This is a genomic window from Paraburkholderia sp. RL17-337-BIB-A (genome assembly GCF_046025895.1).
In the GTDB taxonomy this organism is placed as follows: domain Bacteria; phylum Pseudomonadota; class Gammaproteobacteria; order Burkholderiales; family Burkholderiaceae; genus Paraburkholderia; species Paraburkholderia fungorum_C.
The window spans coordinates 2589663-2646160 of the sequence record NZ_JARESY010000002.1; the positions used below are offsets into that span (position 1 = coordinate 2589663).

52 protein-coding genes and 3 pseudogenes (2 of these 55 cut by a window edge) are annotated in these 56498 nt (G+C 61.2%); 33 read left to right on the forward strand and 22 right to left on the reverse strand.

Annotated elements, in window-relative coordinates:
- Positions 1-188 carry the 5' portion of a hypothetical protein gene (locus P0D84_RS32305; RefSeq protein ID WP_408343374.1) on the reverse strand. It extends 109 nt beyond the left edge of the window, so the window shows 188 of its 297 coding nt (coding positions 1-188); its start codon is at positions 186-188; its stop codon lies beyond the left edge, outside the window.
- A 314-nt stretch (positions 189-502) separates the two neighbouring features.
- Between P0D84_RS32305 and P0D84_RS32310 the strand changes: the two genes are divergently transcribed.
- A complete protein-coding gene (locus P0D84_RS32310; RefSeq protein ID WP_408343376.1) occupies positions 503-688 on the forward strand; it encodes a DUF3563 family protein in 186 nt (61 codons plus the stop codon).
- A 26-nt stretch (positions 689-714) separates the two neighbouring features.
- Positions 715-1161 (forward strand): tellurite resistance TerB family protein, encoded by a 447-nt coding sequence (locus P0D84_RS32315; protein ID WP_408343378.1) that lies wholly within the window; start codon positions 715-717, stop codon positions 1159-1161.
- 201 nt (positions 1162-1362) lie between these two features.
- Here P0D84_RS32315 and P0D84_RS32320 read toward each other — a convergent pair whose 3' ends face one another.
- The 3 genes from P0D84_RS32320 to P0D84_RS32330 all read right to left on the reverse strand — a co-directional run bounded on the left by P0D84_RS32320 (position 1363) and on the right by P0D84_RS32330 (position 4189).
- On the reverse strand, positions 1363-1803 hold the full coding sequence (locus tag P0D84_RS32320; protein ID WP_408343380.1) for an SET domain-containing protein: 441 nt from the start codon (positions 1801-1803) through the stop codon (positions 1363-1365).
- Between the two features lie 146 nt (positions 1804-1949).
- Positions 1950-3125 carry an FUSC family protein gene (locus P0D84_RS32325; protein WP_408343382.1) on the reverse strand — a complete coding sequence of 392 codons (1176 nt, stop codon included), beginning with the start codon at positions 3123-3125 and terminating at the stop codon, positions 1950-1952.
- A gap of 749 nt (positions 3126-3874) precedes the next feature.
- Positions 3875-4189, reverse strand: coding sequence for a DUF4148 domain-containing protein (locus tag P0D84_RS32330; RefSeq protein ID WP_408343384.1), 315 nt, complete (start codon positions 4187-4189; stop codon positions 3875-3877).
- Between the two features lie 633 nt (positions 4190-4822).
- On the opposite strand from P0D84_RS32330, the gene P0D84_RS32335 reads away from it, so the two are divergent.
- Both P0D84_RS32335 and P0D84_RS32340 read left to right on the forward strand, forming a co-directional pair.
- Positions 4823-5125, forward strand: coding sequence for an ArsR/SmtB family transcription factor (locus tag P0D84_RS32335; RefSeq protein ID WP_408346199.1), 303 nt, complete (start codon positions 4823-4825; stop codon positions 5123-5125).
- A 102-nt stretch (positions 5126-5227) separates the two neighbouring features.
- On the forward strand, positions 5228-6289 hold the full coding sequence (locus P0D84_RS32340) for an alkene reductase (protein ID WP_323045259.1): 1062 nt from the start codon (positions 5228-5230) through the stop codon (positions 6287-6289).
- Positions 6290-6487: 198 nt separating this feature from the next.
- Here P0D84_RS32340 and P0D84_RS32345 read toward each other — a convergent pair whose 3' ends face one another.
- Positions 6488-7015, reverse strand: coding sequence for a GNAT family N-acetyltransferase (locus tag P0D84_RS32345; protein WP_408343387.1), 528 nt, complete (start codon positions 7013-7015; stop codon positions 6488-6490).
- A 136-nt stretch (positions 7016-7151) separates the two neighbouring features.
- Here P0D84_RS32345 and P0D84_RS32350 point away from each other — a divergent pair, with 136 nt between their 5' ends.
- Positions 7152-7799, forward strand: coding sequence for a VTT domain-containing protein (locus tag P0D84_RS32350; RefSeq protein WP_408343389.1), 648 nt, complete (start codon positions 7152-7154; stop codon positions 7797-7799).
- Between the two features lie 223 nt (positions 7800-8022).
- Complete coding sequence (locus tag P0D84_RS32355) at positions 8023-8634, forward strand: LysE family translocator (protein ID WP_408343391.1); 612 nt, start codon at positions 8023-8025, stop codon at positions 8632-8634.
- Positions 8635-8867: 233 nt separating this feature from the next.
- On the opposite strand, the gene P0D84_RS32360 is transcribed toward P0D84_RS32355, so the two are convergent.
- The 4 genes from P0D84_RS32360 to P0D84_RS32375 all read right to left on the reverse strand — a co-directional run bounded on the left by P0D84_RS32360 (position 8868) and on the right by P0D84_RS32375 (position 11501).
- Complete coding sequence (locus tag P0D84_RS32360) at positions 8868-9368, reverse strand: SRPBCC domain-containing protein (protein ID WP_408343393.1); 501 nt, start codon at positions 9366-9368, stop codon at positions 8868-8870.
- Complete coding sequence (locus P0D84_RS32365; protein WP_408343395.1) at positions 9365-9703, reverse strand: ArsR/SmtB family transcription factor; 339 nt, start codon at positions 9701-9703, stop codon at positions 9365-9367. The genes P0D84_RS32360 and P0D84_RS32365 overlap by 4 nt, the downstream gene beginning before the upstream one ends.
- A 2-nt stretch (positions 9704-9705) precedes the next feature.
- Positions 9706-10167, reverse strand: coding sequence for a VOC family protein (locus tag P0D84_RS32370; RefSeq protein ID WP_408343397.1), 462 nt, complete (start codon positions 10165-10167; stop codon positions 9706-9708).
- 497 nt (positions 10168-10664) lie between these two features.
- Complete coding sequence (locus P0D84_RS32375) at positions 10665-11501, reverse strand: sulfurtransferase (protein ID WP_408343400.1); 837 nt, start codon at positions 11499-11501, stop codon at positions 10665-10667.
- 352 nt (positions 11502-11853) lie between these two features.
- Between P0D84_RS32375 and benD the strand changes: the two are divergent.
- The 4 genes and pseudogenes from benD to P0D84_RS32395 form a co-directional block, all read left to right on the forward strand.
- A pseudogene (gene benD, locus P0D84_RS32380) lies at positions 11854-11967 on the forward strand (1,6-dihydroxycyclohexa-2,4-diene-1-carboxylate dehydrogenase); the annotation flags it as partial.
- Between the two features lie 258 nt (positions 11968-12225).
- A complete protein-coding gene (locus P0D84_RS32385; protein WP_408343402.1) occupies positions 12226-12624 on the forward strand; it encodes a RidA family protein in 399 nt (132 codons plus the stop codon).
- 357 nt (positions 12625-12981) lie between these two features.
- Entirely contained in the window at positions 12982-14274 is a 1293-nt protein-coding gene (locus tag P0D84_RS32390) for an MFS transporter (protein ID WP_408343404.1), read from the forward strand.
- 36 nt (positions 14275-14310) lie between these two features.
- Positions 14311-14730, forward strand: a pseudogene (locus P0D84_RS32395) (polyhydroxyalkanoate depolymerase); the annotation flags it as partial.
- A 62-nt stretch (positions 14731-14792) separates the two neighbouring features.
- Here P0D84_RS32395 and P0D84_RS32400 read toward each other — a convergent pair.
- The 3 genes from P0D84_RS32400 to P0D84_RS32410 are packed head-to-tail and all read right to left on the reverse strand — an operon-like array spanning position 14793 to position 19055.
- Positions 14793-16298, reverse strand: a complete 1506-nt coding sequence (locus tag P0D84_RS32400) for an efflux transporter outer membrane subunit (RefSeq protein ID WP_408343406.1) — start codon at positions 16296-16298, stop codon at positions 14793-14795.
- Between the two features lie 40 nt (positions 16299-16338).
- Complete coding sequence (locus tag P0D84_RS32405; RefSeq protein ID WP_408343408.1) at positions 16339-17922, reverse strand: DHA2 family efflux MFS transporter permease subunit; 1584 nt, start codon at positions 17920-17922, stop codon at positions 16339-16341.
- A gap of 23 nt (positions 17923-17945) precedes the next feature.
- Positions 17946-19055 carry an HlyD family secretion protein gene (locus P0D84_RS32410; RefSeq protein ID WP_408343410.1) on the reverse strand — a complete coding sequence of 370 codons (1110 nt, stop codon included), beginning with the start codon at positions 19053-19055 and terminating at the stop codon, positions 17946-17948.
- A 367-nt stretch (positions 19056-19422) separates the two neighbouring features.
- On the opposite strand from P0D84_RS32410, the gene P0D84_RS32415 reads away from it, so the two are divergent.
- Positions 19423-20334 carry a LysR family transcriptional regulator gene (locus P0D84_RS32415; RefSeq protein WP_408343412.1) on the forward strand — a complete coding sequence of 304 codons (912 nt, stop codon included), beginning with the start codon at positions 19423-19425 and terminating at the stop codon, positions 20332-20334.
- A gap of 203 nt (positions 20335-20537) precedes the next feature.
- Here P0D84_RS32415 and P0D84_RS32420 read toward each other — a convergent pair whose 3' ends face one another.
- Positions 20538-21443, reverse strand: a complete 906-nt coding sequence (locus P0D84_RS32420) for a LysR family transcriptional regulator (RefSeq protein WP_408343414.1) — start codon at positions 21441-21443, stop codon at positions 20538-20540.
- Between the two features lie 114 nt (positions 21444-21557).
- On the opposite strand from P0D84_RS32420, the gene P0D84_RS32425 reads away from it, so the two are divergent.
- From P0D84_RS32425 to P0D84_RS32435, 3 genes are all read left to right on the forward strand, one after another.
- On the forward strand, positions 21558-22973 hold the full coding sequence (locus tag P0D84_RS32425) for an aldehyde dehydrogenase family protein (protein ID WP_408343416.1): 1416 nt from the start codon (positions 21558-21560) through the stop codon (positions 22971-22973).
- Positions 22974-23510: 537 nt separating this feature from the next.
- On the forward strand, positions 23511-24248 hold the full coding sequence (locus P0D84_RS32430) for an SEL1-like repeat protein (protein WP_408343418.1): 738 nt from the start codon (positions 23511-23513) through the stop codon (positions 24246-24248).
- A gap of 722 nt (positions 24249-24970) precedes the next feature.
- Positions 24971-26623: a sensor histidine kinase gene (locus P0D84_RS32435; protein ID WP_408343420.1), complete on the forward strand. Its 1653-nt coding sequence runs from the start codon at positions 24971-24973 to the stop codon at positions 26621-26623.
- A 398-nt stretch (positions 26624-27021) separates the two neighbouring features.
- Here P0D84_RS32435 and P0D84_RS32440 read toward each other — a convergent pair whose 3' ends face one another.
- Complete coding sequence (locus P0D84_RS32440; RefSeq protein WP_408343422.1) at positions 27022-27828, reverse strand: extracellular solute-binding protein; 807 nt, start codon at positions 27826-27828, stop codon at positions 27022-27024.
- 216 nt (positions 27829-28044) lie between these two features.
- Positions 28045-29343, reverse strand: coding sequence for a sigma-54 interaction domain-containing protein (locus P0D84_RS32445; RefSeq protein WP_408346202.1), 1299 nt, complete (start codon positions 29341-29343; stop codon positions 28045-28047).
- Positions 29344-29714: 371 nt separating this feature from the next.
- Here P0D84_RS32445 and P0D84_RS32450 point away from each other — a divergent pair, with 371 nt between their 5' ends.
- The 5 genes from P0D84_RS32450 (at position 29715) to P0D84_RS32470 (ending at position 35047) form a co-directional block, all read left to right on the forward strand.
- Complete coding sequence (locus tag P0D84_RS32450) at positions 29715-30602, forward strand: MBL fold metallo-hydrolase (RefSeq protein WP_408343424.1); 888 nt, start codon at positions 29715-29717, stop codon at positions 30600-30602.
- Positions 30603-30641: 39 nt separating this feature from the next.
- Positions 30642-32309 carry a bifunctional protein tyrosine phosphatase family protein/NAD(P)/FAD-dependent oxidoreductase gene (locus P0D84_RS32455; protein ID WP_408343426.1) on the forward strand — a complete coding sequence of 556 codons (1668 nt, stop codon included), beginning with the start codon at positions 30642-30644 and terminating at the stop codon, positions 32307-32309.
- Between the two features lie 32 nt (positions 32310-32341).
- Entirely contained in the window at positions 32342-33148 is an 807-nt protein-coding gene (locus P0D84_RS32460) for a sulfite exporter TauE/SafE family protein (protein WP_408343428.1), read from the forward strand.
- 289 nt (positions 33149-33437) lie between these two features.
- On the forward strand, positions 33438-33926 hold the full coding sequence (locus tag P0D84_RS32465; RefSeq protein ID WP_408343430.1) for a DsrE family protein: 489 nt from the start codon (positions 33438-33440) through the stop codon (positions 33924-33926).
- A gap of 254 nt (positions 33927-34180) precedes the next feature.
- The gene (locus tag P0D84_RS32470) at positions 34181-35047 is read left to right on the forward strand and encodes a transposase (protein WP_408346205.1); all 867 of its coding nucleotides are present in this window, start codon (positions 34181-34183) and stop codon (positions 35045-35047) included.
- Positions 35048-35196: 149 nt separating this feature from the next.
- On the opposite strand, the gene P0D84_RS32475 is transcribed toward P0D84_RS32470, so the two are convergent.
- Genes P0D84_RS32475 through P0D84_RS32485 form a run of 3 tightly spaced genes read right to left on the reverse strand, consistent with a single transcriptional unit; the run spans position 35197 to position 38065 of the window.
- Complete coding sequence (locus P0D84_RS32475; RefSeq protein WP_408343432.1) at positions 35197-36075, reverse strand: PhzF family phenazine biosynthesis protein; 879 nt, start codon at positions 36073-36075, stop codon at positions 35197-35199.
- A gap of 33 nt (positions 36076-36108) precedes the next feature.
- Entirely contained in the window at positions 36109-36825 is a 717-nt protein-coding gene (locus tag P0D84_RS32480) for a transporter substrate-binding domain-containing protein (RefSeq protein ID WP_408343434.1), read from the reverse strand.
- Between the two features lie 34 nt (positions 36826-36859).
- The gene (locus P0D84_RS32485; protein ID WP_408343437.1) at positions 36860-38065 is read right to left on the reverse strand and encodes a pyridoxal phosphate-dependent aminotransferase; all 1206 of its coding nucleotides are present in this window, start codon (positions 38063-38065) and stop codon (positions 36860-36862) included.
- 282 nt (positions 38066-38347) lie between these two features.
- On the opposite strand from P0D84_RS32485, the gene P0D84_RS32490 reads away from it, so the two are divergent.
- From P0D84_RS32490 to P0D84_RS32505, 4 genes are all read left to right on the forward strand, one after another.
- Entirely contained in the window at positions 38348-39802 is a 1455-nt protein-coding gene (locus tag P0D84_RS32490) for an aminotransferase-like domain-containing protein (protein ID WP_408343439.1), read from the forward strand.
- Between the two features lie 466 nt (positions 39803-40268).
- Positions 40269-40736: a MarR family winged helix-turn-helix transcriptional regulator gene (locus P0D84_RS32495; RefSeq protein WP_408343441.1), complete on the forward strand. Its 468-nt coding sequence runs from the start codon at positions 40269-40271 to the stop codon at positions 40734-40736.
- A gap of 16 nt (positions 40737-40752) precedes the next feature.
- Positions 40753-41316 (forward strand): isochorismatase family protein, encoded by a 564-nt coding sequence (locus P0D84_RS32500; RefSeq protein ID WP_408343443.1) that lies wholly within the window; start codon positions 40753-40755, stop codon positions 41314-41316.
- Positions 41317-41368: 52 nt separating this feature from the next.
- Positions 41369-42709 (forward strand): MFS transporter, encoded by a 1341-nt coding sequence (locus tag P0D84_RS32505; RefSeq protein ID WP_408343446.1) that lies wholly within the window; start codon positions 41369-41371, stop codon positions 42707-42709.
- Between the two features lie 4 nt (positions 42710-42713).
- Here the strand turns inward: P0D84_RS32505 and P0D84_RS32510 are convergent, their stop codons facing one another.
- Positions 42714-44237 carry a CoA-acylating methylmalonate-semialdehyde dehydrogenase gene (locus P0D84_RS32510; RefSeq protein ID WP_408343448.1) on the reverse strand — a complete coding sequence of 508 codons (1524 nt, stop codon included), beginning with the start codon at positions 44235-44237 and terminating at the stop codon, positions 42714-42716.
- Between the two features lie 155 nt (positions 44238-44392).
- The gene (locus tag P0D84_RS32515) at positions 44393-45532 is read right to left on the reverse strand and encodes a hypothetical protein (RefSeq protein ID WP_408343450.1); all 1140 of its coding nucleotides are present in this window, start codon (positions 45530-45532) and stop codon (positions 44393-44395) included.
- Between the two features lie 357 nt (positions 45533-45889).
- Here P0D84_RS32515 and P0D84_RS32520 point away from each other — a divergent pair.
- The 3 genes and pseudogenes from P0D84_RS32520 to P0D84_RS32530 form a co-directional block, all read left to right on the forward strand.
- Positions 45890-46093 (forward strand): annotated as a pseudogene (locus P0D84_RS32520) (hypothetical protein); the annotation flags it as partial.
- Positions 46080-46877 (forward strand): hypothetical protein, encoded by a 798-nt coding sequence (locus P0D84_RS32525; RefSeq protein WP_408343452.1) that lies wholly within the window; start codon positions 46080-46082, stop codon positions 46875-46877. The pseudogene P0D84_RS32520 and the gene P0D84_RS32525, both read left to right, overlap by 14 nt.
- Positions 46878-46890: 13 nt before the next feature.
- Entirely contained in the window at positions 46891-47310 is a 420-nt protein-coding gene (locus P0D84_RS32530; RefSeq protein WP_408343454.1) for a DUF4279 domain-containing protein, read from the forward strand.
- Between the two features lie 197 nt (positions 47311-47507).
- Here the strand turns inward: P0D84_RS32530 and hpaR are convergent, their stop codons facing one another.
- Positions 47508-47915 carry a homoprotocatechuate degradation operon regulator HpaR gene (hpaR, locus tag P0D84_RS32535; RefSeq protein WP_042277081.1) on the reverse strand — a complete coding sequence of 136 codons (408 nt, stop codon included), beginning with the start codon at positions 47913-47915 and terminating at the stop codon, positions 47508-47510.
- Between the two features lie 176 nt (positions 47916-48091).
- On the opposite strand from hpaR, the gene P0D84_RS32540 reads away from it, so the two are divergent.
- From P0D84_RS32540 to hpaI, 7 genes are all read left to right on the forward strand, one after another.
- Positions 48092-48871: a fumarylacetoacetate hydrolase family protein gene (locus P0D84_RS32540; protein WP_408343456.1), complete on the forward strand. Its 780-nt coding sequence runs from the start codon at positions 48092-48094 to the stop codon at positions 48869-48871.
- Positions 48868-49626: a fumarylacetoacetate hydrolase family protein gene (locus P0D84_RS32545; RefSeq protein ID WP_408343459.1), complete on the forward strand. Its 759-nt coding sequence runs from the start codon at positions 48868-48870 to the stop codon at positions 49624-49626. Before P0D84_RS32540 ends, P0D84_RS32545 begins: the two co-directional genes overlap by 4 nt.
- Before the next feature lie 91 nt (positions 49627-49717).
- Entirely contained in the window at positions 49718-51175 is a 1458-nt protein-coding gene (gene hpaE, locus P0D84_RS32550; RefSeq protein WP_408343461.1) for a 5-carboxymethyl-2-hydroxymuconate semialdehyde dehydrogenase, read from the forward strand.
- A 79-nt stretch (positions 51176-51254) separates the two neighbouring features.
- The gene (hpaD, locus tag P0D84_RS32555) at positions 51255-52118 is read left to right on the forward strand and encodes a 3,4-dihydroxyphenylacetate 2,3-dioxygenase (RefSeq protein ID WP_408343463.1); all 864 of its coding nucleotides are present in this window, start codon (positions 51255-51257) and stop codon (positions 52116-52118) included.
- A gap of 21 nt (positions 52119-52139) precedes the next feature.
- Entirely contained in the window at positions 52140-52538 is a 399-nt protein-coding gene (locus tag P0D84_RS32560) for a 5-carboxymethyl-2-hydroxymuconate Delta-isomerase (protein WP_408343465.1), read from the forward strand.
- Between the two features lie 61 nt (positions 52539-52599).
- Positions 52600-53403, forward strand: a complete 804-nt coding sequence (gene hpaH / locus P0D84_RS32565) for a 2-oxo-hept-4-ene-1,7-dioate hydratase (RefSeq protein ID WP_408343467.1) — start codon at positions 52600-52602, stop codon at positions 53401-53403.
- 10 nt (positions 53404-53413) lie between these two features.
- A complete protein-coding gene (gene hpaI / locus P0D84_RS32570) occupies positions 53414-54217 on the forward strand; it encodes a 4-hydroxy-2-oxoheptanedioate aldolase (RefSeq protein ID WP_408343469.1) in 804 nt (267 codons plus the stop codon).
- Between the two features lie 983 nt (positions 54218-55200).
- Here hpaI and P0D84_RS32575 read toward each other — a convergent pair.
- On the reverse strand, positions 55201-56498 hold the 3' portion of the coding sequence (locus P0D84_RS32575) for an EAL domain-containing protein (RefSeq protein WP_408343471.1). Its footprint extends 1036 nt past the window's final position; 1298 of the gene's 2334 nt are visible here — the last part of the coding sequence; the start codon falls outside the window, past its right edge — the gene reads right to left on this strand; it ends in the stop codon at positions 55201-55203.

The window sequence follows — 56498 nt, forward strand, 5'->3', positions numbered from 1 at the left end:
GCGTAATACACGGGCGGAGGTGGCGGTGCATAGACCGGCACGGGCGCGACGGGCACCGCGGCCACCATCGGCGTCACCGGCATCACCGGCAACCCGATGCCGACACCGACGAACACGTGAGCCTCGGCAACACTCACGAGGCCAACGCTTAATACGGCGGCGACTACCGCTTGGCGAATCCCTTTCATTTTGTTCTCCTTGAGCTCCGGTGCCGCGCATTGACTGCATCGGTTGACTTGCATTCTGGTCGCTGAGAATGAGGAAAGAATGAGCGGCTTTTATCGGATCAAACAGGCGGTGGATCACAGCGTGATTCATTTGCAAAGTGCTGTGCGTGCGCCTCATTTCCGCCTAATTCACGGCGCCTACGATTCGTTCGTCGATGCACAGGTTCGGGTTCGAACCGCCACTCAGACGCGGCAAACGCGTTGGCACGCATCGGACTGAAGCGACGATACGGACCGCCGGCCCGACATGCGTCGCACCACTCAAGGAGCACATCATGTTTGCCGTACTTTGCGAAAAACTGGGGTCGTTGTTCTTGCCTTCTCACTACGACGAACGCGAAGCGTATCTGGCGTCATCGTCCGATCTCGCGGATCTCGAACGCCGCATGCGTCATTTCGATAGCGGCAGCTATTCGTTCAGTCTGCATTCGAGCGTCATGCCGCGCGACAACGAACTGTGAACGATCAACGGACAAGGAGAACCGACATGCGTCACTATCAATGCGACAGCCCTGAAGCCGCGGCACGGATCGTTGCGGCCTGCTTACTGTCGGACGGACACGTAGGCGTGGACGAGCTCGAAGCGCTCCATCGCCACGGCATCGAACAGCGATTGTCGTTGCGCCCACGTCAGTTTCTGGCCGTCGTGCAGACGCTGTGCGAAGACCTGACTTGCGCCGCCTACCTGAATTGGGGCGACGCGTGCAGGCTCGATCCTGTCATCGTCGTGCAACTCGCAGCCGATGTGCAGGACTGGCAAATGCGGCGTGACGTCATCTGGCTGTGCAAGGAAGCCATTCATGCGGACAAGCACATCTCCGAGGGAGAAGCCGGATTTCTTCGCCTGCTGCGCGCTGCGTGGGACATGCCGGTGCACCCGGACTGGGTGCGTCCACGCGAGGTGATCAGACTCGTGCGCGCGCCTCGCGAGTGAAATGATTGAAGGGCCAGCCGTGTCGCTTTCCAGGCGCTTTTTCCTGGCTTGCCCCAGGCGGGGAAGCGACTCGCGCATCGGCCCGATCAAGATGAAAAACCGCATCCGCGCAGATCCGAACAAAGCCATCATGCTTTTGCTGCGGCGCGTACCCGGCCTTCGGAATAACGACGCTGTATCGCCCTCCTGCGCCTTCCCCGTTCAGGCCGCGTCCGCCAGCATCGACTGACGACAGCCCGCAGCAGCACACCGGCACGCATACTGGCGTCGAACGTCCTCATCCTGGGGATCATCAATTGCCAGGCGATATTCAATAAAGAGTTCCTCGCCTGCCCTGATTTTTCTGAGCGTGTGGATGAAGATGCGGCCTGCGTCTTCGATGGTCTCGCAGTTAGGTGCACACGCATGGTTCAGCCACCTCGCGCTGTTCCCGCCGCGGCTGCCATCGATCACGCGACCATCCGACAGACCAAACAGGAACGTGTGCCCGGCGACCCCTTCGCGTCGATGACGGCGCACCGCTTCGCGCCAGCTTGTTAATTCACCCCGGTATTCGAGCACACGCTCACCCGCTGCGAGCGGCCGCATTGCGAACACGCCCTTTCCATGAACTGAAGACCGCCGGACGATGATGCGCCGCATACCGCTCCCGTGACTGATATATGCACCAGTATAGGAGCGGCAAAATTCCGCTTCCACCACTTCGTGATGTGTGAGTCATGGCCGGGTCATCGGCCCCGCGGCTCATCAACACCACGAGAACAGACGACGCATGCTGTATGCAAATCTCAAACGCTGACGTCGTTCGACGACGGCGGCAAATGCAGCCTACTGGTCGCGAGCATCACCGCTGCCAGCACAACGATTCCAGTGAGAATGCCCGATAGCCGCATCAGCGCAGGTACGGGATCGGCCGACCAATGATGGTCCTGCACAAATACCATGATGAATGCGATTGTGAATTGCCGGCCAACGTAGCTTGCTCCCTCCCGCCCCGTCTGCACGTGACAGCCTATCCACACGCCGACAGCCAACGCGAACATGCATAAAATCGCTTGCCCCTGCATCAGCGGCAGGAGCGCCACGCCGAGCGTACCGGCCAGCAGGCAGCCGGCCACGCGGTGTACCATCTTTTCCATGACCGGCTGCCGCGTTCTGTCTGCCGGCAAACCTGCCGGCAATATCAGCACCGCGATCGCCGTGACCATTGCTTGCGCGAATCCAGGCAGATGCAAAACATAGGTCAGGGCGGCAAGGATTGTGATTGCCAATGCGCCCTGCAAGCACAGCAGCATGCGAGTCGGGCGCATCGATTCTGGAGACGGCGGAAGAACTGCAGCGGAAGGCACCACGGATTCGCCGGCTGCGCGAGCCGTTGCAGACGCTGATGGCGGCCCCTTCTTCCCATACCACTTCGGCCCGAAGTGAAACACGCTCGCCACCAACAGGCAAGCGAGCGTTCCAACCATGACCTCGGCGACGCGCAGCGCCGCAAATAATGCGGTTGCTCGGACTGACACGAGCCCATGCGCTTCGTACGTCACCATCAGGGCAGTCACTCCGCCCAGGACCCAGGCGTACGCCGCTTTGGACCCGTTGGCCTGATATACCGCCACCGCTCCGATCGCCCCCAATGCGGGCACAAACAGCCACGGCCGGTCGCCGATCCAGGGTCCCACCATGGTTCCAAGCGCGGCACCGATCAACGTGCCCATGATGCGGTGTGCAGCACGTTCCACGGAGCCGGCAAAACTCGTTTGCATGACGGCGAAGCCGCTGATTGCTGCCCACCATGTGTCTGACAGATGCAATGCGTTTGCGAGCGCGACCGAAAGTGCGACCGAGAGCATCGCTTCCGCCCCGAATGTCGCGCGCTCCCTGGAAGGCTTCCAGGCCGCCAATTCACGTCCGAGCGACGATATGGCCATCCGGCAGATCTGAGCAAGCGTGCCGGCGAGCATCATTCACACCTCCGCAGTCTCGTACGGGTAAAGCGAGAAAGATAGACCAGCGGATCTGCAAGCCCAAGGTGCAACCCACTTGGCAGAATAGGACGGCACACAAGCCAAACGTGGAGCTCTGCGACGATGATCTTCGTTGAGCAGGATATTGGCTGGAGGTCTACGGTGTCGTCCGCCGATTGTCGACGATCTTGGCAGAGGTGTCGAATGACCGAAACTGGGCCGCCCTCTGAGCGTCATCGATCGGCTGAGCGCGACCCCCAGTAGTCGTTCAAAATCCTCTATCGCGGCCGTTCGCAGTCGTTCGACATCAGTGCACGTTGCCCGCCATTCCAGATCGCCGCGCCACTCATACTGCACGCCGCACGGTGGCCATCGTTACTGCGGTGCCAAGCGTCACGAGCTCGGCGCCGCGCTCGTCGCGTTCATCGCGATTGGCAAATGCGACGACCGAACGCGTGCCGTCATGAGCGATGAAGCGAAGGACGTAAGGGCGAATTGCAGATACCGGTGAGGACTGTGAAGCGCATGAGATACGAACCCGTGCGAGCGCGGCTAACGACATGGTGACTTCCTTGTTCGTTGAATTTCCCACCTATTCAGGTATTCAAACCGAAACTGGCCCGCTAGCAGAGCGTGCCCGCAGTAGCGGGACGGTGTCTAACAAGACACGAAGGGGCACCGCGCGCTCTGACCACGATGCTCGGGCGAGATATTTTTGTCAGCCTGCCCGGGGGTCCGAAATCAAAGCATTAATGGCGGCTGTACATCGCGTTCCAATCGGCCGTCGAGACGACCGGGCGCCCTGCTTCTGAAGATCCAGCTACGGCACCGCCGTAACCACTTGCTACGCCTTTGTCCGCAGCAACCTTGGCTTCAGCGGCCTGGATTTCAGCCGGATAGGACGTGTGGTCGCCGTCGCCCACGTGATAGCCGGCTTTCTCGATCTGGACAAGCTCGGCGCGCACTTGCGCACGGGTGACAGGCCCGTTCGATTGAGCGAACGAGACGGCTGGCATGGCCAAGGCCGAAGCGAGAACGAAAGCGGGAATGAGTGACTTGAGCATGGTTAAACTTCCAGTTATTGGCCGCGAACGGCGTTGTTGAATGCAGGCAATGTGTTGCGACGACAGTGGAAGTCAGTATAAACCCGAACTATTAAATATTAAGACATAATAGTTTTTATCGAACCCATAGGTAGTCTTGAATCGGGTTGACTGCCGGACGACCGTCCGTGGACCGGCTGCGGCCGGCCAACGGCTGGACCTGTGCTGACGTGCGGGCCGGGCATTCCCCGATGGCAGCGTGCCGCCTTTGCCGTGCCGGTTTGCGGCGTAGTGCAGCATAATGTGGCTCTCTCAGGTTCTGGCGCACCCCTCGGAATAGCCAGAATCTTTAGCCGACCCTAACCCGGTCGGCTTTTTTTTCGACCTGGCCGTCTGCCATGAGCGACTACGAGCGTTCGCGAGTGGCGGCACCCTCGCCGGGCGCGGCTAGCATCTCAGCGGGTTTCCGGAAAATAGGGTTTTTGTGCGTCGACTCCTATCGCCCCCTATCGCCCCCATCGCCAGTAGTGCCTTCACACATATCGTTAAATGACGATATATGATTCGTCTTGTAGCGATGCAGATGCAGGGCGCTGCCTCGCCGCTAGCCGGCGGCACGCCCGCCTGTTATTGATGACCCAAAAACCGATCCACATGACGCTCGATATCGACGCGATTCACAAAGCGCTTGCCAACCCTGTACGCAGGGAGATTCTCGGCTGGTTGCGCGAGCCGTACGCGCATTTCTCCGACCAGGAGCTGCCGCTCGATCACGGCGTGTGCGCCGGCAAGATCGACGCGCGCTGCGGGCTGTCGCAGTCCACCGTGTCGGCGCACCTTGCCGCCTTGCAGCGCGCGGGTCTCGTCACGTCGAAGCGGGTTGGTCAATGGGTGTTTTTCAAACGCAACGAGGCCGTCATTCAGGCCTTTCTCGAGCACATGAATACCGGGCTCTGAGCGCTTCATCCGCATCGCCGCGTTTTTTTGCTTGTTTCGTCTATTTCATTGCGCAGTTTTTTAAGGCTCGGGCCACGCGCCCGCCACCTGAGGTGAACTCATATGCCGACTCTTTTTGACCCGCTCCAGATTGGCGACATCACGTTGTCCAACCGCATCATCATGGCGCCGCTCACGCGTCAACGCGCCGAGGAAATTCGCGTGCCGAACGCGCTGATGGCGAAGTACTACGCCGAACGCGCCACGGCGGGCCTGATCATCAGCGAAGCCACTTCGGTCACGCCGCAAGGTGTCGGTTACGCCGACACGCCGGGCATCTGGTCGCAAGAACAGGTCGAAGGCTGGAAGCTCGTCACGAACGCCGTGCATGCAGCCGGCGGCAAGATCTTCCTGCAACTGTGGCACGTCGGCCGTATTTCGGACCCCCTGTTCCTGAACGGCGAACTGCCGGTCGCGCCGAGCGCTATCGCGGCACAAGGCCACGTGAGCCTGGTGCGTCCAGAGCGTCCGTACGTGACGCCGCGCGCGCTCGAACTCGATGAAATCGCCGGGGTGGTCGACGCATTCCGCAAAGGCGCCGAAAACGCCAAGGCCGCGGGTTTTGACGGCGTGGAAGTGCACGGCGCGAACGGTTATCTGCTCGACCAGTTCCTGCAGGACAGCACCAACACGCGTACCGACGCTTATGGCGGCCCGATCGAAAACCGCGCGCGCCTGCTGCTCGAGATCACCGACGCATGTATCGATGTCTGGGGCGCGAACCGTGTCGGCGTTCACCTCGCACCGCGCCGCGACGCACACGCCATGGGCGATTCGGATCCGGCGGGTACTTTTGGTTATGTGGCACGCGAACTCGGCAAGCGCAAGATTGCGTTCATCGCCGCCCGCGAAGCGCTCGGCGACGACCGCCTCGGCCCGCAACTGAAGAAGGCATTCGGCGGCCCGTACATCGCGAACGAAAAGTTCACCAGGGAAACCGCGCAGCAAGTACTCGACGCCGGTGAAGCCGACGCGGTGGCGTGGGGTCAGCTGTTCATCGCGAATCCGGATCTGGTGCGCCGCTTCGAGACGAATGCGCCGTTGAACAAGCCGAATCCGGCCACGTACTATGCACGCGGCGAAGTCGGCTACGTGGATTATCCGACGCTGGAAACGGTGGAATAAGCAGTTGAAGTCAGCCCGGGCTTAAGCCGCTTCGTTAAAGCGGCTGATTACTCGTAGCAGGCTGCAAGACCACGCGGCGGGTGGGACCGGAACGATGTCCGGCCACGCCCGCCGCGTTTTTTCATGCATTGGCTGTTGCGTACAGCGCGCCCTGCCCGCGCTACATGCGATCCAGGCGCTCACGTCTGCCGTCTGCCCTCATACCAGATCACGCCGCATGAACACGCGCTTCGATTCGTCGAGCCCTCGCGCGATATGCGCATGGCGCCGGGCGATCAGCGCGGCGTCGAGATCGGCCTCCTCCATATCGCGAAAGCCGAGCCGTCGATAGTACGGTGCGTTCCACGGCACTTCGCGAAACGTCGACAAGATGAGCTGCATGACCTGTTGCGCACGCGCGAGTTGCACGACCTGTTCGATCAGTGCCGCGCCGATACGTTGCCCGGCATGTGACGTGAGTACATCGAGTTCCTGCACATAAAAACGCGCGGGCTGCGGCTCGAACATCACGAACCCCACGCAGGTCCCATCGGCATCCACGGCGACGACAATCTCCCGCGCCTCGATCTTGCGGTTGACGAGTTCCAACGCCATCGGCGGCGCATCGGCGATACCTGTCATGTCGACGCTGACGAAGCGCTGGCCAGCCTCGAATTCGATCGCACGGATAGCGTCCGCATCGTGCGGCGCGGCAAGGCGGAACGTGAGACTGGAAGCATGTTGCATAGGCGTTTCGTAGCGTTCTTTTAAACGCGATTTCGCAAGACACACCCCGATGTTGGCATTAACACCACGAAATAAACAAGTGCTCGCGGCTCCGCGGGACTAAACTCCCGAACACCCCAATCCCTTTCGAATCAAGATGGACCTCATGCATGTGCTGCAGGTCGCCCTGCACTTCGACCAGCACCTGAGCGGCCTGATCGTGCAATACGGCACTGCCGTCTACGCGATGCTGTTTCTCGTCGTATTCGTGGAAATAGGCTTTCTGCCGCTCTTCTTTTTGCCTGGCGATCCCCTGATCTTCATCTGCGGCGGTCTTGCCGCGACCGGCGCGCTGAATGTCTGGCTCGTGATTCCCGTGCTGTTCGCCGCCACGGTGGCGGGCAGCATCGTCGACTATGCGATCGGCCGCGCGGTCGGCGAAAAAGTCTACACGGCCGACTACCGCTGGCTCGACAAGCATGCGCTGCGTAAAGCGCATGCGTTTTACGAGGCACGCGGCGGCCTGACCTTTTTGCTGTCGCCGTTCATTGCCGTCGTGCGCACTTTCGCGCCGTTCGTCGCCGGCGTTTCGCGCATGACGTTCGCGCGTTTCGTGTCGTTCGTCACGGCCGGGGCGGCGCTGTGGATCGTGTCGCTGGTGGCGGCCGGCTATCTGTTTGGCAACGTACCGCTGGTACGCGATCATATGAGTTCGATTGTGCTGCTGGGTGTCTCGCTCGGTGTCGGATCGTTGTTGATGAGCGCCGTGTGGCGCTTCGTCAACCGGAGGTTGCGGGCTCACTGAGCCGTGGTTGCGGGCGCGCTGAACCGGCGGTTGCGGACTCGCTGAGTCGCCGGTTGCGGACTCGCTGAGTCGCCGGTTGCGGACTCGCTGAGTCGCCGGTTGCGGACTCGCTGAGTCGCCGGTTGCGGACTCGCTGAGTCGCCGGTTGCGAGCGCGCTGAGCGGTGGTTGCGTACGCACTAAACCGAAGGTTTGCGCGCACACCGAATTTCGTGGAGATCGTTATGGCGCTATCTGCTTTGCTCGTCTTCGCGCTGGCGCTGATCATCGCCGCCGGTACGCCCGGCCCCAGCATCGCCGCGCTGGTCGCGCGGGTGCTGACCAACGGCTTTCGTGACGTCCTGCCGTTTCTCGCCGCGATGTGGCTCGGCGAAGCATTGTGGCTCACCTGCGCGGTGGCCGGCCTCGCGGTGATCGCGCGCAGCTTCGGCATGGTGTTCGTCGCGCTGAAATTCGTCGGCGTCGCCTATCTGCTGTTCCTTGCATGGAAAATGTGGCGCGCGCCAGCCGACGTAGAAGGCCGCGACTTGCCGAGCGGCCAGTCGCCGTGGCGCATGTTCGTCGCCGGCCTGCTGGTCACGCTCGGCAACCCGAAGATCATGATGTTCTATCTCGCGTTGCTGCCGACCATCATCGATCTGTCGCGCATCGGCACCGTCGCGTGGTTCGAACTGACGCTCACCATGCTGATCGTGCTGATGGCCGTCGACTTCGGCTGGGCCCTGCTCGCCACACGTGGGCGCAAGCTACTGAGCACCCGCCGTGCCGTCAGGATCACCAATCGCGCGAGCGCTACGGTTATGGCCGGTGTGGCCGCCGCTATTGCGACACGCTGAGCTTCGACTTGGCGGCCTGGCGGCATAGTGGCTATCGCCACAGCTGACCGTAGACTCGCCGGCTTTTCAGCCTGGCGGCACAGCGGCTATCGCCACACGCTGACCGTAAACTCGCTGGCTTTCAGCCTGGCGGCGCATCGACTATCACCACACGCTGACCGTAAGCTCACTGGCTTTTCAGCCTGGCGGCGCAGCGACTATCGCCACACTCTGACCGTAAGCTCACTGGCTCTTCAGCCTGGCGGCACAGCCGCGGCTTGCACTTCAATACGTAGAGACGCCAGCAAAGCCTGCCACCATTCGCCGTGCCGCAGCAGAAATACACGCTCGGGGAAATGGTGGCGCGCCACATGTTCTTGCGGCACCGTATCCCAGCCGCGATGCTCAACTGTCACGCGCGTTTCGTCGCCCACCGCTTCGAAACGCACCTCGACATGCGTGTGCTGCGCATCGGTGAAACTGGCCTGACGCCAGCCGAATGCCAGACGCTCGCCCGGCTCCCAGGCCGTGACTCTGCCGATCTCGAACACGCTGCCATCCGCCTGTGTTTCGACGAGGCGTCCGAGTTCTCCGGACGCTGACGAAGACTCGAACGACAGCACGCCCGCGCCTTGCGGCGTGAACTGAAACAGCCCGTTTGGCCGCCACCATCTGCCGATCTCGCGCGTGAACACTTCGAACGCGCGCCGCGGCGTGGCCGCGACGCGTAGCGACACCTGCACGCGTGAGCTCATGCCTGCTGCTCCAGATGCGCCTTGAACGACAGCAATTGCTCGGACCACAAGGCTTCGGTCTGTTCGAGCCATGCCTTCAGTTCGCTCATCGGCGCCGATCTCAGCACGTAGAGACGCACGCGCGCGTCGACGCCGTCGTGCGATTCTTCGATCAGTTCGCTCGAACGCAGCACCCGCAAATGCCGGCTCATCGCCTGCGGCGAGAGGCCGGTGGCTTGCGCGAGTTCGCCCGCGCGCATCGGCTGCTGGCTGAGCAGATCGACCACCTGACGCCGGTTCGGATCGGCTAGTGCGGCCAACGTGCGGTCGAGCGAGACGCTGGCTGGCAGTCCCATCGTTACACCCATCCTTCGATTTTCAGGCCGCTCACGCGTTCGGCTTCCTCGCGCGACACTTCGCGCACCGTCTGACCGAAGCTCCAGATGTGCCCTTCCGGATCGCGCGCCGCGTAGACGCGGTCGCCGTAAAACTGATCCGCGGGCTCGCGCGTGATCACGGCGCCCGCGGCGCGCGCACGGGCGCAATGTTCGTCGATGCCCTCGCGCAGTTGCACGTGCACCGATTGCGTATTCTTGCCGCCGATCGAAGCCGGGCTCGCGGCGTCTTCCGACCATTCCCGGCAGACCATCACGTAGCTGTCGCCGAAGCGCATTTCCGAGTGGCCCAATTGGCCGTCGCTATCCGTGATGACCATCTGACGCTCGAAGCCGAACGCTTTCTCCAGCCAATCGAGCGCGGCAAACGGGTCCTTGTAGTACACCGACGCACCCAGCGAAGGACGTTGATACGGCTCGTTCATGGTCGCCTCATTTTGTAAACCTTTCGGTTGATATTTAACACTATAGTTAAACAAATCGAAAAGGCAAAGATGGCATGACGCTGCCCGGTGTTCCTTCACTATAAAGTCGAAAAAATTTACCAATAAAGATGAAAACGTTCAGATTTGCGTCAACAAAATACTCGGAAAAACGAAATCAATCTGAAAACTATAAAACCTGAACGTCACCGGGTCCAGCGGTCGTCCCGTAGCCAGCAGCAAGTCGTCGGCCATTGCCGACGGTGACCGAATAGGAACGTGCGGCCGCTCCAGGTCCCTTTGCCGGCATTCGCGACCAGGTGTCGGCGAGTATCAGCTTTCGTTATGGCGAATGAGTCTTTCCGACCCGTTCCGGTCCCTCGCATTTCTCTTGAACGGTCATTCGCGGGCGTAATGGCTTCCGCGCGAGAGCCGACTCGAAGGCTACCGGTCGAGCGCTCCGGTTCCACTTGCAGTGAAGCGGGACTGAGCGTGGACAGTCAGTCGGTGGTTACTGGCAAGTCGTGGCGGGTACCCCACTCAGACCAGGAGCCGTCATATACCTTTATATCAGTTACGCCGATCACCTCCGCCGCTAGGGCGGGAACACACGCTGTCACTCCGGAACCGCAGCTAAAAATAAGCCGCTTCGATGCCAAAGAATGACTATTGAAGATGGTTTGCAATTCGTCTTCAGAACGCATAACGCCTTGATCGAGTACCGTGTCGAAGGGCATATTTACTGCGCTTGGGATATGTCCGCCACGCAGCCCCGCACGTGGCTCAGGAACCATTCCTTTGAATCGCCCCGAAGACCTCGCATCGACAATCGCACGGTCAGCGGATTGCATCGCTTCGCGGACAGATTCAGCGTCGCAAAACACCTCTGGTCGAAAGTTCGCGACGAAATTGCCAGGCTGCCTCCGCGAGTCAGACTTACTCGGCGAACTCGTGGGACCCGTCGCTCGCCAGGCAGGCAAGCCGCCATTGAGCACCGTGACCTTGTCGTGGCCCATAGCCTTGAATGCGAGCCGCAGCCGCGGGCTTGCGTAAATGCCAAACTTATCGAACACAACGATCGTATGGTCTTGATTTACGCCCAGCGCCTGCGCATCCTCCGAAAATTTGTTGGGTGTGGCCAGCATGTGAGGTAAAACCTGACCCTCGTCTGCGAAATACTTATTGAGATCAACGTATATGGAACCGGGAATTCCCTCGTCCTCAGGCGGTGGTGCTGCACCGGCCGACACCGCCGACGGAAGTCCCGCCTCCAGAATGATGAGGTCCGGTCTTGTCATGTTTTCTTGCAACCAGGCAACAGAAATAAGCGGTTCCATAGTTTCGTTTAGTTCGAATTTAGACGTCGGGTTGCGAATGTCGCACTGGCCTCGCGGCCACAGCGCGAAGAGATCGATTGTTGACGATTACAGCCAAGGCGTCGAGTGGCCGAAATTGGCCGATAGCACCAATTCGCTGAACGTGCCGCCATGGGGATACTGGAATTCGCAATGGCGGCTTTCTGGCGGTTTGTGCGAACGCGTACTGCCGGCCATGAAGGGACGTCGGCCCACGCTTTCACCCGGACGTTCGAACGTCGGCTCCGCCTCAGATTGCGGACCTTCGTGCGCGGATCACGCGTCGTCGCCTGCCGTGCCCATCCGGCTCGACCTGAGATCGCTCGCCTCTCTAAAGCGCTACGGCAGCATTGACGAACAGGTCGCACCAATTCTGTTCCTCGCGTCGGATGAGGCGGGTTATATGACCGGCACTGTATTGCCCGTAGCTGGTGGCGACACGGGCTGACTTATGAATCGCCTCGAGCAGCCTGAGCACTGACGCGTCACAACCGCAGGTGACGAACTCTCTTGCCGACTACGAACTGAGGTTATGCAGTCTCGAGCAGAGACCGTCGCTGCAACTGGGTCGGCAAGAGCACCGCATGCATGGCATTAGTATCGCCTTATAAATTTGAGGCGACCGATTGGCAACACGTGCGCCGCCACAGCTTGCATCAGTGTAGGTTTAGCGCCGCCATCGTGTCCCCTGCAGGAGACAGATTTCATGAGTGAACGCGAAGCCGTTATCCCTGCCGGGATGGAGGCAGTCTACGAAAAGATTCGTTACGCCCCGGCGGTCAAGGTGGGCAACACGATTTACGTGTCCGGCCAGATTGGGCGTGATATGGCCATGCAGCTCGTCGAAGGCCGCGAAGCGCAAATAGTCCAGGCGTTCGAAAATCTCGCGCGGGCTCTGTCGGCGGCAGGTGCATCGTTGGGCGACGTGGTAGACCTGACCACTTACCACACTGATATGCGCGACCTGCCATTGTTCATGAAGGTGCGTGACCAATACCTCACTACGCACCCGTTGCCGGCTTGGACAGCGGTCGGCGCGCACATGCCTGGCGGTGCGGCAGGTTACATCGTTGAAATCAAGCGGAGCGCGGTATTGCCTGATTAACCCTGTGATAACGCGCGTGTCCGAAACCGCTTATATCCCCGTATAGGCAAGTTACGCTAACGGAGCGTTGGCATATCCCACCGTAGAGTAGATTCGCGTTTCGGCAAAACCTACTCTTCTCGCTGCGACGGACTGCCGCTTGGCGGAACGGAGCAAGTACCGACTACCCCGAAAGCTCGGGTGCCGCAGGAGAACCGAATGGCCTCGAATTTTTAAGCCATCAAGTTATTCTGGACCAGGCGGCAGTAACCGCGATATGCCGCCGCACGGCAGGAGCTCCGCTGAAAAAGATGATGGACCATCAACCACGCGACTACTTGACAGCGATGGAAGGGGTTCCCAAAGGATTGGAGACAAATGAAGACCGGTAAATATCGCTATGTCGTCGCCTTGCTGCTGTTCGTCGCGGGCGCCATCAATTACATGGACCGCGCGGCACTCGGCGTCGTCGCGCCGATCATCAACAAGGAACTGAGCCTCTCGCCGTCGGAACTGGGCATCGTGTTCAGCAGCTTCTTCTTCGGCTATTCCATCTTTGCGTTCGTCGGCGGCCACCTGGCCGACAAATACGGACCGCGCCACGTGTTCAGCTGGGCGATGGGCAGCTGGTCAATCTTTTGCGGCCTGACCGCGGCCGTGACCGGCTTCGGCACGCTGCTGCTCTCCCGCGCGCTGTTCGGCTTCGGCGAAGGTCCGATGAATTCGACGACGAACCGCGCGATCACCAACTGGTTTCCGCGTCACGAAACCTCGACGATGATCGGCTTCACGTTCTCCGGTCAAACCGTTGGCAGCGCGATCGCCGGACCGATTGTTGGGCTGATCGCGGTTGCGTACGGATGGCGCACCTCATTCGTGATCATCGCTGCGCTCGGGCTCGTCTGGATCGTTGCATGGCGTTTGTTCGCGACCGACAAGCCCGCCGGGAACCGTCGCGTCGGCGCACTGGAACGCGAGATGATCGAAGCGAGCCGCAGCGCGATTCATCCCGCAGAAGCCGGCAACGACAGCACGCCGCTGCGCAGCTACCTGATGCGTCCGAGCACGCTCGCGCTCGGCGTCGGACTGTTCGCGGTGAACTACACACTGTTCGTGTTCATCTCGTGGATGCCGAGCTACTTCACCAACGCCCTCCATCTCGACATCAAGCAGATGAGCGTCCTGAGCGCGGTGCCGTGGGCGTGTGGCGGCATCGGCTACTTTGGCGGCGGCCTGATCGCCGACGCCTTCTTCAAGCGCATGAAAGACAAGCTGCTCGCTCGAAAGATCTCGGCGGTGGTGCCGCTCGCGCTCTCGGGTCTGGCGATGCTCGGCGTCAGCATGGTGGATTCCACCGCGCCAGCGGTGATCCTGGTCGCGTGCGCCGTGATGTTTCTCACGGCGTCGTCGCAGGCATGCTGGGCCACCATGCACGAGCTCGTGCCGGGGCGCCATCTCGGTGGTGTGAGCGGGTTCGTGCACCTGATGAGCAACATCTCCGGCATCGTCGGCCCGACGATGATGGGCTTGGCGGTACAGTACCTCGGCGGCTATGGTAGCGGCTTCATGCTCGGCGCGGCTATCGATCTGGTTGGCGTGCTCACGATGATCTTTGTGATCGGCAACCGCAAGCCGGGCAATGCGGTCGAGACGAGCGGCACGGTGGCCTGAAGGCCTCGCGTCTAAGTGCCGAAGATGTCGGTAAGCGATGCGATGAATGCACACCGCCGCATCTATGACGAGTACAACGCTGTACTCGACATGGACGCTAACTATTACCTCGACACGATCCGGGTGGTCTTCCAGGAATTCCGCCTGGCTGAAGGCACCTGGGATGTGGCCGGCGAACGGGTGCGGTCGCAGGACATCAAGAAGACCGCCCTCTTCACGATTGAAGGCGAGCTGGACGACATCTCCGGCAGCGGCCAGACGCTTGCGGTGCAGGAGCTGTGCACCGGCATCGCGGAGAAGAACAAGCGGCATTTCACGGCGGAAAAGTGCGGCCATTACGACATTTTCTCAGGGCGCCGCTGGCGCACCATCATCTGCCCGCAGTTGCGAGACTTCATCCTCGAGTACAGCAATGCACCGAAAGCCGTGAGGGAAAAGGCCGAAACGCAGGCGTAGTCAAGCCGCCGGCGGGCGCACGGGGCCCCTGCCGCAATCAATGCTGTCCTTCTCGCTCGCGCTCAACGCGAAGTGACCGCGTGACCTTTTGGGGCGCCCACCGGCCCAGCCGTCACAAGAAGCAGACGAGCGGTATCGGCCAGGCGCTGGCCGCGAACCCGGATCTGCTTGAGGTCATAAAACTGCCGGTCGTTCGTGGCCTGCAGCAGTGCGGCATAGCCTGTCGCACCGTCCATGTAGGCAGCCTTGTCGAACGCTTCGGTGCGGCGTGCGGAGTCTGCGGCTTGCGTGATAGCACCGTCCTGGCTCACATCGTTCGACAGGGCATTCAGACTATCCGCCACCTCACCGAACGCTTTGACCACCGTCTGATGATAATCCGCCAGGGCAGCACCGTAGCCCGCCTGCGCCGCCTGTTTCTGCGCGCGCAGTCTGCCTCCTTCGAACACTGGCGCGCTGATGCCTCCTAGCGCATCCCATGCCAGTTCGGACGGCCCGGCAAAGAGTCCTTCGACACTCAGCGATCCCGTCAACGCGATGTCCGGATACATATCAGCCGTCGCGATGCCAATCTGTGCGTTTTCCGCATGCAGGCTGGCTTCGGCAGCCTGGATGTCCGGACGCCGGCGCACCAGCGCTGAAGGCAGTGTCAACGGAATGTCTTGTGGCAGGTGGAGTTCCGCGAGGTCGATTGCGGGCGCGCTCCACGTGCCCGGCGTCTTCCCGGCCAGTACGGTCAGCGCGTCCTGCGCCGCCGCAAGTCTCTGCTGCTCGACGGCGATCCGGCCTTCTATATCGTCGACTGACCGGTTCTTTTGTTCGAGATCGACTTCCGATACACCTCCCGTCGCGCGCGCGCGTTGCAGGATGCGCTGCTGCGCCGTGCTGGACACGAGTATCGATTGCAGCGCGTCCAGTTGGTCGCGTATCGACGCCGCCGCGATCACTTCGTTGACGATGTCGCCGCTGACGTTCAGTCTCACGGCTTCCAGCTCGTCGGCCTGTACTTCGGCCAGTGCGTCGGATCGTTCCTTAGAGCGGCGAATCCTGCCAAAGAGATCGAAGTCGTAAGTGACGGAAGGTCCGATCGCATAGTACGAGTAAGGCGCAAACGCCTTGGCTTCCTCGCCGAGGAACGCCGCGCCGTAGCGCGTACGGCCCGAACTTGCCGACAGGTCGACTTGCGGCAGGCGCTCGCCTTGCACGGCGTCGGCGATGCGACGCGCGCGTGCCAGCTTTCCTAGCGCACTGGCAATGTCGTAGTTGTTTGCGAGGCCTTCATCGACGAGCGCATTCAGGCGTGGCGAATCGAACGCTTGCCACCACGCCTCGTTGGACCCGTTCGCGGAGCTGAGCCGCTGCGCGGCTGCGCCGGCGGCGGTGATGCTCGACGGTTGACTGCGCAGATAGGTCGTGTCGGCTGGTGGCGCGGGCGCGTGAAACTCCGGGCCCACCGCACAGCCGCCGATGGCGGTAACGATCAATGAAAGCGTGATGGGCCGAGCTAGTCGGCGCAATCTCGCCGCCTTCTCAGATCCGGGAATATCCGCACTGTCGATTGATTTCATATCAGTACCTCTGTTGAATGCTGGACGGCTCGATGAGCGCTCAGCGCGCGGGCCGTCGAAGCATGAATACGAGTCCGAGCGCAATGGCCATCAGCGCGCCCTGCAGATAGATGGCGTCGCCATACGCCAGATACATCGCCTGTTGATGAACACTACGGCCTATCGCTATCAGTGCCTCGTGCTGCGCCCCCGCCTGGTCGGAGTTTCCGTGAGCGACAAACCAGTTCGTCATGTCGGCAATGCGCTGCGTGGTGGACTCCGAAAAATCGGAGATGCTGGACGTCAAAATCTGCGAGTGAAAATGCTCGCGCCGGTCGGTGAATGTTTCGAGAACCGCGATACCGATCGCGCCACCCAGGTTTCTCATCATGTTGAACAACGCCGCCGCCGATCCCGCGTGCTCTCGCTCGACATCGCCAACCGCGATCGACGAGAGCGGCGTCATGACCAGCACCTGTGCGAATGCCCGCACGATGTCGGCCGTAAAGAACTGCGGGCCCGAATAGTCGGAAGACAGATGGATCGACATCAACGTGCCAACCACATACAGCAGGAAACCGAAACCCGCTAGCATGCGCGGGTCGTACTTCCGCACGAGACGCGGCATCACCGGAATCAGCAGAAGCTGCGGCGGCCCAAGCCACAGCATGACTGCGCCGGTCTGCGCCGCGCTGTATCCCTGAATGCGGGCGAGATAGGTCGGCAACGTAAGAAGCCAGCCGTAAATGGTAAAGCCAAACAACAGATTGGCCGCGCTCGCGAAGCCGAAATTGCGGCGCCCCAGAATGCGCAACTGCAAAAGCGGTTCGAGACGCCGGAGCTCGATCACAATGAAGGCGACCAGGCAAAACACCGCGAGCACGCTGAGCCGCACGATGAAGGGAGAGCCGAACCAGTCCCGCCGGTTCCCCTCTTCCAGCACGACCTGAAGCGCACCGAGCCCGACGGCCATCGTGAGCATGCCCCACCAGTCGCCCTGGGCGAACAGTCGCCATTGACGGGGCGTTTTCGGCACGGAGTACCAGAGAATCGCGAACGTCACCAGGCCGGGCGGCAGACTGACGAAGAAAATGGACCGCCATCCCAGCAGGTCGTTGAAGAAGCCGCCTATCGCGGGCCCGAGCGACGGCGCCATGACGGCCGCGAGCGAGAAAAGCGCAACGCCGATCGGCTGCTTCGAACGCGGCAGCGTCGTCATCACGATCGAAAACGACAGCGGTATCAGGCCACCGCCCGTGAAGCCCTGTATGGCCCGCAACACCACCATCTGCCCCAGTGTGTGCGCGAACGAGCAAGCCACCGTGAAGATGACGAAAAGCAGCGTGCTGCTCAGGATATATGTGCGCACCGACAGCATTCGGGCCAGCCAACCGCTCATCGGAATGACAATGATCTCCGCGACGAGATACGCCGTTGTAATCCAGTTCCCCTCGTCGGAGCCCGCGCCGATCCCTCCCTCCACGTTTGCGAGGCACGACGCGATGATCTGGATATTCAGGATTGCTATGAACGCGCCGAGTGCCGCGCCGAACACCGCCAGCCAGGTTCCAACCGATACCGCATCGGCATCAGCGCCCGTCCCGTCCGCTGGCGTCTGCTTCGAATTCGAAATCGTTGTCGACATGATCTCACCTCGTTTATGGTCGATCACCGGCCGCCGGACTCGTTTGGTGCGCTGGTATCGACGTCGGCCTCGACTGACATCCCTGGACGGATCCGCCCAGCCAGGCGACCGTCGTTCAGCACGATCTTCACCGGTATGCGCTGAACGATCTTCGTGAAGTTGCCGGTTGCGTTATCGCTTGGAAGCAAGCTGAACTCCAGGCCGCTCGCGGGTGAAATACTGTCCACATGGGCCCGGATCACGTCGTCCGGAAACGCGTCGACATGAAGTTCGACCGGATCCTGCGCGTGCATGTGCGTGAGTTGCGTTTCCTTGAAATTGGCAACCACATAGACGGCCTGTAACGGCACGACTGCCATCAAAGCATTACCGGGCTCAGCCATCTGCCCGACACGCACGGTTCGGCGCCCAACAACACCGTTAGCAGGAGAAGTGATCGCCGTGTGCTCGAGATCCAGTTCAGCCTGCGTCTCGACGGCCCGCGCATGGGCGAGCTTTCCTTGCGCGAGCGCCACCTGGGTATTCAACACCACGGTCTGACGCCGTGCAGCCTGCGCTGCCGCCTGCGCGCGATCCAGATTCGCGCTCTCTTCCCGCCGCCGCGCCGCAGCTTCCTGCGCCACCTGCTCTGAGCTGTAGCCGACTTGCGCGAGGTCGCCGTATCGACGGTCGTTGATCGAAGCGATCGATGCCGCCGCGCGCGCGCCAGTGATCGTGGCGTCAGCCTGCGCGACTTTCGCGCCTTGCGTGTCGAGTTGCGCCCGCGCCGATGCCAGTTCCGCGGTAGCGATCTGCACGTCGGACTGGGCTCGAGCCAACGCGGCGCGGTAGTCACGGTCGTCAATGAGTGCAAGCGTCTGTCTCGCGCGAACGGGTTGATTGTCCTGCACCAACACCGCCGCGACATAGCCAGACACCTTTGGCGCGATCACGGTAGAATCCGCCTGCACATAGGCGTCATCGGTCGATTCGATGAAGCGGCCATGGGTCCAGTACCGCACGCCGCCAATCGCCGCTGCCGCAATGACGACAACACCGCCCAGCCATGCCGCCAGCTTTTTCACCGACCGCCGGGACTGAGATCCGGCGACGCCAACCCCACGCTCCGCCGTTGCTTTCACCGCCGTAACCATCCTGCTCTCCAATAGACAATGCATCGAGGATGCGAATGACACCACATCCCCGCGCCGTTTGGCAGTAACGAAGGCGAATGGCTAACTTCCACTTTTCGGAAGCTTCGTCCTCGACGCTGTCGGTGCTCGCCGTTGACGTATTGACGCGCACGCGCGCTTAGACGACCGGGTCTGCGAGTTTGGCCTGCTAGCCGACGCGCATCGTAACAACGGCGTCCGTGGCGCTCTATGGCGAGACGCAGAACTCGTTGTGCACAACTGCGTCGCAATCATCAATCGTTCCGAGGAGAGCTTCGATCCGTGTTTTGCTGGACAATATCGCTGCAAAGCAGATCGGCCGCTCGGCCACGGTCAACTTGGGAAACTCATGGCCGACAAAATAGGTGACCTTCGTCTGTTCGTTCAATTGGTCGAAGCAGGGAGCCTGACGCAAGCGGCACTGCGTCTGAACAGTTCGCTGCCCGCGATGAGTCGACGCCTGGCCGCGCTGGAAAACCGTCTCGGCGTCCGCTTGATCGATCGCGGAACGCGGCGCTTTCAGCTAACCGACGAGGGGCGCATCCTTCACAGTCGCGCGCTCGCGATCCTCATGGCCGTCGACGAAGTAGAAGCAGAAGTCGCTGGCCACGAGAGTGAGCCGCGCGGGAACCTGCGCGTCTGCGCGCCCGTGCACGTGGGCCGTGAACATATCGCGCCGCTTGTCGCGGAGTTTGCCCGCACGCATCCAGGAATGAGTATCGAACTCGTGCTGTCCGACGCGGAAGTCGACGTCGCGGAAGACGGCATTGACATCGTGCTCAACGTCGGCGCGCCACAAGCGCAAAGCGTTGTGGCGCGACGTGTGCTGCGCAATCGACGCGTCGTCTGCGCGTCGACGGATTATCTGGCGCGCGAGGGCGCTCCTGAAACGCCCGACGACTTGCTTGCGCACGAGTGCATTCTGCTGAGGCGCGGACACAAGACTTTGGACCGATGGAAGTTCCGCGAGAACGGCGAAGTGCGGGACGTGCAGGTGCGTGGTCGTCTACTCACAACGAGCAGCGAAGTGGCCTATCAATGGACGCTCACCGGCGAAGGTATTGGCATCAAGGCGCTATGGGACATTCACCGCGATCTCGCATCGGGCCGTCTGGTCGAGTGCCTTCCGCAATACGCGTGTGACGACGCTGACATGTACATTGTCTATGCCGCGCGCCAGCACCTTCCGCCGCGCATGAGGGTGTTCATCGATTTTCTCGTAACGGAGCTGGAGGGCTTCTACGGTGCCACGCAGGCATAGGCCCAACCCATTCCTGCTGGTCGCCGGGGAATAGATCCCATCGCCTCTCGCACAGCCGGCATTGGTCTCTTGCGCGGGATTGCGCAACCCGTCGTTCAGAGTTTATCGGGTGCTCATCGCGAACTGCTTACTGCGACAAAACCAAATCGCGACCCCGGGGACAATCGCAGACCCGAACCGCCTGGATATCCGGCAAGTTCTGTTCAAACCTGCTGGGAGCGCAGGTCGAGTTGTCCTGATTTTTCCTTCACGAGTTCGATAAACGCACGCAGTTTGGCCGGAGCATGTCTGCGGCCGGGATAGTACAGCGATATCCCCGGGTAGGATGGGCTCCAGTCGTCGAGCACCTGGACCAGACGCCCGGACGCAAGGTCATTGGCCACGAGATCCTCGACGATCCAGACAAGACCGATTCCGTTCAGGGCGGCCTTGCGCATGAGGTCCGGCTCGTCAAGTGTCAGCGAACCAGGCACATCGATCTCCATTGCCTGTCCGTGACGTGCGAACTCCCAGCGGTAAATTGCGCCCGAAGGCTTCCGTGCTCTTACACAGTTGTGCTCCATCAGGTCGGCAGGCACCTTCGGACGTTCCCGCCCGTCGAAATACGCTGGGGATCCGACGATGACCGAACGCAGGGTCGGTGCAATCGGCACGGCAACCATGTCCGGGGGAAGCGCTTCGGCATTGCGGATGCCGGCGTCGAATCCTTCCGCCACGAGGTCGATCAGCCGCCCTTCCGTGACCAGTTCGACTTTCATGTCGGGATAGCGGCGCAAGTATTCGAAGATCAGCGGTTCCAGGATCATGCGCGCCCAGTTCAGCGCCGCGTTGAGCCGGAGAACGCCGGACGGACGCTCGCGATGCTGGTCCACGTCCTCCATGGCCGAGCGGATCGTCGCGAGTGCCGGACCGACCTGGGCAAGGAACTGCTCGCCCGCCGCGGAGAGCGACACGCTGCGGGTTGTCCGGTCGAACAATCGCACGCCCAGACGCGCCTCCAGCGCCGCTACCGTCTGGCTGACGGCGGATGACGACATGCCCAGCTCGCGCGCGGCGGCGCGAAAGCCACCACAGCGGCCCACGGCAAGCACCACCTCCAGCTCGATCAAACCACTTCGGCTCATTGATTCACATCCACGGACAGGGTGATTAGCTTTGTCCGTCTATTTTAATCAATCGATCGCCCCTACAGTAGGAACGGTCTACCCATACCAGGAGCGGAAATGCATCAGATCGATCACATCTATATCGACGGAGCCTTCGTGACGCCGCACGGATCGGAGTGGGCGGACCTGCACAATCCATCGACGGAAGCGGTAATCGGCCGCGTTCGGCTCGGCGATGCCGAAGACGCTCGAGCAGCAATCTCCGCTGCAAAACGCGCTTTCCCGCTGTGGTCGCGTACCAGCAAGGCGGATCGAATCGATCTGCTGCACCGCCTGCATAAGGCCGTTGCAGCAAGCGCTTCTGCGCAATTTGCGGCCCTGCAGGAAGAATACGGTGCACCATTCGCTTTCGGTGATTGGCTGGCAAAGGCAGCCGGGAACGCATTCCTTGAGGCCGCTAATATGCTGAAGAATTACGAATTCGAACGCAGCTTCGGAAAGACGCAGGTCGTGATGCAGCCATTGGGCGTGGTCGCTGCCATCACCCCATGGAACGCCAATGCGTTTTTCCTATGCGGCAAGATGGCGACAGCTATTGCCGCTGGCTGCACGGTGGTGTTGAAACCTAGTGAGATGAGTGCGCTTCAAACCCAGGTGCTAGTCGAGGCCTTGCATGAAGCCGGTGCCCCTCCCGGTCTTTTCAACATCGTAAATGGCCGGGGCGACGTGGTGGGCGCCGAGTTCAGCGTGCATCCACACGTTGCCAAGCTCAATTTTACTGGATCGACTGGTGTCGGACGTTCGATCATGACGGCCGCTGCCCAAACCATGAAGCGCGTCACGCTCGAACTCGGCGGTAAGGGACCGCAGATCATTCTTGACGACGCCGACCTGGACGCTGCCATTCCGACCACAGTTGCTTCCGGGTTGATGAATAGTGGGCAAGCCTGCATTGCCGGGACTCGTATATTGGTTCCTGAGAGCCGGAAGGCCGAAATTCTTTCACGGCTCAAGTCCGAAATCGCCAAAGTGAGAGTGGGCGATCCGAAAGATTCGTCGGTGACTGTGGGCCCAATGGTGAGCAAGAAACAGTGGGATCGGGTTCAGGGTTTTCTACGCATCGGTCTTGACGAAGGCGCGGAATTACTGGTCGGCGGCGAAGGTCGTCCCGATGGCATGGACGCGGGATGGTTTGTCCGGCCAACAGTGTTTTCTAATGTGACCAATGAGATGCGTATCGCCCGGGAGGAGATTTTCGGTCCCGTGTTGAGCGTGCTCTCCTACGAGACGGAGGAACAGGCCATCGAAATCGCGAACGATACGCCCTATGGACTGCAGGCATTTGTTCTTTCGAGCAACGCGGAGCGCGCGCGAGCCGTTGCAGCCCAGCTAGACTCGGGTCGAGTGCAGATCAATAACGCATACCCCGAGGCCAATGTTCCTTTTGGCGGGTTTAAACAGTCAGGCATCGGTCGCGAAGGTGGCGTATTCGGCCTTGAGGCCCATCTGGAACCGAAAGCCATCGTCGCATGAGCAGCCGGCCGTGCCGGGCTGGTCGACGGCCGCATCTTGCCCGAGTTCTGCCGACCTGCTCGCACGCCGGAAAGGGCCGGTCGCTGCCTGGCGTGGCCGGCCTAATTCGACCCACAACGGTCCGTCAAGTTTGTGCAAAGCGGCCATTCAATGCTGCCGTCTCAATCAGCCTCCCCTATGGGGCAAGCTATCCGAAAAGGCGAGTTTCGCGACTGTTCGTCACTGAAGGGCCAATCAGGTTGCCATCAGGTCGCAATCACCCGCGACCGTTGAGCGACCGGGATGGATTGTTTCTGGACCGTAAAGTACATGGACAATCGCAGATCCGGGGGGTGCCAGACTCTATCTCGAAGACCGCCTGACGCTTGGATTGTGCGTTATCGCGCAAAATACCATCTCTCGGAATGGGATTGACTGCATGAGAAACCGACGGTATTTTTTGTGACGGGGCGTCACGCCCCCTGCGCCGCCTCACAGTTCCTTTCGATTCCGTGCCGGCTGTGGAGGTTCGTCGGCACGGAAACTCGGACTGAAGCCATGCGTATCTACTTCCAGAACGCGTCTATCCCGACGCGGGCCGCCAATCGGCTCAAATACCGCCTTACGCTAAAGGAATCCCAGGCGCGACAGGTGACATCCGAAGTCTTCGGCTATAGAGACTGGACCGACCTCCACAGCGAGCTGGGCAGCGAAGTAGCTTCCGTGCTCGACGAGGCGTGTGACAGCGCGACACTAACTGAGCGACGCGTATATCAGGCGTCGCAATTGCTCGCATCGTCAGTTGATCTTCACGGTGAATCCGCGGACGACTTTGTTCGATGGTGGCAACCATCGGCCGCGCACGCGCACGAAGAGGGCCGGGACCCGACACAAACACCGTTTGCCGGCTCAAAGGAAGATCTGAGTTTTCAAGAAGCGCTTAGCACATTGGCTCACGCCGTGCACCATTCCGTTCGCCAATTCGAACAAGCGCTCATGGCTGGTATACACAGAACGGAAAACGAAAGCTCGCTCAGGTTTGCAGAATCGATTGCTGATGAGTTGCTAAGCGGCAACCGAAACCGGGAACCCGAAGTTGCTCGTCACCTCCTTGAGGCTTTGGCCTCGCGAGGGCTGCCCCGGTCGATACTTAACCTGGCGACGAGTTTGACGCTTGGCGAGGGTGGGCCCAAAGACGAAAGGAGAGCCAGGGACTTGCTTGAGCAGTTGGCTGAATCTGCTTCAACTCCCGATAATCTGAAGCGGATTGCCGAATCGCGCCTGGGCACCGCCTAATCACCTGGCATCCCGCAGAAACCCGGTACATCAATAGCTCTGCAGTTGTGGAAGCGTGCGGCGGAGACGGGCGACATCCCCGCTGCACGCTACGCCAGACTGCATCGCGACGCGCTGCGCAAAAGAGAAGTCAACCAGCAGAGCCAGCGAAAGCTGCTCACACCTATCGGCTCGTGGCGGCCAAATATGGCAAGCACCGGCTTCGACGAATCCCGGATACTCCTCCTGCTTTCTACCCAGAGCTGGCTGCCTGTCTCGACAAAGGTCAGGCTTTCCTGAAGTTCTCATACGACTACGGAAACTCCTTTTTTACGACAATCCAGGTTCGGATCTTTTCCAAACGTCATTCATACAAATCGAGTTGACGGCATCATGGCAGCTATAGACAACGGAAACCGACCTATCCCGGACACCCGGATAAGCGGCGGTTTGGCTTGAACGGCCGCTCATGAGCGGCCTCTGGGTAGATGAACACAAGTGCCCGCATACGAGATACATTGGGGGTCACGTTAAGTGACCGGTCGGGGCCGGGGAGCCGGAACGATGACCCGAGAAGAGTGTTCTGAAGTCGGTCACTGGCGCGATCACCTCCGCCGCCGCAGGAGTCCTGCCAACAGCGATCCTTAAAGAAATGGCGGCGAACCAAGGCAGCGCGGGATGAGCGTGGCGAAGCGGTGTGAGCTTCGTGCCGCGCGTCCCAACCGCCGCAAGGAGTCGCTCCGATGGTTAAAACAGCCGCTGTTGTCCCGGAGGAACAGCATTTCATCCTCTCGAGCTTGACGCCCGGCCGGGCGCAGACACGGCTTGCCCTTGCCGTCGTGCTTGCCTTGCTGGTCGCCTTTTTCGCAATAGCCGGGCGGCTCTCGGGCCTCCATCTGCAGCGGATCGACGCCTTCGTTCCGATGTATGCCACGGCGATGTTCGTGAACGATTCGATCACCGCCGTCCTGCTGTTTGCGCAGTTCTCCATCCTGCGTTCGCGTGCACTGCTCGTGATCGCGAGTGGATATCTCTTCACAGGGCTCGTCTTGATCCCCTGGACGCTGACGTTTCCGGGCATCTTCGCGCCAGACGGGCTCCTTGACGCCGGGCCGCAGAGCACGGCTTGGCTCTACATTCTGTGGCACGTCGGCTTTCCCATGTTCGTCATCGCCTATGCCCTGTTGAAGGATGCCGATCCGGCCAAGCGGTTGTGGCGGGGCTCCACAGGCGCGGCTATCCTGTCGAGTGTTGCCATGACCGCGGCGATCGTGTGCGCAGCGACATTGAAAGTCACAGTGGGCAGTGCGCTACTGCCCCGCCTGCTGGTTGATACGGTGCATCTTTCCACGCTCTGGTTTTATGCCGCCGGGGCCGCAGCGTTGGTGAGCGCCGTTGCGCTCATCGTGCTCTGGGTCGGGCGGCGTTCAGTGCTCGATTTGTGGCTGATGGTGGTCATGTGCGCGTACGTGCTAGAAATCTGCCTGATCTCTTTCCCGGTTCCGGCCCGCTACACGGTCGGCTGGTATGCTGGCCGGGTCTGCGGGTTCCTATCCGGCAGTCTCGTCCTGTTTGTCCTGCTGTACGAGATAACGACGCTTTACGCGCAGCTGCTGCGCGCGGTCTTCGCACAACGCCGTGAGCGCGAGGCACGGCTGGTGACCGGGGAGGCAGTCGCGGCCACGATTGCTCACGAGGTCAAGCAGCCATTGTCGGCGATGGTCATAAATGCCGATGCGGGCTTGCACTGGCTTAATCGCGCGACGCCCGATCTCGATGAAACGAAGGCGGCACTCGGGCAGATCGTCGCTAATGGCCATCGCGCGGCAGCGGTGATCCAAAGAGTTCGGGCAATGTTCAGGATGGGTGATCTGAACAGAACGGCGTTTGACGTCAACGGTCTCGTCGGGGAAACCGTTGCCTTGGTGCGCGCTGACCTGCAGAAGTACCGGATAATGGTCCAGACAGACCTGGCTGAACGGCTACCGCAGGTAATAGGGGATCAAATCCAGCTACAGCAAGTGCTTCTAAACTTGATCGCAAATGCCATCGATTCGATGGCGGCCATGGATGAGCCGCGGGTCCTGTGCGTGAAATCCGACGTCCACGACGACGGCGGCGTAACAGTATCGGTAACGGACACCGGAACAGGCGTCGGCCCGCATGACATCGACCGGATATTCGACCCGCTCTTCACCACGAAATCTGAAGGTATGGGAATGGGCCTGGCGATTTGCCGCTCCATTATCGAGGCACATAACGGCCGCATATGGGTGTCCCCAAACAGGCCGCATGGCGCCGTCTTTCAGGTTGTCCTGCGCACCGCCGGTGCGAGCTCTCCTGATACTCCACGAAGAGAGCAACCCAACGATCTCCCCTCTAATTCGCGCCTCTGATGCTGATAGATATTCGACGATCGAATCGACATCCTTCGGCTCGATCGGTGCTTTCGTCCGAACCGGGACGAATCACGACTGTTTCAGGGAAGCCAGAATTGGAAACCACCGGTTGTGTCGCAGTAAGACTCGCGGACGAAAGACGATCGATATGAGTGAGTTTCTGGGAGTTCGGAACCTCGCCGATAAGCACGCCCGATTTCTTTCGCAGTCGCCTCGACGCCAGGATCGATCTACGCCACCCGGTGGATCTGCTCACAACCCGCATGCTTTGGGTGTCGGTTGAAGCGACGCTCGCGCCGAGCTTCGAGCGGCGCGCCCGGAAGGCCGAGTTGGCGAAGCCTCACCGACCGCAGGGCGTCCGCTTGCTTGTAGGAGCGCCATCTTTTGCTTCTGACTCAGCGGATCCAACCTTCGCTCTTCATGATAGCGGCGCCACGTTCGCTGTTCAGGTAGCCAAGGAATTGCTTCGCCTCGGGATCTGCGTCAGGCGCGAGGACGACGTTCACATCGCGCCAAATCGTACGGTTCTTCGGCAACTGGATGTAATCTGCCTTGTCGGGATGCGTGATTGGCCAGTCAGGCCAGGTGATCCAGGCATCGGCATCCTTCTCCACGAACATCTTGAAGCTGGGACCGCTTCCCTTTCCGAAGCCGACAATGTTCTTGCGGAACTTCTTCACATCGTCAAGATTGCCCAGGCGCCCCGCAACGTCCTCCCACGTTCCCGTGCCGGACGTATTAGCGACGCCTGCACCCTCGGTGACAACGATCTGCATACCAGGCTTCAGAAGGTCGTCGAAAGTGCGAATCCCTTTGGGGTTGCCTTTCTTCACCGCGATAATCGCAGGCCTGATATATATCGGCGTGACGTCGTCCCACGAGAAGTTCTTGTAGGTTTCGAGCAGCGCCGTCATATCCTCTTCGGAGGTGCCCCACAAAATGTCGGCATCGGCCTGAGCTTTTTTCGACCAGGCCGGCTCGGGACCGCCAGTGACCTCGACCTTGACACCGGTTTCCTCCGTGAAGGCTGCCGCAACCTTTTTGAATGCAGTGTCTGGGCCACCGGCACCGTAAAGTCGGACGGTGCCGTCACGGGCATTGTGTTTTATCGACGGATCGGACTCTTCGTGCGCGCCGACATGAACAGCGAAAGTTACCGGGATTAGTGCGACTAGCAAGGATTTTGAGAGCATCCTGATCATATGTTTCACCTGTGGGAACGAGCGTTATGCAGGCGATCCATAGCATTTGCTGGCCTGCACTGAGACAAACACCAGGTTTTCCGTTTCATTCCGGGCAAGCACAAGAAATCATGAAATCCAGCCGCACAGCCAGGGCGCCGCGGCCGCAAAGGTCGTTACCGAAATGGTTGCCACCAACATTTCCCGCCCCGCTGTCACCGGCCATGGAAACCCGGGCTACCTCCCGCCCCCCACTCGCCTTAGCGTCTTCAACCGACGATACAGCGTGCGCTCGCTCATCCCGAGGTAGGCGGCGAGGGCACCGCGCGTGCCTGAAAATCCCTCCACCAGCCCTGCGAGTTCACGATCCGTGAGCTCGCCGCGCGCCGACAGCGACGTTGGGGCCGTCTCGCTCTCCCGATGCGCCGGCATTCCCGCCGCCATGTCACGCGGCAGATGCTCGATCCGGATCACCCCGTCGTCGGCCAGCAGGCAAGCCCGGTCGAGCACGTTGCGCAGTTCCCGGATATTGCCCGGCCAGGACCAGACATGGAGTTTCTCGAGAGCGTCTGGCTCGACGCTGAACTTGCGGCCGGCAATAGCGCCTGCCGCACCTTGCGCGCTACCAATACGCTGCAGTATCGAGTCGACGAGCAGCGCGATGTCGTCCGGCCGCTCGCGCACCGCCGGCAGATGAATCGGAAATGCGCTGATGCGGTAGTAGAGGTCCTGACGGAATCGGCCGTTGTTGATCATTTCCCACACGGGTTGGTGCGTCGCCGCCACCAGTCGGAAATCCGCGCGTATGGTCTCGATGCCGCCGACCCGCCGGAACGTGCCGGATTCGATGAGGCGTAGCAGCTTGACCTGCATCGACAGCGGCACGTCCCCGATTTCGTCGAGAAACAGCGTGCCGCCCTGCGCGGTTTCGACCAGACCGGGCTTGCGTGCCGCTGCGCCCGTGAAGGCCCCCTTTTCATAGCCGAAGAGTTCGCTCTCGAACAGGGTCTCCGTGATGCCGGAGCAGTCGACGACGACAAACGGGCGTTGCGCGCGCTCGCTTGCCTCATGAACGGCGCGCGCGAACAGTTCCTTGCCGGTTCCAGATTCTCCGAGCAGCAGGACCGGCAGCATCGAAAGCGCGACGCGATGCAGCGCCGAGATCGCCGCGTTGAACGCCGTCGAACGCCCGACCAGACCTTCCGCGCTCGGCCTGGCGGACGCGCCGCGCACCGTGGAGAGCCGCTCAACGTAAGCGATCACCTCCCGCTGCGCATTGAATATCGGCCGCAACTCGACATCGACATGCTCAGGCCCGCGAGGCGTGTGATGAATGTGGAGCACGCGGTCGGGGCCGCGCAGCTCGAACGCCCGCTTCATTGGACAGTGCTCGCCCGCCTGGTCGCACGGCACGTCGTAGTGATGCGAGACCTGATAGCACTTGCGGCCCACATGAGGCTGGCTGGCGACGCCGAACTGACGTTGATAAGCGGTATTGGCCGCAAGGATGCGGTACTCGGGATCGAGCACGATCATCGGTTGAACGTCGTGCTCCAGATACGACACGAGGGCGTCGACATCCAGCGCTTGAGGCGATCCGGCCGAGGTCTTTGCGAGCGGCGTGATGGGTATGAACGGCTTGGGGGATTTCATGGCGGCGGCTCCGGTAGACATCACTATACGTCGACGCTGCCACAGCTGCCATCCCTGCCACCTGACTGCCAGACGTGGCAGCCTTCGACCCCAAACGACCGTTCCACGAACTGTGACACCCGTCATATTTAAGAAAAAAGTTGATAAAAATCAAATTGTTAAAAAAACTTTTGTCAATTTTGGTGAGGTGGAACAGTTCTTGTATTGATTGGCCGGCCTGCCTGTTTCGTAAGATCCATTCGTTTGAGGAGAGCATGTTGAATACCATCAGCCCTATGCAGGTCGAAGGCTTCTTCGACCCCGGTACCTGGACGGTCAGCTACCTGTTGCTGGATGTCCGCACGGGCGACTGTGCGCTGATCGACAGCGTCCTTGACTACGACCCGAAGTCCGGTCGTACCGGCACGACGACCGCCGACAGGCTCGTCTCTCGCGTCCACGAGCTTGGCGCGAAGGTCCAATGGCTTCTCGAAACCCACGTGCACGCCGACCATCTGTCCGCCGCGCCCTACCTCAAGGAAAGACTCGGCGGAAAGATTGCGATTGGCGCGCAGGTGACGCGCGTGCAAGACGAGTTCGGCAAGCTGTTCAACGCCGGCTCGCTATTCGCGCACGATGGCAGCCAGTTCGATCACCTGCTCTCCGACGGCGAAACATTCGCCGTCGGAGCGTTGCAGGCGCGCGCCATCCATACCCCGGGCCATACGCCGGCCTGCATGACCTATGTGGTCAGCGACGGCGCGCAGACCGCAGCCTTTGTCGGCGACACCCTGTTCATGCCCGACTATGGCACCGCGCGCTGCGACTTTCCCGGCGGCGACGCCCGTACGCTTTACCGGTCGATCAACAAGGTGTTGAGCCTGCCGGCGGACACGAAGCTGTACATGTGCCACGACTACCAGCCCGGCGGGCGGCCCTTGCAATTTGTCAGCACGGTAGCCGAGGAGCGCGAACACAACGTCCATATCCGCAACGGTATCGGCGAGGAAGCTTTTGTGGCGATGCGCACCGCGCGCGACGCGACACTCAACATGCCGGTGCTGATGCTGCCGTCAGTGCAGGTCAACATGCGGGCGGGACATATGCCCGATCCGGAAGATAACGGAGTGCTGTATCTCAAGATTCCCCTCAACGCAATCTGAGGCGGTGCACGTGATTCATGGAAGCAACAGGAGAAGTAAATGGACATCAAGAAACTGACGGCCGAACTGGCCGTGTCGCAGCAGGTTGCCGCATCCGATCTGCATGCAATCAAGGCCGCTGGCTTTCGCGCCATCGTCTGCAATCGCCCCGACGGCGAAGGTTCCGACCAGCCGAGCTTTAGCGAGATCGAGGCGGCGGCCCGTGAACTGGATATCGAGGCCCATTACCTGCCCGTCGAGTCCGGCAAGGTCGGCGATGGCGACGCAGCGCAGTTCGGCGAACTGATGCAGGCACTGCCGAAGCCGGTGCTCGCTTATTGCCGCACCGGGATGCGTGCCGCGACGCTGTGGGCGCTGTCCGAAGCGCCCTGCGGGACGCTGCCGGACATCATCGCCGCCGCCAGGGCAGCAGGTTATGATCTGTCCGCGCTGGCGCGGCGTATTGCCAACGGCGGCAAGGTGCCCGTCGAAGTAGCCGTGGCCAGTCACGACATTGTGATCATCGGCGCGGGCGCCGCCGGCATAGCGGTTGCCTCGAGCCTGCTCGCGCGCGACCGCAACCTCGACATCGCCATCATCGACCCGGCCGGCGTCCACTATTACCAGCCAGGCTGGACCATGGTCGGAGCCGGTGTATTCGATCCTGAGACCACGGCCCGCGATATGGCCGCCGTGCTGCCGCGCCAGGTGCACTGGATCAAGGCCGCGGTGGCTGCGTTCGAGCCAGAAAAGAATGCGGTCGTACTCGAAGGATGCCGGGTAGTGAGCTACAGGCAGCTCATCGTCTGTCCAGGGCTAAAGCTCGACTGGCATGCCATCGATGGGTTGTCCGAAACACTCGGCCAGAATGGCGTGACGTCCAACTACCGCTACGATCTCGCGCCGTATACCTGGCAGCTCGTGAGCGAACTCAAGAGTGGCCGCGCGCTGTTCACCCAGCCGCCGATGCCGATCAAGTGCGCTGGGGCGCCGCAAAAGGCGATGTATCTGTCCTCGGATCACTGGCGGCGTACAGGCCGGCTCGAGCAGATCGATGTTCAGTTCTTCAACGCCGGCGCGGTGTTGTTCGGCGTGGCCGACTATGTCCCGGCATTGATGGAGTACGTCAGGCGTTACGACATCGCGCTGAACTTCGGCTTCAACCTGAGTGCGATAGACGGGCCGGCCAGGCGCGCGACTTTCAGGCGCACGCTCGAGAGCGGCACCGCTGAATCGGTGACCCGTGAGTTCGACATGATCCACGTGGTGCCGCCACAGAAGGCCCCGGACTTCATCCGCGTCAGTCCGCTGGCTGATAAGGCGGGCTGGGTTGATGTCGACCAGGCGACGCTGCGCCACAAGACCTACTCAAACGTCTTCGCGCTCGGCGATGCCGCGAACACGCCCAATGCGAAAACCGCCGCCGCCGCGCGCAAGCAGGCACCCGTTGTCGCCCACAACGTGCTTGCCGCCCTCGGGAAGGTCCGGGGCGAGGCAGCGTACGACGGATATGGATCATGCCCGCTGACCGTCGAACGCGGCAAGATCGTGCTCGCGGAATTCCTCTATGGCGGGAAGGTCGCGCCGACGCTGCCGACCTGGCTGATCGACGGCAAGCGCCCGTCGCGCCTCGCGTGGTTGCTGAAGGAGCGCATCCTGCCGCCGCTTTACTGGCAGGGGATGCTCAAGGGGCGCGAGTGGATGGCGCAGCCTGAACTACTGGACTAACGCAGCGTCGCCAACAACCTGTCGGATTTCTCATGCTCACTTCACTTATCCTCGGCGCCATCGTTGGCGCGGTGCTCGGCCTGACCGGCGCTGGCGGCGGCATCCTCGCAGTTCCGGCACTCGTGGCCGGCATGGGCTGGCCGATGCAGCAGGCGACGCCGGTTGCGCTGGTTGCCGTGGCGGGCAGCGCTGCGATCGGCGCGCTTGAAGCACTCCGGCAACGCCTCGTCCGTTACCGCGCCGCGTTGTTCATGGCCGCAGCGGGTGTGCCGCTGACCTCGCTCGGCGTGCGCGCTGCCCACGCCTTGCCGCAGCGCGTGCTATTGGCGCTGTTTGCCACCGTCATGCTGGTGGTGGCCGGAAGGCTGTTATCACAGGCTTTGCGGCGCGGACGCCCGGACAACGCGGACTCGCGGTTTTGCGTCGCCCACATCAACCCCGACACCGGGCGGCTGATCTGGTCGTGGACGACTGGAGCCGCGCTCGCGGCGACCGGCGCATTGACCGGGCTCATGACGGGACTGCTCGGGGTGGGCGGCGGCTTCATCATCGTGCCCATGCTGCGCAAGCTGACCAACGTGTCGATGCATGGGATCGTCGCCACGTCGCTGATGGTGATCGCGCTGGTCGGCAGCGGCGGTGTCGTCGCGACGGTCCTGCACGGCGCGCCGTTGCCGCTCGACCTGACGCTGTGGTTCAGTCTGGCAACGGCCGCCGGCATGGTGACCGGGCGGCTGGTCTCGCATCGTCTCTCCGCGCTGCATGTGCAGGTGGGGTTCGCGGGGGTGTTGATCTGCGTGGCGCTTGGGATGATGGCGAAGGCCGGGCTAGGCGGATGACTCTCGTTGGCCACATTTTTTTGGCGCAAGTGGCATAGACGAATGCGCTCAGGTATTTAGTTAAATCAATTGAGAGCCGGAGATAAGCGGGTTTGACAGCGTACGGCAATCTTCGCCAGTCTGCGCTTCGAATCGGGCTTACTCGGGCGCCTCGCACGGGGGCTTTACCACCCCTGATTCCAACCCTTGTGCGCCAGTAGCGAAATCGCAATCAACCATGTACAAAGTCAAAACTTTCGTAGTTACCGCAGCGCTCGCTGCCGCTTCATTGTCCACCCACGCAGGCACGATGGATTCACCCGACTTCTGGACCACACCGACCGTTCACAACTACGGCAAGATGCATTTTTTGCCAAACAGCGCTTTCAAGCCACAACCGGGTCACACCTACAAAGTTGTCTTCGCCTTGACGCAGGGGGGCGAGAAACCCGGCGAGGTAAGTCCGGCGCTTGATCATGTTGCGCGCGCGGTCAATCTCTACGTGGCGTCGGGCGTGCCTTTGAGCAAACTCAAATTTGTCGCGGTCGCCTCTGGCTCGGCCACATCGCTGGTGCTCGACGACGCACACTACCGTGCACAGTTCGGAGTGCCGAACCCCAATCTGCCGTTGATTGCGGAACTCAGGAAGGACGGTATCACGATCGCGGTGTGTGGCCAGGCGATGGCAGAACACCACTTCGAGTATGGCTGGATTGACCCCAGAGTGACGCTGTCGTTGTCCGCACTGACTACCGTGACAACCCTGCAGCAAGCTGGTTATGCGCTAATGCCGCTCTGACCACACAGCGCGCGGGATGTACAAGGGGCAGCACATCGTTCGATGTCGCTGTTTCCTGAATCCGACGTCCTGGGACTCCCCGCGAATCCTGCGTCGAAAGTCGACACCGTACCCCCAACGCCGCGTGCGCGCCGTGGACTGTCTCCCTCCATGAATCTGGAAATGCATTGACATGGCAACCCCTTCCACTAGACGCGATGACTGTCGGTGCCCAGCGTAACGACGCACTTCGAGCAGGTCGCACTACTTCCCGAATGCTATCCGGATGCTTCCAACTCGTTGCGGGTTTTCCGAGGCGGCTAAATTTGTCTGCGAGCCGCATCAGGACTGGATTGGATGACGCGGGAGGCCGGCGCGGACCGGCACCGACGCTGGCGTTGCGCAAGATCTTCAACTACATCCTTCAGCTGCTGTACATGGGCTGTCAGTGGAAGATGCTGCCGATCGAAAAGAATGCCGAAGGTCGTCCTGAAATCTACTACACGCGCATCTATCGGGCACTGCGGCGGTGGCAGGCCGATGGCTGCATCGACCGGATTTTTGCCGGCTCGGTGCGCAAGCTTCACCAGGACGGGCTGCTCGACCTCACGGTCATTCACGGCGACGGCACGACCACTGCCGCGAAGAAGGGCGGCGATAACCTGGGATACAGCGGACACAAGCACCTCAAGGGCGACAAGGTGGTTGCCTTCTGCGATCGCCGCTGCAACGTGATCGCGCCATTCGTTTCTGCCCCGGGCAACCGCAACGAATCGCCGCTGCTGTGTGACGCGCCGCCCAGATTGAACCACATGGCACGCGCCTTTGGCATGGACCTGCAAGGCTCAACGGTCAGCCTGGACGGCGTCTACGACTGCCGGGCCAACCGCAAGGCGATTTTCAACCGCGACATGATTCCCAACATTCCCGAAAACCCGCGTGGACGTAAAACGCTGAAGCGGGGCCGCAAACTGGGCTTTAATCCGGCCATTTTCGAGGAGCGCTTCAGGACTATCGAGCGGGTCTTCACCTGGGAGGACAAGTTCCGGCGCCTGCTGCTTCGCTTCGAGCGTCTGAGCCCGGTCCACTACGCGCTCAAGACACTCGCCTACACGATGATCAACCTGCGGCTCTACTGCTGACGATCGGCGTTGATCCGAACACCATGTCGATGGCGCTCCGCGCCATGAGTCGTCAGGTCAATTTAATATGCAATCCTGACACGCTATCTTGCTCAGCGAATTGCAAATCAGATGAACCAGTTTCAGCGCGTCTCGCGCCCGGTCTCCGTCTAGAGCATAAGCGAGCCTTCCACGGACGTGACGCAAGAACCGCCGACGCTGACGGTTCCGTCCGCATCCACGCTTATCCTGACTCGTCCATCTCGACCGACGCAGCGTCCCTGAGCCGCCACGTAATCGATTCCGCCGGGCGGCAACAGGCCGCGCTGCCGCTGGAAGACGGCCACGCTGCCGTTGCCGCTTCCGCAGACAGGATCCTCGTCGACGCCACAGGAAGGCGCGAAGGTACGCACTTCTATTGCCGCGTCGTCGCCATGCGCGCGAGCGCCGAATACGGTCAGGCCTGTGACGCCCAGGCGGCGTTCGAGCTCAGCCAGTCTCGCGAGATCCGGCCGAAGATCCAGCACGGAAGCCGCATCGTTCAGTTGCACCACGATCCAGATGGCGCCAACGTTCACGACGCCTGGCGCAGTCTTCAGGTCTACTTTGCACCCGAGGGTGCGCTCCAGCTCTGCCATGTCCGCCGTGTGGAGCGGCTCCAACTTCGCAGGCGGCAGCCGGAAGGTGAGCTCGCGGTCTCCGCCTCGCGCCTCGATTGTCAATTCGACGAGCCCGATGCCGCATTGCTGAATCAATCGACCGCTTCGGCGAGGCGCGACGCGCCCGGCTTCCAGGATGGCATGCGCACTACCAAGCGTCGGATGTCCGGCGAAAGGAAGCTCGCTACGCGGCGTGAAAATCCTCAAGCGGTAGTCGGCGTCGGCTGTCGTGGGCGGAAGGACAAACGTCGTTTCCGAAAGGTTGGTCCAGCTCGCGACAGCCTGCATCGCGTCGGCGGTGAGGCCCTCGGCGTCCATTACCACGGCCACTGGATTGCCCAGAAGCGGCCGGAAGCTAAAGACATCAACGACTTTATAGGATCGCTTCATGTTCCCTCCATCTGAATCCCGCGGACTCGCCGCTCAGGCTGCGCTCACGCTGTCGAGCTCCGTCCGTGTGAGACCGTACTTCGCCATGCGCGCACGGTGATCCGACGAACCGAGGTACTTTCGAAGCTGCTCATTCACCGCCTCCAGAAGCGCATGATCGCTCTTGTTGAACGAAAAGGCCCCGAGAGGTCCTTTGCCTTGCATGCTCTTTTCGAGCCCAACTACTTCCAGTTCCTTATGGGCACCCGCCAGGACACGGCTTCCCACCGCCGTGCTCGCGTAGGCGTCGATCTGTCCTGCAAGCAGCGCGTCGATCGCGTGCGGCTGGTCCTTGAACGCCACGATCTGGCTATCGCTCACACCCGCCGACATTGCGGCGTCGTACTGAATCGTCCCGGCAACGATCCCGAGCCGAGCGTCGTTGCGCACCGCGACGGCCCGGTAGCTCGTCAGCGCTTTCGGATTGCCATGACGAAGCAAAAAGCCATCGCCCAGCGACCAGACCGGCACACTGAATGCAACGCGCCCGGCTCGCTCTGCCGTCACGAAAATCGGCACGTTCATGTCCCAGCGACCTTCCTGCACGCCGGGCACGAGCTCTTCGAATGAGGTCAAATGATGTTCGATCGAGGACACACCGATCGCTCGAAGCACCACGTCAGCCAGCTCGATGTCGGCGCCCGTCGCGCAATGATCGTTACCCGTCCAGTAGAACGGAGGTTCCTCGAGATACGCGATTTTTACTCTCATAGCGTTACTCCAGATGTCCAAGGGTTACGACGCATCAGGCAATCGTGGCGTCCAGAGCCGACGAGAGCGCGGACAACGCGGCTCCCAGACGCGCAGGCGGCAGATAGCCAAAGCCCAACCGGAATACACGGCTGCTTTCCCCAAACCATGCTCCGGACGCCAGTTGCAAGTCATGAGCCGGCAGCAGATCCCAAAAGCGCGAGACGGCAGCCTCGTCGAATGCCTCGGAGCGCAGGCGCACGCAGCACAGCGCACCGGCGTCGGGTCGGACCCACTCGACGCGTTCGCGCTCGCTCTCGCACCAGTGCGCCAGTTCCCGGAGAGCGCCGGCGAGCAACCGGCGGCGCGGTGCGAGCACACCTTCCCTGTGACGCAGAAGCACGGTGGCGAGCGTCTCGTCGAGCACCGAACCCGAGATCACGGTGTTCATCCTGGCGACGGTGAGACGCGCCCGAAGATCAGCGTCCGCCACCGTGAGCCAGCCCGTCCGCAAGCCCGGCGCGCCGAGCGCCTTCGAAACCGACGCGCCGGTGACGATGCGCGCGTCGAGCGCCGCGAAACTGTCGGCCACCGCATCGTCGCCGTAGGCGGCTTCCCGATAGGTCTCGTCGACGAAAAGTATCGCTTCCGGAGAGCGCCTTTCCATCACGGCAAGGAGCTTCTCGATGTCGGCGCGAGACGTCTGGACGCCAGCTGGATTTTGTGGCGAAGCAAGGCTGACCAGCTTTGTCTTTGACGACAGGCTGGCGTCGATCCGATCCAGGTCCAGGTCCAGTCGATAGCCATTCTCGAACGACAGCTTGATCTCACGCACCTCGACGCCGGCTCCGAGCAGGCAGTCACGGCTCGGCGGAAAGCAGGGTGTCGCGAGGACAGCCTCGTCGCCGGACCGGCAGACCTCGAAAGCGAGAAGAAAGAGCCCGAGCGCGGTACCTTGTGTCGTGATGATCTGCTCCGTTGGAACACCGCAGCCCTCCGCAATGGCCTCGCGCAGCGCTAACGACCCAGCGGAGGTTCCATAGCCGAGCTTCAGCTCGCGGATGCGGTCGAGACCCGCCAGGTCCAGCAATTCGCCGACCGTCAAGTCTTGCGAAGTGCTCTCCGCCAGATTGAACGGCCGATTCACGTCGAGCAGTGAAATGATCTCGTTGCGAGGAAATCTCCCGCGCCAGGCGAGCGAATTCGCTTCGTTGAAGCCGGGCCGTTGTCTTTCATCGAAATTCTGCTGGAAACTGTTCATGCCTGTGCCTTGCATTTGCTGTGAGTCATTCGCCAGACGATCTGCTGCCTGGCCGTCGAACTGCCGCTCCGGCACGGCCTCGATGAAGTCACAGCCGTGCGCAGGGCCTCGCTGAGGTACGACATCCCGGTTCCTTCGGACGCGATCGCAACGCATGCATCGTAGCGTCCTTGGGTCGACCATAACAGTCACAGTTTTCTGCAGAATGGACCATCACAATTTCCCTTGGCGAGCCAGGGCGTCGCGTCGATAATCAGGGATTACTCCGTTACGAACGCTTCTATGGACACGCCCACTCCGTACCGTTACGAGCAGCTGGCCGAACTCATCGTCGGCATGATCGACAAGGGCGCGCTCGCACCGGGCATGCGACTGCCATCCGTGCGCGCAGTCAGCGAGCAGCACAGCATCAGCATCTCCACGGCGTTACAGGCATATCGCCTGCTCGAAGATCGCGGCGTCCTCGTCGCGCGTCCGCAGTCGGGCTTCTACGTCGCGGCTGCGCGCCGCGGCGCCCTCGCGTTGCCGTCGGCCTCGCGGGCGCGCGCGAAGGCGTCAACCGTGTCGATCAGCGGAGCGGTTACAGCGCTTCTCGAGCACGCATCGAATCCGGCGCTCGTCCCCCTTGGCTGCGCCGTGCCCGACGCGGCGCTGCTGCAATCCAGGCGGCTCGACCTCGCGCTCGCGCGCGCCGCACGTCAACACGGCACGCGCTACAACACCTATTGCGCGCCGCACGGCGAGCCGCGCCTGCGCCGCGAGATCGCAAAGCGCGCGATGCGCGTCGGGCATGCGCTCTCGCCCGACGACGTGCTCGTGACGTGCGGCTGCACCGAGGCGCTGACACTCGCGCTCACGGCTGTCGCCACGCGTGGCGATTCGATCGCGATCGAATCGCCCACATACTTCGGGTTCCTTCACACTATTGAAATGCTCGGCCTGAAGGCATTCGAACTGCCAACTCACCCGATGCGCGGCATCGACGTCGGCACGCTCACACGCCTGCTCGATACGGAACCTGTGGCGGCCTGCGTGCTGTCATCGAGCTTCAACAATCCACTCGGCTCGGCGATGGCCGAAGCCGATAAACGCGCGCTCCTCGCGGTGCTCGCGCGGCATGCCGTACCGCTCATCGAAGACGACGTCTATGGCGACATTCACTTCGGTCGCGAACGGCCGAAGCCGTTCATCGCGCTCGACGGCGGCGCCAATACGATCTACTGCAGCTCGTTTTCGAAATCCCTTGCGCCCGGATACCGGGTCGGATGGATTGCAGCGGGCGCCTATACGCAGCAAGTGATGGAGCGCAAACTCGCGTTCAGCCTCTGCTGCCCGGTCTTGCCGCAGGTCGCACTCGCGGACTTCCTGGAGAGCGGCAGCTACGATTCGCACCTGCGCCGCATCCGCCGAGTCTTCGAAGAAAACCTTGCGCGCATGACTCGGACGATCGAGGCAAACTTCCCCGCCGACACGAGAGTCAGCCGACCAGCAGGCGGCTTTGTACTCTGGCTCGAACTGCCAAGACGCTTCGATTCGCGTGAGCTCTTCGACGAGGCGCTCGAGCAAGGCATTTGCTTCGCACCCGGCGACGTCTTTTCCGCGAGCCGGCGCTTTCGCAATTGCCTGCGCCTGAGCGCCGGGCATGCCTGGGACGACCGCATGGAAGACGGAGTCCGCCGCCTGGGCCGGCTCGCACGAGCGCAGCTCACGCGCCAGGCGGCACTGGTGAATGGATAGGTGGGTGAGCACAACCCCGATTGCTACAGACTAAAACTTAAAAGCCGGTCACACCGTTTCTTGATCCAGACTCGACTTGCCTGGCTATCGACCAAACAATCTGGCAATTCCCCCGTCGATATGGGCTCGCATAGCCTTTCGGGCTGCATCTGCATCGCCGGCGTCGATCGCAAGCAGTGATACGAGAGAGCGGCACGCCACGAGGTCGGGCTCGTGCGCCTCCTATCTCCGCCAGCGCAACGGCCGCCGCAGATGATGCCGCTCCAGCCGCACCGCGGCGCCCGCCTGAAGAAACGCGGGGTCCTGACTGGTACCAGCGAGAATAATTCGCCTGGTCCACATGAGAGAGCCAAAGACCCGGCACGAATGACTGTTCGCCCCACCCTGCATTGCGCCCTCTTTCCGTCAACTTGACTCCCGGTACATGCGAAGGTAACCTACGAAGGTAACCTTCATATATGCCGGTATGGCCAGCAACGGTACTCAGCCCACACGCACACCCTCCGATGCCGACGCGCTGCACGCAACGGCGGAAGACCTGCGCGTTCTGGTCGGCAAATTGCGCCGCCGGTTGCGCGAAGAAGCGCATGTGGGCGATTTCACGCCGTCACAAGTACAGGTTCTCGGCCTGCTCGAACGCGAAGGTCCCGCAACGGTTACAACGCTCGCGCGCATCCAGGGCATGCGTCCGCAATCCATGGGCGAGACGCTTTCGGTTCTGAAAGCTGCCGGGCTCGTGAGCGGCGCACCGGATCCGAACGACGGGCGGCAAACTGTTCTTTCCCTCACGCCCGCCTTCCGCAAGAAGGTCAAGGCAAGCCGCACGGCACGCGAAGACTGGCTATTCCGTACCATCCAGACCCGCTTCAGCGCCGCTGAACAGAAACAACTCACGATTGGTATCGACCTGCTCAAACGCCTCATCGACTTGTAACTTCCAGGAAAAGCTCATGGCTCTCACCACGCTCGACGCAAAGACCGCATTGCTCGTCATCGATTTGCAGCGAGGCATCGTTGCGCTGCCCACCGCCCACCCCACCGCCGAGGTCGTGACACGCTCCGCCTCGCTGGCCGACGCGTTTCGCCGCCACGGTCTGCCGGTGGTGCTCGTCAACGTTGCGGGCGGCGCTCCGGGTCGCGCGGAACAAGCGCGCCACAGCGGCGATTTCCCAGCTGACTTTGTCGAACTCGTCCCTGAAGTGAATCGGCAGCCGTCGGATCATCTGGTCACCAAGCGCACCTGGGGCGCGTTCACCAATACGGATCTTGAAGCGTATCTGCGCAAGCAAGGCGTCACGCAAGTGGTGCTGGTCGGCGTGGCCACCAGCATCGGCGTCGAGTCCACCGCGCGTTTTGCCCACGAACTCGGCTTCAACGTCACTTTCGCGGTCGACGCGATGACGGACATGAACCTCGACGCGCACACCAACAGCATCGCGCGAATCTTCCCGCGCCTCGGCGAAACCGGCACGACGCAGGACGTCCTCGATCTGCTCGAGAAATCGCGCGCATGAGCATGCGTTTGAACCGCTGCGCGACGCGGATCGTCCACACCGGAATGTCCCGATGAGCGGCACATTCCGCTCGCTGCGTACGTTCAACTACCGGGTCTGGGCCAGCGGGGCGATCGTCTCCAACATCGGAACATGGATGCAGCGCACGGCGCAGGACTGGCTCGTGCTCACAGAACTCACGCATCACAATGCCACCTCCGTGGGCATTGTGATGTCGCTGCAGTTCGGGCCGCAAATGCTTCTGCTGCCGCTAACCGGCTATGCGGCCGATCATTTCGACCGTCGCAAGCTGCTGTTCGCCACGCAGGCGGCGATGGGCACATTGGCGCTGTGCCTCGGGCTTCTTACGGTGACCGGCCTCGTGCGGTTATGGCAGGTCTATATGTTTGCGGGGCTGCTCGGCTGCGTCACCGCGTTCGATTCACCGGCACGTCAGACCTTTGTCTCCGATCTGGTGGGCGAAGCCGATCTGTCGAACGCGGTCGCGTTGAATTCCACCTCGTTCAACGCGGCGCGCATGATCGGGCCCGCCGTCGCGGGGCTATTGATCGCCTCGGTGGGCACCGGCTGGGTGTTTCTGATCAATGCGCTCTCGTTCGTCGCCGTGCTCGGTTCGCTGCGCATGCTGCGCATCAGCGAACTGAATCTGAAGCCTCGTGCGGTACGTACACGCGGCAGTTTCGTGGAGGGATTCAAGTATGTGTGGACGCGTCCCGATCTGAAGGCCGCGCTGTTGATGCTGTTTCTGATCGGCGCCTTCGGGCTGAACTTCCCGATCTTCATCTCGACCATGTCGGTCACCGCCTTTCATGCGGGCGCAAGCCAATACGGCGTGTTGAGCTCGACCATGGCAATCGGTTCGGTGACCGGGGCGCTGCTGGCCGCGCGCAGAGCGAAGCCTCGCATGGCTATTCTGATCGTCGCAGCGGCGCTTTTCGGAATGGGCTGTACGACCGCCTCGCTCATGCCGAACTATGTGCTGTTCGGGCTTGCACTTGTCGTGATTGGCATATCCACGCAGACGTTCACCACCTCGACGAACAGTCTCGTGCAAATCTCCACCGACCCGGCCATGCGTGGCCGGGTGATTGCGATCCTGCTGGCCATCTCGCTAGGCACTACACCGTTCGGCGCGCCGGTGGTGGGCTGGGTGGCGGATCGCTTCGGCCCGCGGTGGGCACTCGGCGTGGGCGCCGCATCGGGCTTCGCGGCGGCGGTCGTCGGCCTGGTTTATCTGGTGAAGTATCGCCAGTTGCGCGTGTATCTCGAAGCGGGACGCTTGCGCTACAGCATCGACGACCCGCGTCAGGCGCCGGCTTATGTCAGCCCTGCAACTGCGGTGCAGAATGCCGTGCTGAGTGAGGCGGAAGAGGATTCGTCCGCCGGGGTTTGATTGCTTACTTCGCGACCGGCATCGTGAACTCAGCGCCCTTCGCGATGCTATCCGGCCAGCGCTGCATGATGCTCTTGTAGCGCGTATAGAAACGCACGCCTTCCTCGCCATACGCGTGGTGATCGCCGAACAGCGAGCGCTTCCAGCCGCCAAACGAGTGCCATGCCATCGGCACCGGAATCGGCACATTGATGCCGACCATGCCCACCTGAATCTGCCGGCCGAACGCGCGCGCCACGCCACCATCCGACGTGAAGAGCGACACGCCGTTGCCGAATTCGTGCGCGTTGATCAACTCGACCGCGCTTGCGAAATCGGGCACACGCACCACGGCCAGCACCGGGCCGAAGATTTCTTCCTTGTAGATCTTCATCCCGGTGCCGACCTGGTCGAACAGCGTACCGCCGATGAAGAAGCCGTCTTCATTCGCGACCGGATGCGCACGGCCATCGACGACCAGTTTCGCGCCTTCCGCCACGCCCGAGTCGATATAGCCGGCCACCTTGGCCTTATGTTCGGCGGTAACCAACGGACCCATTTCAGCGTCGAGATGTTCACCGTTCTTGATGACCAGCGACTTGACGCGCGGCACCAGGCGTTCGATCAACTCATCGGCGACATTGCCGACTGCCACCGCGACCGAGATCGCCATGCAACGCTCGCCAGCCGAACCGTAGGCGGCGCCGATCAAGGCGTCGACTGCCTGGTCCAGATCGGCGTCCGGCATCACCACCAGATGATTCTTCGCACCGCCGAGCGCCTGCACGCGCTTGCCGCGCTTCGACGCTTCCGTATAGATGTATTCGGCGATCGGCGTGGAGCCGACAAACGACAGCGCCGCGACGTCCGGATGGTCGATCAGCGCATCCACGGCCACCTTGTCGCCGTTCACGACGTTGAACACGCCATCGGGCAAACCGGCTTCCTTCAGCAGTTCGGCAATCCGCAGCGAGGCCGACGGGTCGCGCTCCGAGGGCTTCAGCACGAACGTGTTGCCGCACGCGAGCGCGACCGGGAACATCCACATCGGCACCATTACCGGGAAATTGAACGGTGTGATGCCCGCCACCACGCCCAGCGCCTGACGCAGATTCCAGTTATCGATGCCGCCGCCGATCTGGTCGGTGAAATCGGTCTTCAGCAGGTTCGGGATGCCGCAGGCGAACTCGACCACTTCGATGCCGCGCACCACTTCGCCTTGCGCGTCCGTGAACACCTTGCCGTGTTCGCGCGTGATCAGCATGGCGAGTTCGTCGTGATGCCTGTTCAGCAGTTCCTTGAACTTGAACAGAATGCGCGCCCGCTTGATCGGCGCGGTTTCGCTCCAGGCCGGAAAGGCGGCCTTGGCAGCCTTGACCGCCGCGTCCACTTCCTCGACCGAAGCCAGGGCGACCGAAGCGGTCACCTGGCCAGTGGCGGGATTGAACACGTCCTTGACCCGGCCGCTCGTCGACGCAACCGGCGCGCCGCTGATGTAATGACCCAACTGTTGCACCGACAACTTTGCTTGTTCGCTCACTGCATTCATTTCGTTACCTCATGTTCGGGATAGGCCGGTAGGATTGGCAAACTGTATCGACGGTGCCCGTCATATTCCCGATACAGCACAATAAAACCGCGCCTCACTGTATTGTTTTTCGCGTGGCAACTGTATTGGCTGACGACGTCGCTCCTGGCGAACCTTCAGCGCCATTGCTCGGTCAATTCGTTGGCGAGCACCATCTTCTCGCGAACGAGTTCGGTAAAGGCGGCGTCCGCTCCACTCTGCGCCTTGAGGAATTTCAGCGCCGCGGAGTGAACGGCTCGCATCGACCGGCCGTCGATCCCAGCCATGCGCGCCGCGCTGCGACGCGTTTCCTCGACCAGATCGCGCGCGCTGCCAAAGTCGGGCGACAAGCCGCTCTGCGCCTGGAACTCGGCGCGCAACGCGGCCGCATAGTCGCGCGACTGCCCCAAGCGGTCGACGTCGATCATCAGATCGACGCCGTCCGCCATCCGCAGCACACAGAGAATCCACAACGCGACGAACGCGCGATACGCGTTGTTGCCTTCCGCCGTGCGCGCATATTGCTCGCACGCCATGGCGTAGGCGTCATCCGAAGTCGGCACGACAGGCGGCAAGCTCACGCCGCAGATTTCGATGGCCTGCCGGACCAAAGGCTCCGACTGATTCAGACCCAGCACGCGAAACGGTGCGGCCACGAAGAACGGGTTGCTCCATTGCTGATTGAGCAACCACCCCGAGGCAAACTGCGAGGCGGGATTGCGCAGCACGGCCGCATGCGTCACTTGCGGGAATGCGCGCTTGAGCCACGGCAAGCGGCCCGACGAACGGCAAAACTTCAACACGGGTACGCTACCGTGCCCGGTAGTACGCTCGCACAGGTTGGCCAGATAGGCCTGCAACGCGGGGAATTCCGCGTCGGGTGCATTGGAGAAGCGATCCGTGCCGAAACGCTTCCGGTATCCGGCTACGCCGCGCACACCCTCTTGCAGAAACGGCCGGTACTCCTCGAAGTACGGCGCGGCGAGCGGCGGATGTCCCGAGGTCAGCGTAGGACGGGACGCGGAAATGTCGGCGAGGCTCAGATCGGCGAGCACGTTGCTGAGCGGTTCATAAAAGCCGGTCACGGAATCGAGTGCGCGCAGGCGCGACCAGATCCACGTTCCGGCGCTGCGCCAGCCCGCGTGCAGAAATACCCCCTGTTTCAGGGCACTTTGTGCCGAGCCCTCGGCTGGGCGGGAAGCTGGATCATTCGACAAGCTGGTCGATCCGCCAGTGGCGCTGGACGGATCGCTCGATGGCCCCTGTGACAACGGCATTGGACTTCTCTTCAAATGGAAGCGACAACGAATGGATGGACGGCGGGCGCTGCCTGCCGCTACGCTGCTCAAGCGCACATTCTAGCGGCTCTGGCTTTCACCCGCGGATGCGTCGCTACCCGTGCGCACTGGAAGCTCGCATCCAAACGCTTTAAGCTGCCAGACTCCCGAACTCAAGAGTTGCCGCCATGAACGATTCGTGGACATCATGGAACCACGCTGCGGGTTCCGAGCAGATGGGCCGGACGTGGCGTGCCGCGTATTTGGCTCAACCGTTTCGGCATGGACCAAAGGCCGAGACGGTGATGCCTCGCGCACCGGCGGCGATCTGCGCACGGACTACGTCGGTCATTTGATCAGGACCACGGGATTCTGTTGTCATCGGAAGCAGGCGTGACCGTCGACGACATCGAACAGCGCTTTCCGATCGGCATGAAGCTGCGCATTCTGCCCAACCACGCATGCGCAACCAGCGCACATCATCCCAAAAACATGAATACCGCCCAACCTGGTAGATTTACGCCGTCAAACGCGACAGGACCGGGCAATGAGCGGCACTGAACTAAAAACAGATTCGTTGCAGCGATGGATGATGTACAGCAAGGATGTCTATGGGAGTGGGCGAATCTTTCTTACTACCGAGCAAAAGCAGGCGATTGAAGAAGGCAAGAAGTTCGCGCAACGTACATACGCGGATGCATGGGCACGGGATGCCGAGCTCGTTCAGCGCGTCCGTTCGTTCCTTGGAAGCAACTTCCATTGGCACCAGCGGCTTGCGGAAAAAGGCGCTGATCTTGAAGTTGTAGAGACGTTGCAATCCATGATTCGTGGTGAGAGCGTTGTACTCATTGCCGAGCAATCGCGAACGGGGAGCGCCTCGATCGATCGAGCGCCCAAAACCAGAAGGCTCCCGAGCTTCCATGAGGAATTAATGACGAGGCTGGGCATGTCATACGAAGCTGCGACGGCCTACATGGACTGGTATAACGACATGGTGGACCATGTTAATGCTGTTACGGCCCGCTATGCGAACAGTGCCGCCTCATCACTGGCTGACGCCGCCGCTGATCTCACGGAAGCTGCCACGCCGCTCGGCGATGCGCTGCCGTTCGATTATGTCGAAGATGCGCTGAGCACCGACACCGAAGAACTCGCGGCTAGTACGAGAAACCCGGGTTACGCAGCCAAGATGCTTGGTTACGATCGCAATACCTTGGGCGCCATGATTCATACAATGAAAGATGAAAACAAGTTGAGGGGAGACGACAACGTCATCCGGCATGACAACGGAGACGTGTATTTCAACGGCGCAAAGATCGACAATATGCATGTCTATGCACCTTAAGGAACGAGCCACAATGTCAACGCACCACGCTCTTGCATACGCGTCCTTTTCAATCTATCAGGATGCCGAACCCCCAGAGTTTTGGACCACGTATTTCAATGTGGCGCCAGATCGTTCCGGCGTGAAGGGTGAACTCAAGGTTATGCCCTCAGGCCGTGTCAGCGAAAACAGATGGCGATTCGGCTACTGGAACGTTAGCAGTGAAGCAACCGTAAAGAGCGACAGACTTGAGCCGCACCTGAGGTACCTGGTTGATCGGCTTGGCCTGCCTCGGGACGACCTGCGCGCGCTCATCGAGAGAACCGGCGCGCGAATGCGGTTCTTTTGCTACTGGCACAACGAGACAGGCGAACGTGTGCCCGATGTTCCTGACGATATCCGCGTGATGATGGAGTCGCTTGGCGGCACTATCGAGATTGACGAGTATCGGTAGCCTCCTGTCCGTCTTGGCCCATAACGAAAAAGCCGACCGAATCTGAACGACACGAGGGCGTCCCCGAAAATGCGCGCTGCGTGCTAGCTCAACCGCGGCGCACGCCCGACAAAAACCAGATTCCGCGGCTGCTCGGGCCGAGGGAAAACGCGACTACCCATGCCTCGCCGCCCGCCCAACGCGAATGAGCGGCTGCCTCACTCATCCTCTTCTTCAAGGCCCGCCAGCAGATCGTCGACCGCGCGATACACGCGCTCGACGATTTCCGGCCCCACCTTGCGTTCCAGCTCGCGATAATGCGCCTCGAGATCCTTCGAGATCACACGCACCAGCTCCACACTCGTATCGGTGAGCGACACCAACACGCGGCGCTGGTCTTCCGCGAAACGCTCCTTCGTCACCAGTTCCATGCTCTCCATGCGCGCGAGCACCCCGGCCATACTCGGGCTCGAAATCGTGCAGATATCGGAGATGTGGCGCGGCTCCATCGGGCCATGCTCATTGAGCGCGCGAATCACGCGCCATTGCTGTTCGGTCAGCCCGTGCGCGGTAATCAACGGGCGGAAACGCTCCATCATCTTTTCTCTGGCGCGCAGCAACAACATCGGCAGGTTGCGGTGCAAAACTCGGGTAGTAGCAGAAGCGGACATGGCGGATAAGTTAAAGCAGCCGTCGAAACTTAAGGGAAAACCCGCGATCAGCCGACAGGCTATTGACCGTGGATGATATCAAGCGCAATACTACTAACATGTTAGTGTTTTCTCCGAGAGACAGCTAATTTATGTTTGCACTTGCCGATCACCTGCTGCATCCCGAAGGCGACGCGCTGCCTCGCGACGTGGATGCGCGCACCGCCGCCGCGCTGCTCGCGCGCGGCGTGGCCTGCCGCGCGCCGGTTTCGGGCGCCGTCTATGGAACGTTGCTGAACGACCGGGCCGCGCTGGAAGCATTGGGCGACGCGGTGCATGCCGCGCCGTACAAGGCACCGCCGAAAGCGCCGATTCTTTATGTGAAGCCACGCAACACGTTCGCCGGCCATCGCACACGTGTGGTCGTGCCTGACAATGCATTGGGCGTGGAAGTCGGCGCTTCGCTGGGTATTGTGATCAGCCGCACTGCAACACGCGTCAGCGCGGGCGAGGCGTTCAACTACATCGCCGGCTACACGCTGGTCGCCGATCTGAGCGTGCCGCACACGAGCGTGTACCGGCCTTCGGTGCGATTCCGGGCGCGCGACGGTTTTTGCGTGATCGGACCGGCGGTGGTTGCAGCGCATCATATTGCGGCGCCAGACAATCTGACGATCGAGGTTTCGCTTAAAGGACGCGAAGCCTTTACTTTTACTGCCGGTACTGCATCGTCGATACGCGGTGTGGCTCAATTGATTGCGGACGTCACCGATTTCATGACACTCAGCGCTGGCGACGTCATTACGCTGGGCGTGCCTCATGGTTCGCCGGTGGCTCATAGCGGCGACACGGCCATGCTATCGATTGGCGCAATGCCGCCGCTCGAAGTGTCGTTTGTCGATGCAGAAGAACACGATGGAGAACAGCCATGATGCGCGGCCGCGTTGCGTATGCAGGCGCGATTCACGAAGCCTATCCGGACGCCCATGGCGTACGTCTCGCCGACGGCCGCGTGCGTCGTGAGGACGAAGTGGTGTGGCTCGCACCAATCGAGGTCGGCACGATCTTCGCGCTCGGCCTGAACTACGCCGAGCATGCAAAGGAACTACAGTTCAACAAGCAGGAAGAGCCTTTAGTCTTTCTCAAAGGCCCGGGCGCGGTGATCGGTCACCGCGGCTTCACGCGCCGCCCCGCCGACGTCACCTTCATGCACTACGAGTGCGAGCTGGCCGTCGTGATTGGGCAAACCGCGCAGAACGTCAAACGCGAAAACGCCATGCAGTACGTGGCCGGCTACATGATCGCCAATGACTACGCCATCCGAGACTACCTGGAAAACTATTACCGCCCCAACCTGCGTGTGAAGAATCGCGACGGCGGCACGGTGCTCGGCCCCTGGTTTGTCGATGCCGCCGATGTCGAAGACGTTACGCAGCTCGAATTGCGCACGTTCGTCAACGGCACGCGGCAGCAACACGGCAACACGCGCGATCTCGTCACCGATATCCCGGCGTTGATCGAATATCTCAGCAGCTTCATGACCCTCGCACCCGGCGACGTGATCCTGACCGGAACGCCGGAAGGCATCGTCAACGTCAATGCGGGCGACGAAGTGGCTTGCGAAATCGACGCCCTGGGCCGTCAAGTCAACACGATCGCATCCGACGCGGACTTCGGCCGCGCCTGATCGACTGCTTTGCATAGGATCGGGGGTAGGCGGTATGGGACTAGAGTAGCCGCCCACTCCGATCGACAGCGAAAAGAGTAAGGACAAGACAATGCGAATCGAACATCTGATCAACGGCAAATCGGCCGCCGCGAAAGACTACTTCGAGACCGTCAATCCGGCGACACAAGAGGTGCTCGCTGAAGTCGCCCGCGGCGGGGCGGAAGAAGTCGACGCCGCCGTGCGCGCGGCCAAAGATGCGTTTCCGGCATGGGCCGGCAAACCCGCCGCGGAACGCGCAAAAATCATTCGCAAGCTAGGCGAGTTGATCGCGAAGAATGTGCCGGAAATCTCGGAGACCGAGACGAAGGACACCGGCCAGACGATCTCGCAGACGCGCAAGCAACTCGTGCCGCGCGCCGCCGACAATTTCAGCTATTTCGCGGAAATGTGCACGCGTGTCGACGGCCATACCTATCCTACCGACACGCATCTGAACTACACGCTGTTCCATCCGGTCGGCGTGTGCGCGCTGATCTCGCCATGGAACGTACCGTTCATGACAGCGACGTGGAAAGTCGCACCGTGCCTCGCGTTCGGCAATACCGCCGTGTTGAAGATGAGCGAACTGTCGCCGCTCACGGCGTCGATGCTCGGCAATCTCGCGCTCGAAGCCGGTATTCCCGCCGGCGTGCTGAACGTGGTGCACGGCTTCGGCAAAGACACCGGCGAGCCGCTGGTAGCGCACCCGGATGTGCATGCCGTGTCGTTCACCGGCTCGACGGCAACCGGCAACCGCATCGTGCAAACCGCCGGCCTGAAGAAGTTTTCAATGGAACTGGGCGGCAAGTCGCCGTTCGTGATTTTCGACGACGCCGATTTCGAACGCGCCCTCGATGCCGCCGTGTTCATGATCTTCTCGAACAACGGCGAACGCTGCACGGCGGGTTCGCGCATTCTCGTGCAACGCTCGATTTACGCGCGCTTTGCCGAGCGTTTCATCGAGCGCGCAAGACGTTTGACGGTGGGCGATCCGCTGGCCGACAGCACGATCGTCGGCCCGATGATCAGCCAGGGACACCTCGCCAAGGTGCGCAGCTATATCGAACTGGGTCCGAAAGAAGGCGCCACGCTCGCATGCGGCGGACTCGATACGCCTGACCTGCCAGCAGCCATGCGCAAAGGCAATTTCGTTACGCCAACGGTGTTCGTCGACGTCGACAATCGCATGCGGATCGCGCAGGAAGAGATCTTCGGCCCGGTCGCCTGCCTGATTCCGTTCGACGACGAAGCCGACGCGATCAAACTCGCCAACGATATCTCCTACGGCTTGTCGAGCTACATCTGGACCGAGAGCAGCGGCCGCGCGCTGCGTGTCGCGGCGGCCGTCGAAGCGGGCATGTGCTTCGTCAATAGCCAGAACGTGCGCGATCTGCGCCAGCCGTTCGGCGGCACGAAAGCATCGGGTGTGGGCCGCGAAGGGGGCACCTGGAGCTATGAAGTGTTCCTCGAACCGAAGAACGTGTGCGTATCGCTCGGCTCACATCACATCCCGCGCTGGGGCGTTTGAGGCGCTTTCGCATATAGCGCCGGGCGCGAGTGCGGATGGGCAAACTCAGGCCTCGCGCCACACAGAATAGGAGACCGCGATGGGCAAGCTCGCATTGGCAGCAAAAGTCACTCACGTCCCGTCGTTATATTTGTCCGAACTCGACGGTCCGCATAAGGGTTGCCGTCAGCCGGCCATCGACGGCCACCATGAAATCGGCCGGCGCTGCCGCGAATTGGGCGTGGACACGATCGTCGTATTCGACGTGCATTGGCTGGTGAACAGCGAATACCACATCAATTGCGCGCCGAAGTTCGAAGGTGTCTACACGAGCAACGAGCTGCCGCATTTCATCAAGAACATGCCGTACGCGTATCCCGGCAATGTCGGCCTCGGCGATCTGATCGCGGAAGTCGCCAACGAAATGGGCGTAAAAAGCCGCGCGCATAGCGAAACCACGCTCGAGCTCGAGTACGGCACGCTCGTGCCGATGCGCTATATGAATAGCGATCAGCACTTCAAGACCGTGTCGGTAGCGGGCTGGTGCATGTGGCACGACCTCGAAACCAGCGCGCGTTTCGGCCTCGCGGTACGCAAGGCGATCGAGGAACGTTACGACGGCACCGTGGCGATTCTCGCGAGCGGTTCGTTGAGCCACCACTTCGCCGATAACGGCACCGCCGAGCAGTTCATGCACAAGGTGTGGAGTCCGTTTCTCGAACAGATGGACCGCAAGGTGGTCGAGTTGTGGGAAGCCGGCGACTGGAAGACCTTCTGCGAGATGCTGCCGCTTTATAACGAGAAGTGCTGGGGCGAAGGTGGCATGCACGACACCGCAATGCTGCTTGGTGCGCTCGGTTGGGATCGCTACGACGGCAAGGTGGAAGTCGTCACGCCGTATTTCGGCAGTTCGGGCACCGGCCAGATCAATGCGGTCTTCCCTGTGACTCCCCTGCCCGCTTAAGTCCTGAGAAAGGAGCGTACCGTGCCGCATTTGACACTCGAATATAGCGCCAACCTCGCTGGCGAAGAAAGCATTGGGCGCCTTTGCAATTCGCTCGCTCATTGTCTCGACGCACAGCGTGAGAATGAACAGCGCCTCTATCCGCTTGGCGGCATCCGTGTGCGCGCCTTGCGTTGTGAGCAGTACTGCATCGCCGACGGCAGAGCCGACGCCGCATTTCTGCATGCGAATCTGAAGATCGGCGCAGGCCGCTCGGAAGCCGCTAAAAAGGCGACTGGTGACGCATTGTTCGAACTGATCAAACAGCACTTCGCTGCTGAGTTTGAAAAGCACGGCCTGGCGTTATCGCTGGAAATCAACGAATTCAGTGAAGCCGGCACGTGGAAGCACAACAATTTGCACGCGCGGCTGAAAGCCTGATCCCAGATCTGATGCCGAGGCCTGGTATCCCGGCCTGGCAGCGGCTTATAGAGAATCCATCATGCTAGACGAACAGACTATCCGCGATCTCGCGGCGCAACTCGACCACGCCGAGAAAACGCGTACGCAATTGCGCCATTTCTCCGCCAAGTATCCTGAGATGACCGTACAGGACGGTTACGCGATTCAGCGCGAGTGGGTGAAACTCAAACTGGCCGAGGGCCATGTGATCAAGGGCCGCAAGATCGGCCTGACGTCACGTGCCATGCAGCGTTCCTCGCAGATCGACGAACCCGACTACGCGCCGTTGCTCGACAGCATGTTCATCGAAAGCGGCCAGGATATTCGTGCCGACCGTTTCATCGCGCCGCGCGTGGAAGTCGAGCTGGCCTTCGTGTTGAGCAAGCCCTTGAAGGGCCCTGGCATCACGCTATTCGACGTTCTGGACGCCACCGCCTATGTGACCCCAGCCGTGGAGATCATCGACGCGCGCATCGAACAATTCGACCGCGACACGAAGGCGCCGCGCAAGGTCTACGACACGATCTCGGACTTTGCGGCCAATGCGGGCATCGTGCTGGGCGGCCGGCCGGTCCGGCCGCTGGACGTCGACCTTCGCTGGGTTGGCGCATTGCTTTACAAGAACGGCGCCGTGGAAGAAAGCGGACTTGCCGCGGCGGTGCTGAATCATCCGGCGACTGGCGTGGCATGGCTCGCGAACAAGATTGCCCCGTATGACGAAGTACTGAATGCGAGCGACGTGATTCTGAGCGGCTCGTTCACGAGCCCGATTCCGGCGCGAGCGGGCGACACGTTCCACGTCGACTATGGTCCGCTTGGCGGCATTGGTTTGAATTTCATTTGAGTGTTCCGACATGTCTCTACCCCAAAACACATTCAAGCGCGCGTTGGCTGAAGACAAGCCGCAATTCGGCTTATGGGCGGCGCTTGCCGATGCGTACGTCACCGAGTTGCTGGCCACAGCCGGTTTCGACTGGCTGTTGATCGACAACGAGCACGCCCCGAACGATGTACGCAGCACGCTGGCGCAATTGCAGGCGGTGGCCGCGTATGCATCGCATCCGGTGGTGCGTCCGGTGCGCAGCGATAGCGCGTTGATCAAGCAATTACTTGATATCGGCGCGCAGACGCTGTTGTTACCGATGATCGACACCGCGGAACAGGCTGCGGAAGCCGTCGCGGCGACGCGTTATCCACCGCAGGGCATTCGCGGCGTGGGGAGTGCGTTGGCACGGGCATCGCGGTGGAACCGGATACCGGACTACCTGAACACTGCCGCTGATGAGTTGTGTGTGCTGGTGCAGGTTGAGACGGTGCAGGGGATGGAGAATCTGTCGGCGATTGCGGTTGTGGAAGGCGTTGATGGTGTGTTCTTTGGTCCGTCGGACCTGAGTGCGTCGATGGGGTTGTTGGGCAAGCCTGGCGATGCAAGCGTACGTGAAGCCATATGCAAAGGCATCGAGACAGTACGGAATGCGGGCAAAGCGGCGGGCGTGCTGGCGCCGGATTCGGGAATAGCGGCTGAGTATCTGGCGGCGGGCGCAACGTTTGTGGCGGTGGGCACGGACACAGGGTTGTTGAGTCGTGCCGCGGCGGATCTGGCCTCTTCGTACAAGAGGAATGCCGGGGCGGCGATGACTGTTAAGGGCGGGTATTGAGGGGGTGGGTTTTGGCCTGCGCGGCGCTTATTGTCTGGTTGCCTATGGCGTTGGGCTTTTCTTGATCTGTTTGTCCGTGCGGCGCTTATTGTCTGTGTGGCTAGGGTGTGGGCCTTTCCTTGAATTGATATTGGTCTATTAGCGTCGCCCCTGTGCGGGGCGGGCACCTACTTTTCTTTGCCTGCCGCAAAGAAAAGTAGGCAAAAGAAAGCGGCTCAAACCGCTAACTTTTAAGCGGGTCCCCCGCACAGTTACGGTAGTGGTGCATCTGGAATCTGGGTTCTCGCACACTCCACGTGAGTGACAAAGCGCTCATACTTCCCGTCTCGCACTGCGTGCTCGCCGGAAGGGTCCATCGAGAACCAGGGACTTCGTTCGTGCACGCCGGGGGCCACTGGCTTCGCCTTGGCGACGCGCTCATGAACTCCCACTCCGCACTGCGGGCATCGCGGATGAGTCTGCGCGAGACACCAGCTGCTTCGTTTGAAGGCGGCGGAGGCCATCGGCTTCGCCTCGGCGACGCCCCGATGAAATGCGAATGAGATAACACCGCAGTGGTTTCAAGAGCGGCTCTTCAACGCGCGCTGCGCCGCCGAATGAAGTGCGAATGAGATAGCACCGCAGTGGTTTCAAGAGCGGCTCTTCGGCGCGCGCAGCGCCGCCGGAAGCATGATGGCTTTGTCACTCGCGCGAAATGTGCGAGAACCCAGATTCCAGATGTACCACTACCGCGGCTGTGCGGGGGACCCGCTTATGAGCTGGCGGTTTGAGCCGCTTTCTTTTGCCTACTTTTCTTTGCGGCAGGCAAAGAAAAGTAGGTGCCTGCCCCGCACAGGGGCGACGCTAATAGACCGATAACAATTCAAGGAAAGGCCAACACCACAAGGCAACACCCAAACAAGCGCCGCGCAGGCAAACAGATCAAGAAAAGCCCAACACCGCACGCGACCAAAAAAACCGCCCCGCAGGCAAAAACCCACCCCTTATTCCCCCGCCGGCCAAGGCAACCCCACCGCCGACCAATCCAACTCCACCCCCACAACCAACCGCTCACTAACAAACTGCACAGCCAAAGTAACAGCAATACAAGGCCGCCCACTCGCCAAAGAAAGATAAGGATTACTCGACACAGCAACCCCGGGCAACAAAACAGCATTCCGGAAATAAGGCCGATGATCCCACCTCGCATCGCGAGGATTCGCCACCGGATGCAGCGAAGCCGCTTCGCTCCTCCACGCCGGCCCCAGCACCTCATGCCCAACCTGCCGTCCAGAATCATCCAGAATAAAACAACTGATACAGCGATCAAACGTAGCCAGGGAAGCAAACGCCTGGTCCATCAAAACCCCAGCCAGCAAATCATCAGCCGCACGGCTCAAAGCCACCCGATACGGCTCGACCTCCGACTCGAACAAAGCATGCTGATGCGCCCTCCCCTGGGCAATCACATCAAAAGCATCATCGATCCGCCGATGCACCGACTCCGGCGGCGCAATCTCCGCAGCCGGCCGACCGAGCAGATAGCCCTGCGCAAAATCCACATTCGACTCCACAGCAAGAATCAATTCCTCAGTGGTCTCCACGCCCTCGACAACCACGAGCATCCCCGCCTGATGCAACAGCGAAACGAGCTTCGGCAAGATCGGCTGCTCAGTGCCGTGACCCGTCGCGCGAATCAATTCGCCGTCGAGCTTCACGAGATCCGGCCGGATCCGCAACAGCCGGTCGAGGTTCGACTGACCCGCGCCGAAATCGTCGACGGCGATCAGGAAACCGTGTTCGCGATACAAAGCCGCCGCCCGCGACATGTCATCGACGCTGCCGCCATGCGATTCGAGAATCTCGAGAATCACCCGCTCAGGTTCGAGCCCCACCGCCCGCACGATCGTCGCGAGCTGGTCGGCATAGCCTTCAGCGATAAAGGTGGCGGGCAAAATGTTGAGGAACAGCCACGCGTCGCCTGGCAGCACCTTGCGCGCATTGTCCAGATGCACAGCGTGGCTCGCGCGATCGAGCGCGCCCTCGTCGTTGGACGGCTTCGGCGCGAACAGCACCACGGGCGGCACCAGCGTGCCGTCGTCCTGCTCGCCGCGCAGCAGCGCCTCGAAACCCACCTGCTTCTGATGCGACAAGCTGTAGAGCGGCTGAAAATGCGAGGTCAGGTAATAGTCATCCCATCGATGCCGCGGCGGCGCCGCCCCGCCCTCCGCCGGCACATCGCCAGAAAGCACCTGCAGCGGCTCGAACGGTAGCACACGCTCGGCGCACACGCGGTTTCTGC

Bases quoted from the DNA above. Each gene is read 5' to 3' on its own strand.
- hpaR (WP_042277081.1), bottom strand. From the start codon at position 47,915: ATGTTGTTGCTGCGCGCCAGAGAAAAGATGATGGAGCGTTTCCGCCCG.
- P0D84_RS32415 (WP_408343412.1), top strand. From the start codon at position 19,423: ATGGCCGACAAAATAGGTGACCTTCGTCTGTTCGTTCAATTGGTCGAA.
- P0D84_RS32425 (WP_408343416.1), top strand. From the start codon at position 21,558: ATGCATCAGATCGATCACATCTATATCGACGGAGCCTTCGTGACGCCG.
- P0D84_RS32430 (WP_408343418.1), top strand. From the start codon at position 23,511: ATGCGTATCTACTTCCAGAACGCGTCTATCCCGACGCGGGCCGCCAAT.
- P0D84_RS32315 (WP_408343378.1), top strand. From the start codon at position 715: ATGCGTCACTATCAATGCGACAGCCCTGAAGCCGCGGCACGGATCGTT.
- hpaH (WP_408343467.1), top strand. From the start codon at position 52,600: ATGCTAGACGAACAGACTATCCGCGATCTCGCGGCGCAACTCGACCAC.
- P0D84_RS32495 (WP_408343441.1), top strand. From the start codon at position 40,269: ATGGCCAGCAACGGTACTCAGCCCACACGCACACCCTCCGATGCCGAC.
- P0D84_RS32360 (WP_408343393.1), bottom strand. From the start codon at position 9,368: ATGAGCTCACGCGTGCAGGTGTCGCTACGCGTCGCGGCCACGCCGCGG.
- P0D84_RS32530 (WP_408343454.1), top strand. From the start codon at position 46,891: ATGTCAACGCACCACGCTCTTGCATACGCGTCCTTTTCAATCTATCAG.
- P0D84_RS32355 (WP_408343391.1), top strand. From the start codon at position 8,023: ATGGCGCTATCTGCTTTGCTCGTCTTCGCGCTGGCGCTGATCATCGCC.
- P0D84_RS32375 (WP_408343400.1), bottom strand. From the start codon at position 11,501: ATGGAACCGCTTATTTCTGTTGCCTGGTTGCAAGAAAACATGACAAGA.
- P0D84_RS32435 (WP_408343420.1), top strand. From the start codon at position 24,971: ATGGTTAAAACAGCCGCTGTTGTCCCGGAGGAACAGCATTTCATCCTC.
- P0D84_RS32410 (WP_408343410.1), bottom strand. From the start codon at position 19,055: ATGGTTACGGCGGTGAAAGCAACGGCGGAGCGTGGGGTTGGCGTCGCC.
- P0D84_RS32405 (WP_408343408.1), bottom strand. From the start codon at position 17,922: ATGTCGACAACGATTTCGAATTCGAAGCAGACGCCAGCGGACGGGACG.
- P0D84_RS32440 (WP_408343422.1), bottom strand. From the start codon at position 27,828: ATGATCAGGATGCTCTCAAAATCCTTGCTAGTCGCACTAATCCCGGTA.
- P0D84_RS32540 (WP_408343456.1), top strand. From the start codon at position 48,092: ATGTTTGCACTTGCCGATCACCTGCTGCATCCCGAAGGCGACGCGCTG.
- P0D84_RS32350 (WP_408343389.1), top strand. From the start codon at position 7,152: ATGGACCTCATGCATGTGCTGCAGGTCGCCCTGCACTTCGACCAGCAC.
- P0D84_RS32470 (WP_408346205.1), top strand. From the start codon at position 34,181: ATGCTATCCGGATGCTTCCAACTCGTTGCGGGTTTTCCGAGGCGGCTA.
- P0D84_RS32510 (WP_408343448.1), bottom strand. From the start codon at position 44,237: ATGAATGCAGTGAGCGAACAAGCAAAGTTGTCGGTGCAACAGTTGGGT.
- P0D84_RS32335 (WP_408346199.1), top strand. From the start codon at position 4,823: ATGACGCTCGATATCGACGCGATTCACAAAGCGCTTGCCAACCCTGTA.
- P0D84_RS32505 (WP_408343446.1), top strand. From the start codon at position 41,369: ATGAGCGGCACATTCCGCTCGCTGCGTACGTTCAACTACCGGGTCTGG.
- P0D84_RS32325 (WP_408343382.1), bottom strand. From the start codon at position 3,125: ATGATGCTCGCCGGCACGCTTGCTCAGATCTGCCGGATGGCCATATCG.
- P0D84_RS32330 (WP_408343384.1), bottom strand. From the start codon at position 4,189: ATGCTCAAGTCACTCATTCCCGCTTTCGTTCTCGCTTCGGCCTTGGCC.
- P0D84_RS32390 (WP_408343404.1), top strand. From the start codon at position 12,982: ATGAAGACCGGTAAATATCGCTATGTCGTCGCCTTGCTGCTGTTCGTC.
- P0D84_RS32465 (WP_408343430.1), top strand. From the start codon at position 33,438: ATGGATTCACCCGACTTCTGGACCACACCGACCGTTCACAACTACGGC.
- P0D84_RS32365 (WP_408343395.1), bottom strand. From the start codon at position 9,703: ATGGGACTGCCAGCCAGCGTCTCGCTCGACCGCACGTTGGCCGCACTA.
- P0D84_RS32400 (WP_408343406.1), bottom strand. From the start codon at position 16,298: ATGAAATCAATCGACAGTGCGGATATTCCCGGATCTGAGAAGGCGGCG.
- P0D84_RS32450 (WP_408343424.1), top strand. From the start codon at position 29,715: ATGTTGAATACCATCAGCCCTATGCAGGTCGAAGGCTTCTTCGACCCC.
- P0D84_RS32445 (WP_408346202.1), bottom strand. From the start codon at position 29,343: ATGATCGTGCTCGATCCCGAGTACCGCATCCTTGCGGCCAATACCGCT.
- P0D84_RS32490 (WP_408343439.1), top strand. From the start codon at position 38,348: ATGGACACGCCCACTCCGTACCGTTACGAGCAGCTGGCCGAACTCATC.
- P0D84_RS32385 (WP_408343402.1), top strand. From the start codon at position 12,226: ATGAGTGAACGCGAAGCCGTTATCCCTGCCGGGATGGAGGCAGTCTAC.
- hpaI (WP_408343469.1), top strand. From the start codon at position 53,414: ATGTCTCTACCCCAAAACACATTCAAGCGCGCGTTGGCTGAAGACAAG.
- P0D84_RS32460 (WP_408343428.1), top strand. From the start codon at position 32,342: ATGCTCACTTCACTTATCCTCGGCGCCATCGTTGGCGCGGTGCTCGGC.
- P0D84_RS32345 (WP_408343387.1), bottom strand. From the start codon at position 7,015: ATGCAACATGCTTCCAGTCTCACGTTCCGCCTTGCCGCGCCGCACGAT.
- P0D84_RS32455 (WP_408343426.1), top strand. From the start codon at position 30,642: ATGGACATCAAGAAACTGACGGCCGAACTGGCCGTGTCGCAGCAGGTT.
- P0D84_RS32485 (WP_408343437.1), bottom strand. From the start codon at position 38,065: ATGAACAGTTTCCAGCAGAATTTCGATGAAAGACAACGGCCCGGCTTC.
- P0D84_RS32370 (WP_408343397.1), bottom strand. From the start codon at position 10,167: ATGAACGAGCCGTATCAACGTCCTTCGCTGGGTGCGTCGGTGTACTAC.
- hpaE (WP_408343461.1), top strand. From the start codon at position 49,718: ATGCGAATCGAACATCTGATCAACGGCAAATCGGCCGCCGCGAAAGAC.
- P0D84_RS32475 (WP_408343432.1), bottom strand. From the start codon at position 36,075: ATGAAGCGATCCTATAAAGTCGTTGATGTCTTTAGCTTCCGGCCGCTT.
- P0D84_RS32500 (WP_408343443.1), top strand. From the start codon at position 40,753: ATGGCTCTCACCACGCTCGACGCAAAGACCGCATTGCTCGTCATCGAT.
- P0D84_RS32340 (WP_323045259.1), top strand. From the start codon at position 5,228: ATGCCGACTCTTTTTGACCCGCTCCAGATTGGCGACATCACGTTGTCC.
- P0D84_RS32515 (WP_408343450.1), bottom strand. From the start codon at position 45,532: ATGCCGTTGTCACAGGGGCCATCGAGCGATCCGTCCAGCGCCACTGGC.
- P0D84_RS32545 (WP_408343459.1), top strand. From the start codon at position 48,868: ATGATGCGCGGCCGCGTTGCGTATGCAGGCGCGATTCACGAAGCCTAT.
- P0D84_RS32525 (WP_408343452.1), top strand. From the start codon at position 46,080: ATGAGCGGCACTGAACTAAAAACAGATTCGTTGCAGCGATGGATGATG.
- hpaD (WP_408343463.1), top strand. From the start codon at position 51,255: ATGGGCAAGCTCGCATTGGCAGCAAAAGTCACTCACGTCCCGTCGTTA.
- P0D84_RS32320 (WP_408343380.1), bottom strand. From the start codon at position 1,803: ATGCGGCGCATCATCGTCCGGCGGTCTTCAGTTCATGGAAAGGGCGTG.
- P0D84_RS32480 (WP_408343434.1), bottom strand. From the start codon at position 36,825: ATGAGAGTAAAAATCGCGTATCTCGAGGAACCTCCGTTCTACTGGACG.
- P0D84_RS32310 (WP_408343376.1), top strand. From the start codon at position 503: ATGTTTGCCGTACTTTGCGAAAAACTGGGGTCGTTGTTCTTGCCTTCT.